Annotated in this window: 52 protein-coding genes, 2 tRNA genes and 1 pseudogene (1 of these 55 only partly in view); 20 read left to right on the top strand and 35 right to left on the bottom strand. The window is 66.5% G+C overall.

Annotated features, from left to right (window positions below; translation table 11 throughout):
• From ARTH_RS15330 to asd, 4 genes are all read left to right on the top strand, one after another.
• Positions 1-400: the final stretch of a thymidylate synthase gene (locus tag ARTH_RS15330; protein ID WP_011692849.1), read on the top strand. It extends 404 nt beyond the left edge of the window; the window shows 400 of its 804 coding nt (coding positions 405-804); its start codon lies beyond the left edge, outside the window; the stop codon is at positions 398-400.
• Positions 397-981: a dihydrofolate reductase gene (locus tag ARTH_RS15335; RefSeq protein WP_011692850.1), complete on the top strand. Its 585-nt coding sequence runs from the start codon at positions 397-399 to the stop codon at positions 979-981. Before ARTH_RS15330 ends, ARTH_RS15335 begins: the two co-directional genes overlap by 4 nt.
• A 4-nt stretch (positions 982-985) precedes the next feature.
• Positions 986-1,204 carry an NF038396 family protein gene (locus tag ARTH_RS15340; protein ID WP_011692851.1) on the top strand — a complete coding sequence of 73 codons (219 nt, stop codon included), beginning with the start codon at positions 986-988 and terminating at the stop codon, positions 1,202-1,204.
• A gap of 135 nt (positions 1,205-1,339) precedes the next feature.
• Complete coding sequence (gene asd / locus ARTH_RS15345) at positions 1,340-2,470, top strand: aspartate-semialdehyde dehydrogenase (protein WP_011692852.1); 1,131 nt, start codon at positions 1,340-1,342, stop codon at positions 2,468-2,470.
• 27 nt (positions 2,471-2,497) lie between these two features.
• On the opposite strand, the gene ARTH_RS15350 is transcribed toward asd, so the two are convergent.
• Positions 2,498-3,610: a winged helix DNA-binding domain-containing protein gene (locus ARTH_RS15350; protein ID WP_052309706.1), complete on the bottom strand. Its 1,113-nt coding sequence runs from the start codon at positions 3,608-3,610 to the stop codon at positions 2,498-2,500.
• A gap of 116 nt (positions 3,611-3,726) precedes the next feature.
• On the opposite strand from ARTH_RS15350, the gene ARTH_RS15355 reads away from it, so the two are divergent.
• Positions 3,727-4,218 carry a hypothetical protein gene (locus ARTH_RS15355; protein ID WP_011692854.1) on the top strand — a complete coding sequence of 164 codons (492 nt, stop codon included), beginning with the start codon at positions 3,727-3,729 and terminating at the stop codon, positions 4,216-4,218.
• A 28-nt stretch (positions 4,219-4,246) separates the two neighbouring features.
• Here ARTH_RS15355 and ARTH_RS15360 read toward each other — a convergent pair whose 3' ends face one another.
• From ARTH_RS15360 to ARTH_RS15375, 4 genes are read right to left on the bottom strand one after another with little or no spacing between them, the layout of a single operon-like run.
• Positions 4,247-5,314 carry a UDP-N-acetylmuramate dehydrogenase gene (locus ARTH_RS15360; protein WP_011692855.1) on the bottom strand — a complete coding sequence of 356 codons (1,068 nt, stop codon included), beginning with the start codon at positions 5,312-5,314 and terminating at the stop codon, positions 4,247-4,249.
• Positions 5,315-5,349: 35 nt separating this feature from the next.
• On the bottom strand, positions 5,350-6,651 hold the full coding sequence (locus ARTH_RS15365; RefSeq protein ID WP_011692856.1) for an MFS transporter: 1,302 nt from the start codon (positions 6,649-6,651) through the stop codon (positions 5,350-5,352).
• Complete coding sequence (locus ARTH_RS15370; RefSeq protein ID WP_011692857.1) at positions 6,644-7,096, bottom strand: MaoC family dehydratase; 453 nt, start codon at positions 7,094-7,096, stop codon at positions 6,644-6,646. The genes ARTH_RS15365 and ARTH_RS15370 overlap by 8 nt, the downstream gene beginning before the upstream one ends.
• A gap of 2 nt (positions 7,097-7,098) precedes the next feature.
• Positions 7,099-7,572, bottom strand: coding sequence for an FAS1-like dehydratase domain-containing protein (locus ARTH_RS15375; protein WP_011692858.1), 474 nt, complete (start codon positions 7,570-7,572; stop codon positions 7,099-7,101).
• A 195-nt stretch (positions 7,573-7,767) separates the two neighbouring features.
• Here ARTH_RS15375 and ARTH_RS15380 point away from each other — a divergent pair, with 195 nt between their 5' ends.
• Together ARTH_RS15380 and ARTH_RS15385 are read left to right on the top strand one after the other, a co-directional pair.
• Positions 7,768-8,145, top strand: coding sequence for an ArsR/SmtB family transcription factor (locus ARTH_RS15380; RefSeq protein ID WP_011692859.1), 378 nt, complete (start codon positions 7,768-7,770; stop codon positions 8,143-8,145).
• A gap of 5 nt (positions 8,146-8,150) precedes the next feature.
• On the top strand, positions 8,151-9,800 hold the full coding sequence (locus tag ARTH_RS15385) for a SulP family inorganic anion transporter (protein ID WP_011692860.1): 1,650 nt from the start codon (positions 8,151-8,153) through the stop codon (positions 9,798-9,800).
• Here ARTH_RS15385 and ARTH_RS15390 read toward each other — a convergent pair.
• From ARTH_RS15390 to ARTH_RS15400, 3 genes are read right to left on the bottom strand one after another with little or no spacing between them, the layout of a single operon-like run.
• Complete coding sequence (locus tag ARTH_RS15390; protein WP_011692861.1) at positions 9,790-10,014, bottom strand: DUF3188 domain-containing protein; 225 nt, start codon at positions 10,012-10,014, stop codon at positions 9,790-9,792. The two genes, ARTH_RS15385 and ARTH_RS15390, sit on opposite strands and share 11 nt — an antisense overlap.
• 22 nt (positions 10,015-10,036) lie before the next feature.
• Complete coding sequence (locus ARTH_RS15395; protein WP_011692862.1) at positions 10,037-10,999, bottom strand: DUF2797 domain-containing protein; 963 nt, start codon at positions 10,997-10,999, stop codon at positions 10,037-10,039.
• A gap of 32 nt (positions 11,000-11,031) precedes the next feature.
• Positions 11,032-11,901 carry an HpcH/HpaI aldolase/citrate lyase family protein gene (locus ARTH_RS15400; protein ID WP_011692863.1) on the bottom strand — a complete coding sequence of 290 codons (870 nt, stop codon included), beginning with the start codon at positions 11,899-11,901 and terminating at the stop codon, positions 11,032-11,034.
• A 316-nt stretch (positions 11,902-12,217) separates the two neighbouring features.
• Between ARTH_RS15400 and ARTH_RS15405 the strand changes: the two genes are divergently transcribed.
• From ARTH_RS15405 to ARTH_RS15420, 4 genes are read left to right on the top strand one after another with little or no spacing between them, the layout of a single operon-like run.
• Complete coding sequence (locus tag ARTH_RS15405; protein ID WP_011692864.1) at positions 12,218-13,249, top strand: ABC transporter substrate-binding protein; 1,032 nt, start codon at positions 12,218-12,220, stop codon at positions 13,247-13,249.
• Between the two features lie 43 nt (positions 13,250-13,292).
• Positions 13,293-14,171, top strand: coding sequence for an ABC transporter ATP-binding protein (locus ARTH_RS15410; protein WP_011692865.1), 879 nt, complete (start codon positions 13,293-13,295; stop codon positions 14,169-14,171).
• Positions 14,171-15,067 (top strand): ABC transporter permease, encoded by an 897-nt coding sequence (locus ARTH_RS15415; protein ID WP_011692866.1) that lies wholly within the window; start codon positions 14,171-14,173, stop codon positions 15,065-15,067. Before ARTH_RS15410 ends, ARTH_RS15415 begins: the two co-directional genes overlap by 1 nt.
• Before the next feature lie 51 nt (positions 15,068-15,118).
• On the top strand, positions 15,119-16,039 hold the full coding sequence (locus tag ARTH_RS15420; RefSeq protein ID WP_011692867.1) for a TauD/TfdA dioxygenase family protein: 921 nt from the start codon (positions 15,119-15,121) through the stop codon (positions 16,037-16,039).
• A gap of 3 nt (positions 16,040-16,042) precedes the next feature.
• On the opposite strand, the gene ARTH_RS15425 is transcribed toward ARTH_RS15420, so the two are convergent.
• The 5 genes from ARTH_RS15425 to ARTH_RS15445 all read right to left on the bottom strand — a co-directional run bounded on the left by ARTH_RS15425 (position 16,043) and on the right by ARTH_RS15445 (position 22,033).
• Positions 16,043-17,035, bottom strand: a complete 993-nt coding sequence (locus ARTH_RS15425) for an aldo/keto reductase (protein WP_011692868.1) — start codon at positions 17,033-17,035, stop codon at positions 16,043-16,045.
• A 29-nt stretch (positions 17,036-17,064) separates the two neighbouring features.
• Positions 17,065-18,771 carry a glycoside hydrolase family 13 protein gene (locus ARTH_RS15430; RefSeq protein WP_011692869.1) on the bottom strand — a complete coding sequence of 569 codons (1,707 nt, stop codon included), beginning with the start codon at positions 18,769-18,771 and terminating at the stop codon, positions 17,065-17,067.
• Positions 18,772-18,870: 99 nt separating this feature from the next.
• Entirely contained in the window at positions 18,871-19,770 is a 900-nt protein-coding gene (locus ARTH_RS15435; RefSeq protein WP_011692870.1) for a carbohydrate ABC transporter permease, read from the bottom strand.
• Positions 19,770-20,717, bottom strand: a complete 948-nt coding sequence (locus ARTH_RS15440) for a carbohydrate ABC transporter permease (protein WP_011692871.1) — start codon at positions 20,715-20,717, stop codon at positions 19,770-19,772. The genes ARTH_RS15435 and ARTH_RS15440 overlap by 1 nt, the downstream gene beginning before the upstream one ends.
• 26 nt (positions 20,718-20,743) lie before the next feature.
• Complete coding sequence (locus ARTH_RS15445; RefSeq protein WP_011692872.1) at positions 20,744-22,033, bottom strand: ABC transporter substrate-binding protein; 1,290 nt, start codon at positions 22,031-22,033, stop codon at positions 20,744-20,746.
• A gap of 253 nt (positions 22,034-22,286) precedes the next feature.
• Here ARTH_RS15445 and ARTH_RS15450 point away from each other — a divergent pair, with 253 nt between their 5' ends.
• Positions 22,287-23,489: an ROK family transcriptional regulator gene (locus ARTH_RS15450; RefSeq protein ID WP_011692873.1), complete on the top strand. Its 1,203-nt coding sequence runs from the start codon at positions 22,287-22,289 to the stop codon at positions 23,487-23,489.
• A 76-nt stretch (positions 23,490-23,565) separates the two neighbouring features.
• Here ARTH_RS15450 and ARTH_RS15455 read toward each other — a convergent pair whose 3' ends face one another.
• The 11 genes and pseudogenes from ARTH_RS15455 to ARTH_RS15505 form a co-directional block, all read right to left on the bottom strand.
• Positions 23,566-25,137 (bottom strand): Na+/H+ antiporter, encoded by a 1,572-nt coding sequence (locus ARTH_RS15455; protein WP_011692874.1) that lies wholly within the window; start codon positions 25,135-25,137, stop codon positions 23,566-23,568.
• Between the two features lie 84 nt (positions 25,138-25,221).
• Positions 25,222-25,881: an SDR family oxidoreductase gene (locus tag ARTH_RS15460; RefSeq protein WP_011692875.1), complete on the bottom strand. Its 660-nt coding sequence runs from the start codon at positions 25,879-25,881 to the stop codon at positions 25,222-25,224.
• A 120-nt stretch (positions 25,882-26,001) separates the two neighbouring features.
• Positions 26,002-26,931 carry a hypothetical protein gene (locus ARTH_RS15465; RefSeq protein ID WP_011692876.1) on the bottom strand — a complete coding sequence of 310 codons (930 nt, stop codon included), beginning with the start codon at positions 26,929-26,931 and terminating at the stop codon, positions 26,002-26,004.
• A 1-nt stretch (position 26,932) separates the two neighbouring features.
• Positions 26,933-27,442 carry an RNA polymerase sigma factor gene (locus ARTH_RS15470; protein ID WP_011692877.1) on the bottom strand — a complete coding sequence of 170 codons (510 nt, stop codon included), beginning with the start codon at positions 27,440-27,442 and terminating at the stop codon, positions 26,933-26,935.
• A gap of 127 nt (positions 27,443-27,569) precedes the next feature.
• Positions 27,570-28,373: pseudogene (yidC, locus tag ARTH_RS15475) on the bottom strand (membrane protein insertase YidC); the annotation flags it as partial.
• A 633-nt stretch (positions 28,374-29,006) separates the two neighbouring features.
• Positions 29,007-29,083, bottom strand: a tRNA-Met gene (locus tag ARTH_RS15480).
• 61 nt (positions 29,084-29,144) lie between these two features.
• Positions 29,145-29,216 (bottom strand) — tRNA-Thr (locus tag ARTH_RS15485).
• A gap of 248 nt (positions 29,217-29,464) precedes the next feature.
• The gene (locus ARTH_RS15490) at positions 29,465-31,708 is read right to left on the bottom strand and encodes a DEAD/DEAH box helicase (RefSeq protein WP_011692879.1); all 2,244 of its coding nucleotides are present in this window, start codon (positions 31,706-31,708) and stop codon (positions 29,465-29,467) included.
• Positions 31,709-32,141: 433 nt separating this feature from the next.
• Entirely contained in the window at positions 32,142-32,795 is a 654-nt protein-coding gene (locus ARTH_RS15495; RefSeq protein WP_011692880.1) for an MOSC domain-containing protein, read from the bottom strand.
• A 94-nt stretch (positions 32,796-32,889) separates the two neighbouring features.
• Entirely contained in the window at positions 32,890-33,564 is a 675-nt protein-coding gene (locus tag ARTH_RS15500) for a response regulator (RefSeq protein WP_011692881.1), read from the bottom strand.
• Complete coding sequence (locus ARTH_RS15505) at positions 33,561-35,141, bottom strand: sensor histidine kinase (protein ID WP_011692882.1); 1,581 nt, start codon at positions 35,139-35,141, stop codon at positions 33,561-33,563. The genes ARTH_RS15500 and ARTH_RS15505 overlap by 4 nt, the downstream gene beginning before the upstream one ends.
• Before the next feature lie 175 nt (positions 35,142-35,316).
• Here ARTH_RS15505 and ARTH_RS15510 point away from each other — a divergent pair, with 175 nt between their 5' ends.
• From ARTH_RS15510 to ARTH_RS15525, 4 genes are read left to right on the top strand one after another with little or no spacing between them, the layout of a single operon-like run.
• Positions 35,317-36,132: a hypothetical protein gene (locus ARTH_RS15510; RefSeq protein WP_011692883.1), complete on the top strand. Its 816-nt coding sequence runs from the start codon at positions 35,317-35,319 to the stop codon at positions 36,130-36,132.
• A gap of 2 nt (positions 36,133-36,134) precedes the next feature.
• Entirely contained in the window at positions 36,135-37,355 is a 1,221-nt protein-coding gene (locus tag ARTH_RS15515) for a glutathionylspermidine synthase family protein (RefSeq protein ID WP_011692884.1), read from the top strand.
• Entirely contained in the window at positions 37,352-38,872 is a 1,521-nt protein-coding gene (locus tag ARTH_RS15520) for an APC family permease (RefSeq protein WP_011692885.1), read from the top strand. The genes ARTH_RS15515 and ARTH_RS15520 overlap by 4 nt, the downstream gene beginning before the upstream one ends.
• Positions 38,873-38,920: 48 nt before the next feature.
• On the top strand, positions 38,921-40,120 hold the full coding sequence (locus ARTH_RS15525; protein ID WP_011692886.1) for an acyl-CoA dehydrogenase family protein: 1,200 nt from the start codon (positions 38,921-38,923) through the stop codon (positions 40,118-40,120).
• Positions 40,121-40,138: 18 nt separating this feature from the next.
• On the opposite strand, the gene ARTH_RS15530 is transcribed toward ARTH_RS15525, so the two are convergent.
• The 7 genes from ARTH_RS15530 to ARTH_RS15560 all read right to left on the bottom strand — a co-directional run bounded on the left by ARTH_RS15530 (position 40,139) and on the right by ARTH_RS15560 (position 48,296).
• Positions 40,139-40,885, bottom strand: coding sequence for an SDR family oxidoreductase (locus tag ARTH_RS15530; protein ID WP_011692887.1), 747 nt, complete (start codon positions 40,883-40,885; stop codon positions 40,139-40,141).
• Positions 40,882-42,264: a glycosyltransferase 87 family protein gene (locus ARTH_RS15535; protein WP_232223528.1), complete on the bottom strand. Its 1,383-nt coding sequence runs from the start codon at positions 42,262-42,264 to the stop codon at positions 40,882-40,884. Before ARTH_RS15535 ends, ARTH_RS15530 begins: the two co-directional genes overlap by 4 nt.
• A 224-nt stretch (positions 42,265-42,488) precedes the next feature.
• Positions 42,489-43,817 (bottom strand): MFS transporter, encoded by a 1,329-nt coding sequence (locus ARTH_RS15540; protein ID WP_011692889.1) that lies wholly within the window; start codon positions 43,815-43,817, stop codon positions 42,489-42,491.
• Complete coding sequence (locus tag ARTH_RS15545) at positions 43,814-44,323, bottom strand: winged helix-turn-helix transcriptional regulator (protein WP_011692890.1); 510 nt, start codon at positions 44,321-44,323, stop codon at positions 43,814-43,816. The genes ARTH_RS15540 and ARTH_RS15545 overlap by 4 nt, the downstream gene beginning before the upstream one ends.
• Before the next feature lie 33 nt (positions 44,324-44,356).
• Positions 44,357-45,661 carry a glycosyltransferase family 87 protein gene (locus ARTH_RS15550; protein ID WP_011692891.1) on the bottom strand — a complete coding sequence of 435 codons (1,305 nt, stop codon included), beginning with the start codon at positions 45,659-45,661 and terminating at the stop codon, positions 44,357-44,359.
• 6 nt (positions 45,662-45,667) lie between these two features.
• A complete protein-coding gene (locus tag ARTH_RS15555; RefSeq protein WP_011692892.1) occupies positions 45,668-46,837 on the bottom strand; it encodes a cystathionine gamma-synthase in 1,170 nt (389 codons plus the stop codon).
• A gap of 73 nt (positions 46,838-46,910) precedes the next feature.
• The gene (locus ARTH_RS15560; protein ID WP_011692893.1) at positions 46,911-48,296 is read right to left on the bottom strand and encodes a cystathionine beta-synthase; all 1,386 of its coding nucleotides are present in this window, start codon (positions 48,294-48,296) and stop codon (positions 46,911-46,913) included.
• Between the two features lie 135 nt (positions 48,297-48,431).
• On the opposite strand from ARTH_RS15560, the gene ARTH_RS15565 reads away from it, so the two are divergent.
• A complete protein-coding gene (locus ARTH_RS15565; protein ID WP_011692894.1) occupies positions 48,432-49,598 on the top strand; it encodes an SLC13 family permease in 1,167 nt (388 codons plus the stop codon).
• Positions 49,599-49,602: 4 nt separating this feature from the next.
• Here ARTH_RS15565 and ARTH_RS15570 read toward each other — a convergent pair whose 3' ends face one another.
• Positions 49,603-50,031, bottom strand: coding sequence for a VOC family protein (locus ARTH_RS15570; RefSeq protein ID WP_011692895.1), 429 nt, complete (start codon positions 50,029-50,031; stop codon positions 49,603-49,605).
• A gap of 155 nt (positions 50,032-50,186) precedes the next feature.
• Here ARTH_RS15570 and ARTH_RS15575 point away from each other — a divergent pair, with 155 nt between their 5' ends.
• The gene (locus ARTH_RS15575; protein WP_043429961.1) at positions 50,187-51,167 is read left to right on the top strand and encodes a DNA-3-methyladenine glycosylase family protein; all 981 of its coding nucleotides are present in this window, start codon (positions 50,187-50,189) and stop codon (positions 51,165-51,167) included.
• A 63-nt stretch (positions 51,168-51,230) separates the two neighbouring features.
• Here the strand turns inward: ARTH_RS15575 and ARTH_RS15580 are convergent, their stop codons facing one another.
• Positions 51,231-52,907 (bottom strand): AMP-binding protein, encoded by a 1,677-nt coding sequence (locus ARTH_RS15580; protein ID WP_011692897.1) that lies wholly within the window; start codon positions 52,905-52,907, stop codon positions 51,231-51,233.
• 102 nt (positions 52,908-53,009) lie between these two features.
• Here ARTH_RS15580 and ARTH_RS15585 point away from each other — a divergent pair, with 102 nt between their 5' ends.
• Positions 53,010-53,288 (top strand): putative quinol monooxygenase, encoded by a 279-nt coding sequence (locus ARTH_RS15585; RefSeq protein ID WP_011692898.1) that lies wholly within the window; start codon positions 53,010-53,012, stop codon positions 53,286-53,288.
• Between the two features lie 108 nt (positions 53,289-53,396).
• On the opposite strand, the gene trxA is transcribed toward ARTH_RS15585, so the two are convergent.
• A complete protein-coding gene (trxA, locus tag ARTH_RS15590) occupies positions 53,397-53,810 on the bottom strand; it encodes a thioredoxin (RefSeq protein WP_011692899.1) in 414 nt (137 codons plus the stop codon).
• A gap of 81 nt (positions 53,811-53,891) precedes the next feature.
• Positions 53,892-54,437, bottom strand: a complete 546-nt coding sequence (locus ARTH_RS15595) for an acyl-CoA thioesterase (RefSeq protein ID WP_011692900.1) — start codon at positions 54,435-54,437, stop codon at positions 53,892-53,894.
• Positions 54,438-54,497: 60 nt separating this feature from the next.
• Here ARTH_RS15595 and ARTH_RS15600 point away from each other — a divergent pair, with 60 nt between their 5' ends.
• On the top strand, positions 54,498-55,232 hold the full coding sequence (locus tag ARTH_RS15600; RefSeq protein WP_011692901.1) for a potassium channel family protein: 735 nt from the start codon (positions 54,498-54,500) through the stop codon (positions 55,230-55,232).
• Positions 55,233-55,791: the final 559 nt, after the last annotated feature.

Below are 55,791 nucleotides of genomic sequence, written 5' to 3' on the forward strand. Positions count from 1 at the left end.
CTGGAACGTGGCTGAGCTTCAGGACATGGCCTTGCCGCCGTGCCACGCGTTCTTCCAGTTCTACGTTGCTGACGGCAAGCTGTCCTGCCAGCTGTACCAGCGCTCCGCGGACACCTTCCTTGGCGTCCCGTTTAACATCGCTTCCTATGCGCTGCTGACCTGCATGCTGGCCCAACAGGTGGGCCTGGAGCCCGGCGAGTTCGTCTGGACCGGCGGCGACGTGCACATCTACGACAACCACATGGACCAGGTGCTCAAGCAGCTGAAGCGGGAGCCGTACGAATACCCGCAGCTGAAGATCCTCCGCAAGCCGGACTCCATTTTTGACTACACGCTGGACGACTTCGAAGTGGTCGGATACCAGCACCACCCTACGATTAAGGCGCCGATCGCAGTATGAGCACCGACAACGCCATGGATCCCCTGGCCTTCACTGAAAAAATTGCCGACGGAACCACCGGAGTGGGGCTCGTCTGGGCCCAGACCACGGCAGGTGTGATCGGCAAGGACGGCGACATGCCGTGGCACCTTCCCGAGGACATGAAGCACTTCACCCGGCTCACCACCGGGCACCCGGTGATCATGGGGCGCAAAACCTGGCTCTCGTTCCCGGACAAGTACCGTCCGCTGCCCGGGCGCACCAACATTGTGGTGACGCGCCAGGAGGGCTGGGGCGACACTCCCGACGCCCGGGGCGCCATCGCGGTGAAATCGCTCGACGACGCGCTGCTGGAATCACAGTTCGCGCCCGGCCACGAAACGGTGTGGGTGCTGGGCGGCGGGGAAATCTTCGCGCAGACCCTGGACATCGCCGACGTCGCAGTGGTGACATTCATCGACTCCGAGACCGACGGCGACACGTACGCGCCCGAGCTCGGTTACGAGTGGAAGCTGGCCGCCAGCGAGCCGGCCACCGGCTGGCTGACGTCTGCCACCGGTACCCGTTACCGGTTCACGATGTGGCGCCGGACGGAGGCCTAGGACCATGCTGAAGAAGCCGGAAACACTCTTTGTCCTGGGCTACATGCTGCTCCCGCTGCTGGCCCTTCTCTCCGCGATCGTGGGACTGACCATGATCCTGGGCGGCAACAAGATCGCCGGCGCGATCGTGCTCGTCGTGGTGACGCAGGCGTTCGCGTTCGGTGCCGTGTACGCGCTGCGCCTCCGCAAGGCGGCAGTGCTCGAACAGCGCGACGCCGAGTAGCGGCTCAGGCGGATTGTTCCCACAACCTGGGCCTACTACTTCAAAAAGCGCCAGGCAACGCGCCTCGGCAGGCGTGCATCCCGGGCGTGACGTAACCGACTGCGCCGTGCCGGTTCCGAAGTCTAAACTGGTCGAATGACTACAGCAGCTACCCCCTCCGTCGGCCTGGTCGGATGGCGCGGCATGGTCGGCTCCGTCCTGATGCAGCGCATGCAGGATGAAGGCGACTTCGCCAGCATCAACCCGGTGTTCTTCTCCACCTCCAACGCCGGAGGTGCGGCGCCATCTTTTGCGGAAGGCGCAGGCAAGCTCGAGGACGCGTTCGACGTCGACACGCTGGCTAAGCTGCCGATTATTGTTACCGCCCAGGGCGGCGATTACACCAAGCAGGTCCACGGTGAGCTGCGCAGCCGCGGCTGGGACGGCCTCTGGATCGACGCCGCCTCCACCCTGCGAATGAATGACGACTCGATCATCGTGCTGGACCCCATCAACCGCGACGTCATCGACAAGGGCCTCGCCAACGGCACCAAGGACTTCATCGGCGGAAACTGCACCGTGTCCTGCATGCTGATGGGCCTGGGCGGCCTGTTCAAGAACGGCCTCGTCGAGTGGGGCACCTCCATGACCTACCAGGCTGCCTCCGGCGGCGGCGCCCGCCACATGCGCGAGCTGCTCAGCCAGTTCGGTACGCTCAACGCGGAGGTCAGCTCGGAACTGGACGACCCGGCGTCGGCCATCCTGGAAATTGACCGCAAGGTCCTGGCACACCAGCGCACCGACATCGACGCGACGCAGTTCGGCGTCCCGCTGGCCGGCTCGCTGATCCCTTGGATCGACGCGGACCTCGGCAACGGCCAGTCCAAGGAAGAGTGGAAGGCCGGGGTCGAGACCAACAAGATCCTCGGAACCTCCGGCGAAAACCACATCATCATGGACGGCCTGTGCATCCGGATCGGTGCGATGCGTTCGCACTCCCAGGCCCTCACGCTCAAGCTCCGCGAAGACCTCTCCGTGGCCGAGATCGAGAAGCTCCTGGACGCGGACAACGAATGGGCCAAGGTGGTGCCCAACACCAAGGAAGACTCCATGGCGAGCCTGACCCCGGTGGCCGCCTCAGGGACGCTGGACATCCCGGTGGGCCGTATCCGCAAGCTCGAAATGGGCCCGGCTTACATCAGCGCCTTCACTGTGGGTGACCAGCTCCTCTGGGGCGCCGCCGAACCGCTGCGCCGCATGCTCAACATCGCCACCGGCACGCTCTAAGGACGTTCCCGTTCCAGGCACCGGGCGCTACGGCGCCTGGCCGAGGAACTTCAGGTACCTCGCGGCCTGCAGCTCAAATGACCTTTGGGCGGCAGGCCGCAGTCCGTTAACCGTGTCAAAGGGTTCAGGCACGACGGCGGCCGTCCACCCGGCGCCTTTGAGTGCCCAGGTGCCTATCACTTCGCCGCCGGCCACGATTGTCTTCTTGAACATCCCGTTGCCGCCCGGAACCACTTTCTGGGCGTGCTCGGGCGGAAGCACGAGGGAACGGTCCGTGTAGCCGAGCAGGAACTCATCGAACCCCGGCAGCGCCAACAGCGAGCGCTGGCCGGGCACGCCGTCGTCGAGCAGCGCCGCGGTGGCCGGAGACATCCAGTAACCGGCTCCTTCAAATTCCAGCTCAACGAGCTGGTCCGACACCTGGGCCAGGGCGCTGCGGACCTCCGTCACGCGCGTGCTGGACCACCATGCAAAGTCACGTTCCGTCGCAGGGCCGTGACTGGTCATGTACCTCAGCACCAGCTCGGCTATGCCCTCCGCGCGGTCCAGCTCGCGGGATTTCGGAATCCACTCGTCAAAGGCCTTGATGAGCTGCTGGTTTCCCGCGAGCGGTCCCTGCACGAGCCAGGCCCGCTGGCACAGGATCCCCAGCAGGTGGATGCCGCGCTGTCCTACCGTGGACTGGCCCGCGGCTTCAAAGGCCTCGAAAAGCTGCTGCCGCGTGGCCGAGCCGCCGCCCGAGACCAGTTCCAGGGCCGCGTCACGGGCAGCGTCCACGTCCCGGGCATCAATCTCCAGCTCCCGGTGTCGGCCGCCCATTCCCTGGAGCTGGCGGTCGGCCGTGATGTTCAGGATCCAGCGAAGGTCCTCCGGAGCCAGCAGGTGCAGGGTTCCGCGCATGGGCCACGAGCGGACAACCAGCCCTTCATCCAGCGCGGACCGGACGGTGTCAACGCCGGCGGTGCGGACCCTCAGCCCCACGGCCCAAAGTACCGCCTGCATGTCCTGGGCCTGCATGGCGGTCATCCACCGTACGGCGTCCGACGCAGAATCGAACGCCGGCGCCAGCAGCCCCTGCGCGGCGAGGCGCAGCCGTCCGATGACGTGCCGTGTGATCCGGGGCCGTGCGCCTGTTCGCATACCCCCATCGTAGGTTGCACCCCCGCCATGCGGGTCCGCAGTCCCGGGCAGTGCCGTACGGGGAGTGCACGGCATGCTCCCAGCCGGTTTACAGCCGGGGTCCCTACGCTGGTTGAATGACTGTCGGAGAGCTCTGGCCGCACCTGCGGCCCCTGTGCCGGGCCCTTGCCCTGCTGGGCTGGGCCACAAGCGCTGCCGGAATGGCCGCAGGACTCTCCATCGCGGTTGCCGGCGGCACGAGCCTCTCCCCCACCGTGGAGGCCCTGCAGTTCTTTTCGGCGGTCAGCATGGGGGTGGCTGTCCTCAGTTTCCTCGCAGCCTCCCTGCTGCAGCCCCGGCACGGCGGCTGGCGGGCTGTTGACCATGACGCCAACCGTGCTGCCCAGGATCCAGGCGGCGACATGCCGCCTACGATCAAGAGCTTCCTGCTGGCCGCCTTCGCGCTGCTGGCGGGGGCCGTGGTGTTCGCCTGTGCCGGGCTGGTCCTCCGCAACGGCCCCAGCGCACAGTCCGTGGCCTTTTGCCAGGTCTTCCTGCTGGGTGCAGCGGCTTCCGGGTTCACGTTCATGCTGTTCAGCAAGGTCACTCCGCGGCACCGCCGGAATTAGCCGGGGCGGCGCCTGGACATCGGAGCGGCTAGAGCTCGACGCCGATGAGCAGCGGCTCCGGGTGCAGTTCAATACCAAAGCGCTCGACGACGCCGCGCCTCACCTCGCGCGCCACGGCCACCATGTCTGCCGCACTCGCTGCACCCCGGTTGGTGATGGCCAGCGTGTGCTTGGTGGACAGCGACGCCCGCCCGCCGGAGACACTCCCGGCATCCAGCCCGTATCCCTTACCGAAGCCGGCATGGTCGATCAGCCAGGCGGCAGACAGCTTGACGAGCCCGTCCGCCCCGGCCGGGTAGCGGGGAGCGTCTTCGGGGAGCCGTCCTGCCGCCTCCGCCGGTACGATCGGATTCGTGAAGAAGGACCCTGTGGAATAGGTGTCACGGTCTTCCGGGTCCAGGACCATGCCCTTGGAGGCACGGAGCCGCAGGACCTCACGGCGCACATCGTTGGCGTACGCCCTTTCGCCGGCTTCGACGCCCAGGCACTTCGCCAACTCGGCATAGCGGATGGGCGCACTCATCCGGCCCAGCGGCAGCTGGAACTCGACAGTGAGCACAACGAAGCGCGGGGAGCCCTGGACGGTGGTCTGTTTAAGGATCGAGTCCCGGTAGCCAAACTTCAGTTCGGAATTCGTGAAGGTGCGGACGGCGTTCTTTTCCCGGTCCCAGGTCCGCACCGCCGCAATGGTCTGGGAAACGTCGGCGCCATAGGCTCCCACGTTCTGCACCGGAGTGGCGCCGGTGGATCCCGGGATGCCGGAGAGCGCTTCGATTCCGGACCACGCGTGGCGCACAGCGTGTTCCACGAGGGCATCCCAGTTGTGCCCTGCCTGGACCACCACGGCGACGCCGCCGCAGGTGTCCTCGGAGTTGACGGCGAACCCTTCAGAGGCGATCCGGAGCACGGTGCCGGGGTAACCGGCATCTGAAATCAGCAGGTTGGACCCGCCCGCGACGATCAGCAGCTTCTCACCGGCGGCGTCCGCTGAACGGACGGCGTCGATGATTTCCGCCTCCGTGCGGGCCTCGATGTAGTTGCCGGCGGGACCGCCGACGGCGGCAGTGGTCAGGTCGGAAAGCAATGTCTGGGTCACCTGTCCAGCCTATCTGTCATTGGCATCGGAGCGGATCAGGAGAGCTTCCGGGCCACCGGGGACAGCAGGAAGCTGACCACGAGCATCACCATCACGGCAAGGAGCGAGTGGAGGATGCCGACGTGTTCGGCCAGCAGCCCCAGCAGCGGCGGACCGCACAGGAACGCACCGTACCCGATGGTGGACACCACGGACACGCGGGCGGCTGCCTTGACCGGATCGTCTGCCGCGGCGGACATGCCAACCGGGAACCCCAGCGAAGCACCGAGGCCCCAGACAGCCAGCGCCACGAATGCCAGCCACGGAACGGGGGCGAACACGAACAGCCCCAGGCCGGCTACTGCCAGCGCGGCGCACCAGCGCATGACCGGGACCCTGCCAAAACGGTCCAGGACCAGGGTGCCGGCAAAGCGGCCAATGGTCATGAAGGTGACGAACAGGCCGTAGCCCGCCGCCCCGGCAGCATCCGTCTGGCCGTGGCCGTCGGCCAGGGCCAGCGCCACCCAGTCGCCTGCAGCCCCTTCTGCGAGGGCAAGCCCAAGGACCATGACGCCCAGCAGCAGCGTGCGCTTGTCACGCCAGGCCTGGGCGATCAGACGCTTGTTGTCCAGCGGCTGTTCCGGGACGGCGTCCGTCTGCCGGACGATGGGAATGGGTCCCGTGGACGGGTCCTCGAACGTGTCTGTACCGGACGCTTTGAACGGGCGTGCCCCCTGCACCGGCGTAATGTCCGCACGGAACCAGGAAGCGGCGGTTGCCACCGAGCCGGCCACCACAAGCCCTCCCGCCGCAAGATGCCAGAACACGGGGATGCCGGCACCGGCAGCCCAGGCACCAAGCCCGGCTCCGGCGACCGTTCCCAGGCTGAAGGAGCCGTGCAGCCGGGGCATGATGTGCCGGCGGACGGCGCGTTCCACCGCCGCGCCTTCGACATTGGATGCGGTGTTCCAGCTGGCGGTGCCGAGCCCGATGACGGCCAGGCCGACGGCAACCGCCACCGGGCTGGCGAGCACCGAGGTGCCGAATCCGGCCAGTAACAGCCCGACACCCACCATGATGCTGCCGATCCGGATGGTCCTCTTGGATCCCAGCCGGAGGACGATCAGCCCCGAGGCGGAGACGGAAAGAAACGAACCGGCCGTCATGCAGAGCAGGAGAAGTCCTACCGTGCCGGGGGTCAGGTCCAGCCCGTCCCTGATGGCCGGCAGCCGGGACACCCAGGTGGAAAACGCGACTCCACTTGCCCCGTAGGCCACCACCACGGCATTGCGCCAGTGCGTGACCTCGGCGGACGGGGTGAAGACGTTCCTGATCACGGAAGCATCGTTGTCACGCAAGCCTGACGACAGCCTGGGCCTTCATCAGGACCTTCTGTCCTGCGGAGACGACGGTGAGGTCCACGCGGGCGGTGCCGGCATCCGCGTCAAGCGCGCCAATGGCGCCACTGACCTCGATGACGGCCCCAGGCTCGTCCGTGCCGGTGGTGTCGGCGACCAGGACCGGCTTGGTGAAGCGGGTCTGGAAATCCACGACGGCGGCGGGGTCGCCCGCCCAGTCGGTCACCAGCTGGACTGCTGCCCCCATCGTGAACATGCCATGGGCAATAACGCCGGGCAGGCCGACTCCGGAAGCGAAAGCCTCGTTCCAGTGGATCGGGTTGAAGTCGCCGGACGCGCCGGCATATTTCACCAGGTCCTGGCGGGTGACGGCGATGCTGCGGCTGCCAAGGTCCTGGCCGACGGCAAGATCGGAAAAAACGGGGGCAATGGATGCAGTGCTCATGGTTACTGTCCCTCTCCGCGGACCAGGATGGACGAGGTGGTGGTGGAGACGGCCTCCCGGGAAGCACCGGAGTCGTCGGCGCCGGTGAGGGCGAAGATTTCCGAGCGCGTGGTGATCATCGCACCGCCGCCCATGGCACGGACGCCGTCCACGTGCAGCTCCGCCACCAGGCGGTCACCGGCGAAGATGGGCCTGTGGTGGATAAAGCGCTGGTCAGCGTGAACCACGCGGGAGAAGTCGATGCCGGACTCCGGATCCTCGATCAGCTGGGCATCGGCGCGCTGGGCAATGATGATGGCGAAAGTGGGAGGGGCCACGAGGTCGCTGTGGCCAAGGGCCCGGGCTGCTTCCAGGTCGAAGTGCGCGGGATGGGTTGCCTTGACCGCCCTGGCGAACTCGCGGATCTTCTCGCGGCCGACGTCGTACACCTCTGCGGCAGGGTAGCTACGGCCCTGCAGATCCGGATTGATAGTCATGGCCTCAAGCCTATCGCTCCCCGCCGTCAGGCCAGCGGCAGGTTACGAGGAGGGAGGCGGGCCGGTTCACGGCCTGTTACGCAGCGGGGTCTGGCGGGTTACACCCCTACGCGGTATGATGGATTCATCATCCCATCAATTCATGCGGCGGCCCTTCGCACGGCTGCTGCGCGAACCAGGCGACAGCAGGTCCCCATGCTCTCAGCGGCGCAGGCCCCTTTGTACGAAATCAAGGCCAACCTCTTCAAGGCCCTCGCCCACCCGGCGCGCATCAGGATCCTCGAACTGCTGGCTGCTGCGCCGGACACGACAGCACCGGTCAGCTTCCTCCTGGCCGAAACCGGGCTGGAGGCTTCCCACCTCTCCCAGCACCTGGCAACGCTGCGCCGGCACAAGGTGGTGACCTCCGTGCGGTCGGCGAATGCCGTGACGTACCGCCTGGCGCACCCCAAAATCGCAGAGCTCCTGGCCATTTCCCGGACGTTCCTGCTGGATACCTTGGCAGACTCCAACGAGCAGCTCCGCCTGGCGCAGGAATTGCCGGTCGCCCATCTCTCCGGCCCGTCCTCGTGAGCCGGATGCGGACGCTGCGGGCATTCCTGCCGTCCCGCCGCGATTACGACGGGCTGCGCTCCTCGTGGAAGACGGACCTCACTGCGGGCATCACGGTGGGGATCGTTGCACTTCCCCTGGCGCTGGCGTTCGGCGTCAGCTCCGGAGTGGGCGCCGAAGCCGGACTGATCACCGCTGTGGTTGCCGGCCTGGTGGCGGCCATCATGGGCGGCTCCAACGTCCAGGTCTCCGGCCCCACCGGCGCCATGGTGGTGGTCCTCGCCCCTGTGGTGGCCAGCCACGGCGCCGGCAGCATTCCGATTGTTTCGCTGCTGGCAGGGCTCATTGTCTGCGCACTCGGCATCAGCGGACTGGGCCGCGCCGTTGCTTTCATCCCCTGGCCTGTGGTGGAAGGATTTACCCTCGGCATTGCCGCCATCATCTTCCTCCAGCAGGTGCCCCTGGCCACTGGAACAGCGGGCATCCCGGGTCACAACACCCTCGTTGCGGCGATCGAAGCCGCCTCGGGAGCCGCGTTTCCCACCGTCATCCAGACCCTTGCCGTAGTGGTTGCAGTCGCGGCCATCATGTTTGTGGTACCCAAGGTTCACAAGTCGCTGCCTGCCAGCCTGACCGCCGTGCTGCTGGTCACCGTGGCCGCGGAGCTGCTCCGCCTCGACATTCCCCGGATCGGCGCGCTGCCACATTCCCTGCCCGCCCCTGCCGTGCCCATGATCGACCCCACAGCTCTTGGCGACCTCATGATGCCGGCACTGTCCATCGCCGCGCTGGCGGCCATTGAGTCACTGCTCTCCGCCCGGGTGGCGGCGGGAATGGTGGGCCCGGACGGCAGGCCCGGCGGCCGCTACAGCCCGGACCGCGAACTGACCGGACAGGGGCTGGCGTCCATTGCGGCCGGACTGTTCGGCGGAATGCCCGCAACCGGCGCCATCGCCCGGTCCGCCGTCAACGTCCGGTCCGGAGCGAAGACACGGCTGGCGGCCGTGGTCCACGCCCTGGTGTTGTTGGCAATCATCTACCTCGCGGCCGGATTGGTCGGACGGATTCCGCTGGCCGTGCTGGGCGGAGTCCTGATGGTCACGGCCACGCGAATGGTCTCGACCCAGACGGTCAGCGCCATTCTCCGTTCCACCCGGTCTGATGCGGCAGTCTTCATTCTCACTGCCCTGATCACCGTGGCTTTCGACCTGATCATCGCCATCCAGATCGGACTGGCCGCTGCCGCCCTGCTGACGCTGCGGAAGTTTGCCTCACTGAGCGGCGTCCGCCGGGAGGCCCTAACGGGCGCGCCCGCCGAAGGAGATTCCCACATCGCCATCTTCAGGCTCGACGGCGCCATGTTCTTCGGGGCGGCGGAACGGATCCTGCAGGAAATCAACGAGGTAAAGGACATCCAGGTGGCCATCATCCGTTTGTCCCAGGTGCGCATGCTGGACGCCACGGGCGCACACGCCCTTGTGGAAGTCATCTCGGCGCTGGAACTCCGCGGAATCACCGTTCTGCTGAAGGGGGTCCAGCCGGAGCACCTGGAACTTGTGACCAACGTGGGTGTGATCCGTTCCCTCCGGCACCACAAGCACCTGTTCAGCACACTGCCGGCGGCCGTGGACCACGCCCGCAGCCATGTGCTGCGGAATGCCGCTGCTAGCGCTTGAGGTTCTTCCGGATCTGCTGGCCCCGCACCACGATCCCCACAACGTGCAGGACCAGGCCAGCGCCGATCACCGGCAGTGACGCGACGGCGAGGCCCTGGTTGCCGGAAGTGTTGCCCACCAGGTTGAGGACAATGCCGACGGCGATCAGGCCCATGGCGCTGAAAACGAGCACCTTGTAGGAGGTGGATGCGGTGGCCCAGAATTCGTTCAGCACCGTCCCATTCTATGTGCCGGCCTCAGAACAACGATTCCTGCACGGCCGGAACTTCCGAAGAATGGTGGTCTCCGAAATCCACGCTCCGGGCCTTCAGCTGCCCTAGGTTCACCACGAACTCAAGTTCGGTGCCTTCCAGGGCAGCCACGGCGATACTTCCGCTCAGCGCGGCAATCCGGAATCCGTGTGCTCCACGGCCCAGGTCCTGCGGGTAAGCGTGCCGGACCGCGGCCGCGCACGCCCGGTCTGCAAGGACCGGCCGGACCCACTGTTCGTCCACCACCCCGAACCCCTCCCCGCCGCCGCGGACCAGCAGTGCGCGTGCATCACCGGCCAGCTGCCGGTTCAGCGCATCAAGTTCGACGGCGGGTGCCGGTGCCGCCAGGGCGGCGGCCTTGGCTGCCGACCGGACCTGTTGCGGGAGCCCGGCGTCGCGGGTCAGCATGTCTTCAAGGATCCGGACCACCCGGCCGTCGTCCGCTCGCGCCACGTAGCGTGCCACCACGGCTCCCTGCTCGGCCAGCCGGTTCCATTTCCGTGGGTCCGAGGCGGTGCCGACCTTGCTGGCGCCGTTGGCGAACGTTGCCACGTACAGCCAGTGCTGCTGCATCAGGTAGGCGCGAAGCCCCGGCGGGACACCTCCGCCGCGGTGGAAGTCGTGGATGAGCCGGGAATCGTCCACCACGAAGCAGCGCTCGCACTGGCTCCCCCTGACGGCCGGCGCCTTGGCCGGGCAGAGGACGTGGTCCCGGTCAGCCGGGCCGTACACCTTGTGATGTCCAAGGCAGAACTTGCCTTCGGCGGCGACCCGGAAACCCAGCCGGCGGCCGGCGTCGAGCCCCACCTCCCGGAAACCGCCGGAAGGGTCCTGCAGGCGCATGACCGGAGTTCCGCCGTCGTGCTTTCCTGACCCGGGACCAGCCAGGGAACCGGGCGGCGCACCATCCCAAAAGACCCCGTGGACCAGATAGCGGGTATCGGTCACGGGGTCTCCTCTTGGCTGGGGCTGCGGCGGCGCTAGAGTGCCGGCTGCACCCCAAAGGCGACGGCGAGTTTCATGATCTTCTCGGCGCGGCCCAGGCGCGGCAGATCGGAGCCGTCGCGGATGACGCGGCCATTGGCTTCGAAGTCGGCCATGAAGTCCGTGGCCCAGGCGACGTCCGACGGCGTGGGGCTGATGACTTCGTTGATGACGTTGGTCTGGTCGATGGCCAGGCAGAGCTTGCCGGTCATGCCCATCATCACGGTGATGCCGGTCTGTTCGCGCAGGATCGGGTGGTTGGTTCCCACCGTGGGGCCGTCGATGGGGCCCGGGAGGTTGCCCACCCGGCTGGCAACAACCAGCTTGGCGCGCGGGTATGCCATGGCCTCGGGAGTGGCCGCCATGCCGGTGTCGCGGCGGAAATCGCCGGAACCGAACGCCAGGCGGAACGCGCCCTGGGCCTTGGCGATGTTGTTGGCTTCCTCGATGCCGACGGCGGATTCCACCAGCGGAATCACGGGGGTCTTGCCGTCCATGCGGTGGTAGCTCTCGGTGACCTGGTCAGCGGACTCGGTCTTAGCCAGCATGACGCCGAGCAGGCCCGGGGTTCCACGAAGGCCAGCGAGGTCAGCAGCCCAGAACGGGCTGGTTGCGTCGTTGATGCGCACCCAGGCCTGGCCGCCGGCAGTCAGCCAGTTGATGACGTGTTCGCGGGCGGCGTCCTTCTGCGAGGGGTCCACCGCGTCTTCGATGTCGAGAATGATCGAGTCCGCGCGCGACACGGCCGAGACGTCAAAAAGCTCAGGCTTCATTGCGTTCACCAAAAGCCACGAACGGGCAATTTCGGCGGGGATGTTTCGTTCGGGCCGTACGGTGTCGACGGCAGCGGAGGTAGAGGTGGTCATACTCCTACCGTATCCGCCCGGAGCCCCCCAACGCTAAGTAACAGCTTCCCAACGGGAGAACAATACGGCGAACAATACGACCAAAATCCGACACGGCAGGCGCGTCAAACTCCCTTCACGGGCCGTTACCGGGCGAAACGGGACGTCTTGTGACCCGTCGTTTCGCCCTGTTTCCCCGCATTTCCGCGGGTGTCCCGGCGTGACAGCAACGCTTCCCCTCGCCCCGGAACGTGCGCTTACATCGTTCCAGCAGCAGGCAACCGGCCATCGCCGCTTCAGTCCAAGACATCCCCAATGCATCACAAAGGAACCCCGAATGAAACGACACCTGACCATCATGAGTGCCGCGGCCGCCGTCGTCATCGCGATGACGGTGTCGGGCTGCGGCGGCGGCGCCGCAGGGGCAACCTCGGCCGGCGGAAGTGCCGGCGGCGCCACCGAGGTGAAGGAGCTCCGCTACCAGGGCTGGGCCAACACGGTAACGCTGCCGGAACTTGCCCAGGACCTCGGCTACTTCGGCGACGTCAAGCTCAACTGGGTGGGCAACACCATCAGCGGCCCGCAGGACATCCAGTCCGCGGCCACCGGGCAGACGGATTTTGGTGGCGCGTTCGCCGGAGCGGTGGTGAAGCTGGTGGAAGCCGGCGCCCCGGTCAAGGCCGTCATCAACTACTACGGCGAAGACGAGAAGACCTTCAACGGCTTCTACGTCAAGGAAGACAGTCCCATCCGCACGGCCCGGGACTTCATCGGCAAGAAGATCGCAGTGAACACCCTCGGAGCACACGCGGACGCCGTCATCAACACCTACCTGCAGAAGAACGGTCTGAGCGCCGAGGAAATCAAGCAGGTGCAGCTGGTGGTGGTGCCGCCCAACGACACCGAGGAGGCCATCCGCCGCGGCCAGGTGGATGCCGGTTCGCTGGGCAGCATCCTGCAGGACAGGGCGATCGCAAACGGCGGCCTGCGGTCGGTGTTCAGTGACGCGGAACTTTTCGGCACCTTCGCCGGCGGCCCCTACGTGCTGCGCACCGACTTCATCGCGAAGAACCCAAACACCACCCGCACATTCACCACCGGGGTGGCCAAGGCCATCGAATGGGAGCGGACCACGCCCCGCGAGGAAGTGATCGCCCGCTTTACCAGGATCCTGCAGGAACGCGGCCGCAACGAGAACCCGGCAGCGCTGCAGTACTGGAAGAGCGTGGGCGTACCCGCCAAGGGCGAGATCAAGGATGAGGATTTCACCCGCTGGGGCAAGTGGCTCAAGGACACCGGAATCATCAAGGGCGAACTGGACCCGAAGAAGCTCTACACCAACGAGTTCAACGCCCTGGTGACCGGATGAGCGCCCGTATCAACGGCAGCACCAGCAACGTGAAAGGACAACCATGACGCCGAAAATCAGCCTCCGGAACGTCACCAAGGAATTCGCGGTGCGCCAGGGCAAGGGCACCCGGAAGCAGGCAGGTCCGTCCGTGCTGACCGCCTTGGATGACCTCAGCCTGGACGTCGCCCCCGGTGAATTCCTTACACTGGTGGGCCCCAGCGGTTCCGGCAAGACCACACTGCTTGACCTGCTGGCGGGCCTGTCCCGCCCCACCTCCGGCAGCGTGCTGGTGGACGGCAAGGAAGTGACCGGCCCGGGCCAGGACCGCGCCGTGGTCTTTCAGCAGTACGCGCTCTTCCCCTGGCGGACCGCGTCGGCCAACGTCTCCATCGGGCTCGAAAACTCGGGCCTGTCCCGGAAGGAACGGGCCGCGAAGGCCAGCGAGTTCCTGGACCTCGTGGGGCTGGCCGGGTTCGAGGATCGCTACCCGCACGAACTGTCCGGTGGTATGAAACAGCGCGTGGCCATCGCCAGGAGCCTCGCCTATGAGCCGGACATCCTGCTCATGGACGAACCTTTCGCGGCCCTGGACGCGCAGACCCGCGAGCAGCTCCAGGACGAACTACTGCGGATCTGGAAGGCCACGGGCAAGACCATCGTCTTCATCACCCACGGAATCGACGAGGCCGTCTACCTGGGCCAGCGCGTGGCCGTCCTCAGCGCACGCCCGGGCCGGCTCAAGGAGTTCGTGGACATCAACATCCCGGACCGCGGGGGTGTCGGCGACGTCCGCTCGCACCCGGCGTTCGTGGAACACCGGCACCAGGTCTGGTCGCTCCTGCACGATGAGGTCAAGCTCGCCCAGGACTCCGGACACCGCAAGATCCTCCCTGACGGCACGGCCCCCGACGAACAACCCCAGGAAAGGAGCGCTGCCTGATGAGCGCAGTGTTGACCCGGCCGCCCGAGGCGGCCGCCGCCGTCGGACGTTCCGGGCAGACCGGACCCGCTCCGGAAGACGGACAGCGCCCGACGCCGGCGGGCAGGTTCGCTGCCCTGGCCGGGATCGCAGGACGGGCGGGCTGGAAGTCCCTCGCCGTGCTGCTGTTCCTCGCTCTCTGGGAACTGGGCCCGACGTACCTTGCCAGCCCGTCCACCCGGGTGTTCCTGCCGCCGCTGCACGACGTCATCGCGGCCGGCGGGAAGCTGCTGGAGAACGGGCAGCTGCAGAGCCACCTGCAGGCGAGCCTCACCCGCTCTGTGTCCGGTTTCAGCATCGCGGTGGTGTCCGCCGTCGTGCTGGGGCTGCTGATCGCCTGGTACGGCTGGCTGAGTTCCTTCCTGAACCCGCTGCTGGAGCTGTTCCGGAACACGGCCACGCTGGCGCTGCTTCCGGTCTTCACGCTGCTGCTGGGCATCGGCGAGGAATCGAAGATCACCATCGTGGCCTACGCGGCATTCTTCCCGGTGCTCCTGAACACCATCGCCGGTGTCCGGACCGTGGATCCGCTGCTCATCCGGGCTGCGCGGTCGCTGGGCCTGAACAGCTTCCGGCTCTTCCAGAAGGTCATCCTGCCTTCCGCGGTCCCCACCATCTTCACCGGCATCCGGATGGCGGGCACGTCCTCCATCCTGGTGCTGATTGCCGCCGAAATGGTGGGCGCCAAGGCCGGGCTGGGCTACCTGATCGTGAATTCGCAGATGAGCTTCCTCATTCCCGACATGTACGCCGGCATCCTCACAGTCTCCGTCCTGGGGCTGGCGGTCAACATCCTGCTCGTCGCCCTGGAACGGCACTTCTCCCGCTGGCGCACCGCCGTCGGATCCGGCAACTAACCGCTTCCAGCCACGTTATCCATCCGCACCATCAACCCGTAAGGAACAGCAATGACCACCATCACCGAAACCAAGCTCGAATTCGCCAAACTGGGTTCCCGCATCGGGGCTGAAATCCGTGGCCTGGACCTGGGCGGAGACCTCTCCGCCGAGACCGTCGCACAGATCCGGGCCGCGCTCAACGAACACAAGGCGCTGGTGTTCCGCGAGGCCAACATCCTCACGGACGAGGCCCAGGTAAAGTTCGCCGGCCACTTCGGTCCGCTCACGAAGGCGCACCCCACCGTGGCCTCCGTGGAAGGCAAGGAAAGCGTCCTGCCGGTGGACAGCGAGAACGGCTCCGCCAACAACTGGCACACGGATGTCACGTTCGTGGTCAACCCGCCGCAGGCCTCCACCCTGCGCAGCATCGACCTCCCCGCGTACGGCGGCGAAACGCTGATCGCGTCCTCGGCCGGCGCCTACCGCGACCTGCCCGAGGAGCTGCGGAACTTCGCGGACACCCTCTGGGCCATCCACACGAACGACTACGACTACTCGGTGCCGAAGAACCTGGAGCACGAAAACGCTGAGGAGCGCCGGAAGGAGTTCACCCGGCTGAAGTTCGAGACGGCCCACCCGGTGGTCCGGGTCCACCCGCTGACCGGCGAGCGCGGATTGTTCATTGGCGGCTTCGCGCAGCGGCTGCGGATCGTGGGGCTGTCCAACACGGAGTCGAAGGACATCATCCGGCTGCTGCAGGCCTACGTCACGCGTCCGGAGAACGTGGTGCGGGTGAACTGGGAGCCGAACCAGCTGGTGCTCTTCGACAACCGCATCACCCAGCACTACGCCCCGGACAACTATGACGGCCAGCCGCGCAAGCTCAACCGCGTGACCATTGCCGGCGACATCCCCGTGGGCATCGACGGCAAGCCGAGCCAGGCCCTGCAGGGCGACTCCTCCACCTACTCGGTGGTGGCGCCGCTCTAGTTCTTAGGGGATGTTGCTCCCCCGGGCCGTCACCCAGAGCCGGTACCACTCGGCGCGGGTCATGGCCGCGGCAACCCGAGCCGCTCCGGCGCACGCGCGGATGCGGTCCGGGTTGGCGGTTCCGATCACCGGTGCGATCCCGGCCGGGTGCCGCATGAGCCAGCCGAGGAGGATGGCCTCACGCGTGGTTCCCTTGGCCTTCGCCATGCCGGCAACAAGCGCCGCAGTGGCGGCCTCGGCCGGCGTCGGGCTTTCCGGCGGAGCTCCGCTGTAGTGTCCCCGGGCCAGCGCCCCGTATGCCTGCAGGGTGATCCCCTGTCGGCTGCAGTACTCCACGGTGCCGTGCGGGAAGCTGTAATCCAGCCCCTCCGCGTGGTTCACCAGCACGGTGCTTTCCAGCCAGGCCCGTTTCAGCAGGCTCATCTCCAGCTGGTTGGCCACCACCGGGGTTTCCAGGTAGTCCTGCAGCATCTCGATCTGCGGTGCGGACATGTTGGACACGCCCACCTGCCGCACTTTGCCTTCCTGCATCAGCTGCCCGACGGCGGACGCCACCTCGGCGGGGTCCGCCAGCGGGTCGGGGCGGTGCAGCAGGAGGACATCCACGTAGTCCGTCTTCAGCCGTTTCAGGCTGCCATTAACCCTCTCGAGGATGCTGTCGCGGCTCAGGTCGTAGTGGGTTTCCAGTCCCTGCTCGTTGAGCCTGATGCCGCACTTGGTCTGGAGCCGGATCCGTTCCCGCAGCCCCGGCGTGATCGCGAGGACTTCACCGAAGACGGCCTCGGACTTGCCGCTGCGGTAGATGTCCGCGTGGTCGAACAAAGAGATGCCTGAGTCCAGGGCGGCGTCAATCGCAGCGGCAGCCTGCTCCACGTGCGCAGTGGCGTACGGCTCGGCGGACCAGCTGCCGCCCAGGCCCATGCAGCCGTAGATCAGTTCCTGGCCGGACTGACCGGGCAGGCCGGACTGGCCGGGCGCCGGGGTTTCCCCCTGCACCCGGCCAGCCTTTCCTTTCAAAGGAGCGCTCACCGCAGCCAGACAGTGGTGTTGCCGGGCAGCAGCTTTCCGTCCAGCGGGGCGCTGCTGAGCAGGACCTCGCCTGCCGGGAGTTCCACCGGCTCCGCACCGAAGTTGGTCACCGACTGCCAGCCGCCGTGGCGACTGAAGTGCAGGACCTCGGGGTTGCCGGTCTCCACCCATTCCAGCTCTTCGGCCGTCTGCAGCTCGCGACGCAGTTTCAGCGCCTTGCGGTACAGCTCCAGGGTGGAGCCCTCCACGCCGTCCTGGGCGTCCACTGCGTAGCGGGCGAACCATGCCGGCTGGGGCAGGTGGGCATCGCCGGCGCCGAAGCCGAAGGACGTTCCATCCGTGGACCACGGCAGCGGCACGCGGCAGCCGTCACGGCCGATCTCCACGCCCTTGTTGCGGAAGAAGGACGGGTCCTGGCGCTCCGAGTCCGGGATCTCGGCCACTTCCTGCAGGCCAAGTTCCTCGCCCTGGTACAGGTAGGCCGAGCCCGGGAGGGCAAGCATCAGCAGGCTGGCCGCACGGGCGCGGCGCAGGCCGAGCTCGACATCCAGTTCCTCAGCCGGCGCGCCGGCCAGCAGCCAGCCCTTGCCGTCCTGGCCCTTGGCGTGGACTCCGCCGCCCATCGGGAGGCCATAGCGGGTGGCGTGCCGGACGACGTCGTGGTTGGAGAAGACCCACGTCGAGGATGCGCCGGTAGCCGTTGCCTCGGCGAGGTTCCGGGTGATGATTTCCTGGAACTCCTCGGCATCAAAATCGGCCTGCAGGAGGTCGAAGTTGAACGCCTGGCCCAGGCCCTGCGGGCTGGCGTAGCGGGCGCGCCGGGTGGCGTGCACCCAGGCTTCGGCGACGGCGGTGCGCGGCGGGTTGTACTCGTTGAACACCTCACGCCATTCGGCGTAGATCTCGTGGACTTCGTCGCGGTCCCAGAAGGGGTGCGAGCCATCGGCGAAACCGTCAGTGCCGGTGTTTGCCTCGCTGAGTTCGACCTTGGAGAGAAGGGGCTCGGTGAGGTCCTTGGTGAGGGCGTGTGCCACGTCCACGCGGAAGCCGTCCACGCCGCGGTCGGACCAGAAGCGCAAGGTCTTCAGGAAGTCATCGCGGATTTCGCGGTTGGACCAGTTCAGGTCCGGCTGCTCCTTGGCGAAGATGTGCATGTACCACTGGCCCGGCGTGCCGTCCGGTTCGGTGATGCGCTCCCAGGCGGGACCGCCGAAGACGGAGTCCCAGTCCGACGGCGGCAGCTCGCCGTTCTCGCCCAGGCCGTCACGGAAGATGTAGCGTTCGCGGGCGGCGGAGCCCCGCGGTGCGGCGAGTGCTTCCTTGAACCATTCGTGCCGGTTCGAGGAGTGGTTGGGGACGATGTCCGCGATGAGCTTGATGCCGGCTTCGTGCAGCGCGGCGGACATTTCGGCGAAGTCCTCCAGGGTGCCCAGCTTGGGGTCAACGTTGCGGTAGTCGTCGACGTCGTAACCGCCGTCTGCGAGCGCGGAGGGGTAGAACGGGCTGAGCCACACGGCGTCGATCCCCAGTTCCTTCAGGTAGGGCACTTTGGCGGTGATGCCCTTGATGTCGCCCAGGCCGTCACCGTTCGAATCCGAGAAGCTGCGCGGATAGATCTGGTACACGGAGGCCTGGCGCCACCAGTTGGGATCGGCTGCGAGGTTTGAGTCGGACAGGGTTGCCAGAGTGGCGGTGGTGGACAAAGGAGATTCCTTTTCTTGTGTCGGGTGTTCTTGGGTATTGGAAAAATGCTGAGGCGTCCGGTTGGTGCGCCTGCTTCACTGCGTCCTATTTCACGGGTCCTATTTCACTGCGCCGCGCATGACTCCGGACAGTACCCAACGTTGCGCCAGGATGTAAACCACCAGGGTGGGGGCCATGGCCATCAGGTAGGACGCGAAGGCGAGGCTGTAGTTGGTGTTGAATTCGCCCTGGAAGAGCATCTGCACCACGGGCAGGGTCTGCAGCGCGGGATCGGCAATCATCATCTGCGGCAGCAGGAAGTCGTTCCAGGAGCCGAGGAAGGCGAAGATCCCCACGGTGGCGTTCATGGGGGCCAGCAGCGGGAAGATGATCTTCCGGAATACCTGCCATGTGGTGGCGCCGTCCATGCGGGCCGATTCCTCGAGCTCCACCGGGATGGAGCGGACAAAGGCGATGTAAAGCAGGGTGTTGAAGGAGATCCCGCCGAGGACGTGCAGGAACACGACGCCGGCGGGATTGTCCAGGCCGAGCAGTGCCGTCTGCTTGATCAGGGGCAGGATGATCACGGGGAACGGGATGAACATTGCCGAGAGCAGGTAGACGAACGATCCCCGGAAGAAACGGTGGTTCCAGTTCCGTGCGATGGCATAGGCCACCAGGGAGCTGCTGGCCAGCGAGCCCAGGACGCTCAACACGGTAACAAACGCCGTGGACATGAAGGCCCTCGGAAAGTTGGTGGCCACGTAGGCGGCGGCAAAGTTCTCCCAGTTCATCGGGTTCGGCCAGGCGAGTCCAGTGCCGGTGCCGATCTGGTCCGGGGACTTCAATGCCATGGCCACGGTGAAGTACAGCGGCAGCAGGACGGTCAGCGACGCGGCCAGCATTAGCGCGGTGAGCCACCAGTTGATCTTGAAGCCTTCGCTGTTGGACCGGCGGGTCGTGGCGGCACGGGCCTTCGGTCCGGAAGCTTTCGGCGCGGCAAGTGTGGATGCGGTCATTAGAGTGAAACCCCCCGGCGCTGGATAAGGCGCAGCTGGATGACGGAGATCAGCAAGGTGATCAGGAAGTAGATGACGGCGTTGGCCATCTGGTAGGAATAGTCCCCGCCCGTGAAGCCGGAGAAGATGCGCATCGCCACGGACTGGGTTGCCATGCCGGGTCCGCCGCCGGTAAGGCCCACGATGATCTCGTAGGTACCCAGGAAGCCTTTGAATCCGAGGATGATGTTGATCACGAGATACCCCATGATCAACGGCAGCGTCAGGCTGACGAACTGCCGGAAACTGCCCGCACCATCGAGGTCCGCGGCTTCGTAGACCTCGGACGGCACGCTCTGGAGGCCTGCCAGGTAGATGATGGTGGCGCCCGGCGCCGCCTGCCACACCGTGACGAGCACGATGGCGAGCCAGGCAAGGTTTTCGTTGGCGAGGATGCTCGTGGCCAACGGAGTGACGCCGAACCGTTCAGCCAGCACCGGAAGGGTGTTGGAGAACAGGTAGTTGAACACGAACGAGACGATCAGGGCGGAGAGCACCATGGGGATGAAGAACACGGTGCGGATGCCGGTGCGCCATTTGATCTTCGCGTTGAGGCCCAGGGCGATGGAGAGCGCCACGATGTTGACCACCACCGTGGTGGTGAGGGCGAACACGAACGTGAAGATGTAGGACTGGAGAATTGCCGGGTCTTTGAAGATGTTGACGTAGTTCATCAGTCCGATGAATTTCCAGTCACCGTAGCCGGCGTAGTTCGTGAGGCTGAAGAAGACGCCCACGAGCGCCGGCAGGGTGATGAAAAAGGCGAACAGCGCGAGGACGGGAACCACCATCCAGTAATACGTGGGGTCGATCCTGTTCCTGGTCCGGGCCGTGCCGGCGGGGGCGGACGTCGGGTTCTTGGGGGCTGCGGGACGGGCTGTCTGTGCCACCCGGGATGTTGTAGTCATTGAGGCTCCTGCATTCGGGGTGAGGGTTAGACCGCGGTACGCTCGGCGACCCGGCGCCATTCGTCGTCGAGCGCGGAAAGGAACTGGTCGCCGTTCTTGCCGTACACGAAGGACTGGATGTAGTTGTTTACGGGGACCGACGGCGGGAAGTAGGTAACGGCGCCCTGGAAGTAGCGGGCCTCTTGGACCGCAGCATTCAACCCGGTGATCTGCGGATTGCTGACGGCGGGTGCGTCCTTGAGCGGCGAGAACGCAGCATTCTTCTCGTTGTACGTGTTCACCACGGACGGTTCCAGCAGGTAGTTGACGAACCGCCGAGCCGCAGCCATGTTGGGCGTGTTGCGGGTGATGGAGAGCGCCATATCCACGTTCACGCGCGCCTTGGTCTCCGCCGGGTTGTTCGTCACCGGCAGCGGGAACGTTCCCAGCCTGATGTTCTTGTTGGCTGCCACGAGCTGCGATAGCGCCCACGGGCCCTGCAGATACATGGCTGCCTGCCCCTTGGCGAACGCGGCATTGCCATCCGCGTAGTTCTTGCTGGCCGCTCCGTTCTGCGAGAACGAGGCAAGCTGGAGCATCTTGGGGAGGGCAGGGCCGAAGTTGTTGGCAAACGACTCTGCGGAGTCCTTGGTGATGCCGGCACCCCTGGCCTTGAGCTTCATGAAGAATTCCGCAACGTCCAGCGTGCCGCCGGACGCGTAATCGAACATGCCCTGGGCGAGGGTCCAGGGGTCCTTGTACGTTCCGTAGATCGGAGCGATGCCGGCCGCCTTGAACTTCTCGCAGGCCGCAACGAATCCGTCCCAGGTGGTGGGAACAGGGACCCCCTGGGCCTCGAAGATGTCACGGTTGTAGATGACGCCGGCTGCCGCAAGCGAGAACGGCAGGGCACTGATCTCGGTGCCGTTGTACTGGCCCCAGGAGTTGATGAGCTCCTGCATCTTCGGGTCGATGGTGTTTGCCACGGGCATGTCCGAGAGGTCGGCGAAGATGCCCTTCTTGACGAAGTCGGCGGTGGCCTGCGCGAAACCGCGGGTCACCACATCCGGCGGATCATTGCGGACGAGGCCCGGAACAAAGTTGCCCTCGTTGAAGTCCTGGACCACCCGGATGTCCGGGTTCAGCGCCTCAAAGTCCTTGATCACCTGGTTGAAGTAGTCCACTACTTCGGGTTTGTTCTGCATGAACCGGAGCGTGGTGACCCCGTCCTGTGCAGCGGGCCCGGCGCCACAGCCGGAAAGGGGAACCATGAATGCCGCTCCGGCCAGTCCGGCGGCCCGGAGCAGGGAACGCCTGCTGGGCAGTGCTGCGGGCACAGCCGCGTTCACTGGGCAGGGGCTGACGTGCGGGAGTGACGGGGCTGTGCCTGCAGTGCGGGCGGGCAGTGCTTCAGGATGCGGTTCACAGTTGCTCCTTTGCAAAAGGCGGGTGAAGGGCTGGAAGAAGAGCCGGCGTTCGGCGGGCGTCCGACCCGCCAGGCTCTGCGTGAATATGCAATCAACGTTTATTTGGAATCTAAATTTAGTTCCTCAAGTATTATGTGGTGCAAAGCACAGAGAGGTCAACACCATGTCGGAAATGACTGCTGCAACGCCCCAGCTGCTGCGCCGGGTGAGCGCCGGGGCAGTGCTCGATTTCATGCGCGCTTCCCAGGCGGTGACGGTCACGGAAGTCATGGAAGCCACCGGGCTGACCCGGGCAACGGCCATTTCCGTCTGCGAGGACCTCATGGAGCGCGGATGGATCCGCGAACTGGAAAACCAGCGGGCCTTTGGCGGCTACCAGAAAGGCAGGCCGGCGCGCCGGTTCGAGCTCGACGAGCGCGCCGGATACGTCTTGGGCATGGACGTAGGTATCTCCAAGGCCACTGTGGTGGTGTCCGATCTCCGCGGCAAAGCCCTGGGCCGGTCCAGCCAGCCGTTCGCCGGCGCCGAGATCACCGCGGAAGAACGCGTCGCCGTGGTTGACCGGACCGCCATGATGGCCCTGCACAGCGTGGGGGCCTCCCCTGACGCGGTGCTCGCTGTCTGCGCCGGAATCGCGGCCCCTGTGGACCGCAACGGCGAAGTGCTGGTGACCCAGCACTTCTGGGGACTGTTCGACGTCGGCCTGAAGGCGGCGCTGCGGGACCTGCGCGGGTGGACGGTGCTGCTGGAAAACGATGCCAACCTTGCCGCCCTGGGCGAGCGCTGGCGCGGTGCGGCGGCCGGCGTGGACGACGTCGTCGTTATCCTCGCCAGTGAACGCCTCGGCTCGGGAGTGATCGACGGCGGGCGGCTGCTGCACGGCCGGGGCGGCGGCGCCGGCGAGCTGGCGTTCCTTGACATGGTGGAGGGTGTGGGGGACACCTTCGGCATCGCCTACCTGGCCCGCACCTGGGCTGCGGAGGCCCTGGCCGGGAAGGCCAGAACCTCGCTCCGGGAGCACACGGCCGGCGCCGTCGAGGCAGAACATGTTTTCGCCGCTGCCGCCGCCGGGGATGCTGTTGCCCTGAAGATCCTGGAGCGGCTGGCTGACCGCATGGCCAGGGTCATCGGGGCCGTGGCCACCATCATTAACCCTGAGCTGGTGGTCATCGGAGGCGCCGTGGCAAACTCGGCAGGCGTGCTGCTTGAGCCCATCGCAGAACGGCTTCCCGGGTTCACCGCCACTCCCCCGACCGTGGCGGCTTCCCCCCTGGGTGACTCAATCGTGACCGTGGGTGCGGTCCGGTGCGCCTTGGACTACGTGGAGAAGAACACCCTTGACCTGGAGCTCGCGGCCTCGGCCTAGGGTGCCGCGTCCCAGAACGCGAACGGACACTTGGGGCACTGGAATCAGGGGCCGCAACTGTCCGTGCGTACTGTTCCTACTCCGGCATGATCATGGTGCGGAGGTCCAGCTGGCGGAGCACCCGGTCCGCGACTTCCGGGTCCATGTCCGGTTCGTTCCGGGCCGCCACGACTTCCTGGCGGGCGGCGTCGAGCGCGATGGTCTGCACGGCAATGGCGAGTTCGCGGCCGCGCTTGCGTTTCTCCCCCACCGATTCATTCTTCAGGCTTCCGTCTAGGAGCTCCGCATGCAGGCGCGTCATCTTCTCTTTGACCAGCGCCACCTTCTCCGGCGGGAGCTCTTTCATGAGGTCGTTGTCCTTCAGCGCGGCGACGGCAGCCTGCTGCGCCCGCTTGGCGAGCACCCGGGCGGCGTCGCGTTCCTCCGAACCGTCTCCGGTGGCTTTAAGGACCTTCATCAGCCAGGGCAGTGTCAGGCCCGGCAGCACCAGCGTGGCCAGCAGCACCGCGCAGGCGATGACCAGCAGGTGGTCGCGCGCCGGGAACGGCGTTCCGTCATCCAGCGTGAGGGGCAGTGCCAGCGCAAGCGCCAGGGTGGCGAGGCCGCGCATCCCGCACCAGGTCAGGATCAGGACTTCCTTGGCCGAGGTGGGCTGCAGCAGGTTCTCCCGTTTGCGTGCCGAGGCCGCCAGGAGGCCGAGCCACAGGAACCGGACCGCGAACACGATGACGCACACCACCACGGCGGTGCCGATCATGCCGTAGATCTCAGTGCCTTCATCGTGGATGACCTGGCGGATTTCCAGCCCCACCAGCCCGAAGGCCAGGCCGGTCACCAGAAGTTCCACCACGTCCCAGAAGGCCGTCCGGGTGACCCGTTCGGCGGCGTCCTGCGGACGCGAGTGGCGCTGCATCTCCAGGGCGGTAACGACGACGGCGATCACGCCTGAGGCGTGCACTTCCTCGGCGAGGATGTAGGCGGCAAACGGTACAACCAGGGTGACCGCGCTGCGGGCCACCATGGAGGTCACCAACCGGGTGATCAGCGCCGTGACCCAGCCCATGGCGACGCCCACCAGCACCGCAACCGCAGCCCCCACGAGGAACTTGAGGACGACGTCGGGCCCTATCCTGCTGCCGGAGACGGCCGCCGCCACGGCAGCCTGGAAGATGACGATAGCGGCGGCATCGTTGAAGAGGCCCTCGCTCTGCAGGACCGTAATGAGCCGCCGCGGCATATGCACCCGGCCGGCCACGGACTCCACGGCCACGGGGTCCGGCGGAGCCACCATGGCGCCCAGGGCGATGGCGGCGGGGATCCCGATTCCCGGGATCATGAGCCAGGCCGCCCCGGCGACTGCTGCCGTGGATACCACCACCAGGGCCACGGCGAGCATGACCAGCGTGCGCCAGCGGACCCGGAACACGGCCCAGGAACTGCGCTGGGCCGTCGCGAACAGCAGCGGCGGCAGGAAGATGGGCAAGATCAGCTCCGGTGAGATATCCATCGCCGGAAAGCCGGGGATGAACGTCAGGGATGCCGCCAGGATCAGCATGAGCACGGGATAGGGCAGCCGGAGCCTATCCCCCAGACCCACCGCCACGACTGTGGCAAGCAGGAGTCCGATAATCAGCGCCAGCTGGTCCATAGGCTCACTTTCCCCGAAGCGGAGGCGCCGCGGTCATGCGCCCGCGCCTCCCCCACATTATCGGGTTGCGCCGGGGCAGCCTGCCTATCGGGCGGGCTGCAGGGCCGCTGCGACCGGCAGGCTGCCGTCCCGGAACTCGATGGTCCGTCCGGCGGTGTCCGGCAGGCCCAGGACGGCGGCCGTCACGAGTGCCACGTTGGCCCGTGAGGTGGCGGTGCCAGCCGACGTGTCCGCCGGATTGACGTCGATGAGGCCGTTGCCGGGGCCGTCCGTCAAGGTTCCCGGCCCCAGGATGGTCCAGGCCAGGTCCGTTCCGCGGAGGTACTGGTCCGCGGCGGCCTTCGCCTCGGCATAGGCGTGGAAGCTGTTGTCCGCCGGGACTCCGTGGTCCGGTCCTGCACCGAAGTAGGACACCATGACATAGCGCCCGACGCCGGCCTCAGCTGCTGCGTCCATGGAACGGATGGCTGCATCCCGGTCCACGGCATAGGTGCGTTCGGGGCTGCCGCCGCCGGCACCCGCGGACCACACCACGGCGTCGTGGCCGCTGAGGGCGGCGGCGAGTTCCGCCGTCGTCGAGTGTTCGACATCCAGGACCGACGGCGTGGCGCCGGTCGCTGCCACGTCATCCGTGTGGTCCGGGTTGCGGAAGAAGGACGTGACGTCCTCACCGTCCGCCGCGAGGATTCTGGCCAGTTCCAAAGCCACTTTGCCGTGGCCGCCGATGATTGCGATGCGCGTCATTGACCCATTCTGTCCCACGGGCGGCGTGGCCGCACCCGCGCTCGCGCTTGGCTTAACCGGCAACAAGGTCCTCCCGCCCTGCGCGGGCGGGAGGACCTTGTGCACGGAGCCTGGGCCGGGCTACGAGTAGCGCAGGCTGAGGAGGAGAGCCTTCAGCTGCGCGTACCGTTCGCTTGCCATCCAGTCCCTCGCCGCATCGGGTGTGGCGAAGGCCGGCTGCTTTTCGAGGTCGAACACGGCATAGGCCGACATCACCCCGTTCGGCAGGCGGATCTGGTTGGTCCCCGAAGTGGCCTGCGTCGGCAGGAACTCCTGGGCCAGCCTGACGTCCATGAAATAGTAGAGCGCGGTGCCGTCGGCCGGCTCGGTGGGCGCCGGCATTCCCGGGTAGGAGACGGGAAGGATCTGGTCTGCGGCGAAACCGAACTCCGCGGGGTTCCCCGACGCGTCGGTGATCCCCGGCACGGGCGTGTGGTCAAGGACGGTGCGTTTGACGCTGCCCGCCGCCCCGTCACCGTACATCCCGCTGAGGACCCGGGCCACCTCGGAGCCGGAGTCGTCAGCCACCACCGCGACGACGGATCCGGCCTTCGCCTCTTCAGACAGGTACGGGCCCTGTTCCGTCCGGACGCTCCACCCTTCGGGGTAAGCGAAGGAGAGATGTCCGTCGGGGAAGACAAAAGTCTGCACCGAAGCGGCCAGGGGCGGCGCCGTTGTAGGCGGCGCTGTTGTCCTCGGCGCTGTTGTCGTCGGCGCTGGCGAAATCGATCCGGTGACGGTGGTGGCCGGACCTGGCGCGGACGCCAGCGGGCCGAGGTTGGTGGCCGCCAGAACTCCGGCGGTAACGGCCGCAGCGGCCAAGGTGATCACGCCGGCGAGCCGGGCACGCCGCAGCCTTCGCTCCTCGAGCGAGGTTGCACCGGCCGGGAGCCGGTCGCTGAACGCGGCCGGTTCGGACAGCATCCGGCGAAGGGCCGCTTCGCCGTCGGGCGTGGACGGATCGTTGCGCACGGGATCCGTCGCGGAAATCATGTTCTTGATCTGATCCATTTCAGGCACCCATCCTCTGTGCGATCGTTTCTGCTCCTGCAGGCATTTGCTTCCGGAACGCAGCCCGCGCCCGGTGCAGCCGAACCTTCGCTGCGGACTCGCTGCACTGGAGCACATCAGCGATTTCCGCCGCGTCCAGCCCGTCCCAGTAGGCGAGCTGGAGGATGTCCCGGTCTTTCTCCCGCAGACCGTCCATGGCATCATGCACGGCCAGGTTTTCGGATCCGTCTCCGAAGTTGAGGACGGCCGCGGCGCGCAGCTTCTCCTGCAGCGCGCGCTGGCGGTCTCGGCTCCGATACGCATTGCCGATCATGTTCCGCGCTACGGTGACCAGCCAGGCGATATCGGTCCTCGGCTGGTCGCCCCACTTCTGCCACACCACCCGGAAGACGTCGGCGGCGATTTCCTCTGCCACCTCCGGTGATTCCACCCTTCGGCGCACATACCGGAAGACCGCCGGATAGTTGTCCTTGTGTAGGGCTATAAACTCCAGTTCACGCTCGGAAAGCACGATATCCCCCTGATGAGTAGTCCTGAGTCGCGTTCTATCTGTATTGTTTCCGGCCCGCCGCCAGGCGTTACTCACATCCCGGGAAATTTTCGGCGCATGCCCGTCCCGGCGTTGATTAAGGCACCCTGCCGGGGCCGACTGCCCGGTCCCTCACCACGAATTGCTGCGCCAGCGTCCACAGGTTGGAAACGGTCCAGTAGATCAGGACGCCAATGGGAAACACGATGCCGCCGGCTCCGAAGATAACCGGCAGGACGTAGAGGATCATCTTCTGCTGGATCATCGCCGGACCGGCCTCGGCCTCTCCGGACGCGAATCTGGCCATGATCAGCTTCTGGGTAAGGAACTGCGCAGCCGTCATGGCCAGGATCATCACGATGGCCAGCACCGTCACCGCAAGAGCATCGCCGCCGCCGGAGCCGTGCAGCAGCGACGCGGACAGCGGGGCTCCGAAGATGCTCGACTGATCGAACTGCACCACCTGCTCGTGACTCATGGTCCCGATGCCCTGGCCGCGCCCGGCCGCGGAGGAGATGCCGGAGAGCACTTGGAAGAGGGCCAGGAAGAAGGGTGCCTGGATCAGCAGGGGCAGGCAGGCGGAGAACGGGCTGGTTCCATGCTTCTTGTAGAGGGCCATTTGCTCCTGAGCCATGGCCTGGCGGGACAGTTGGTCGGCCTTGCCCTTGTACTTGTCCTGCAGGCTCTTCAGGTCCGGCTGCAGGCGGCGCATTCGGCGCTGGGCGTTGACCTGCTGCAGGAACACAGGGATCAGGGCGGCACGGATGACCAGCACCAGCCCGATGATGGACAGCGTCCAGGTCCATCCGTCGGCGGCCGGCATGCCCATGGCGGCCAGTCCGTCGTGGAAGCCCACCATGATGGTGGAGACCAGCCACTTGAACGGAAGCATGATTGCTTCAAAGAAGTCCACTGAGATCCCCATCCACCAGTTGCTGCCAAGCTACTGCGGATGGCGGCCCTTGTCACGGTCCCCGCATGCGTCAGGGGCCACCAACCCGACCGTGGCCACACTTGATGCCGTCACGCTGGCGATCCACTAGCAGTGGCTCCGGGTTGTGTTTCCGATGCGCCGATACGCCGATACCTAATCGTGAGCAACCGACACGGCGATCCTCCACTAACACCCCGCCTGGGCGGGTAGCTTCGGTGCACTACTAGATGGAAGGTGTGCCGAAATGACTTTCACTGAATACCTCTCAGGCGTTGCCATCATGGTTGGATCCCTGATAGCCGCCGCAGGTCTTGCTGCGGCCACGGTCCGCGCAAGGTCTCACCGCCACTAAAGACGCCCTGCCAGCGCAATCAAGCAGGGCGGCGTCAGCGCTCCGGGGCGCCGATCTGGACAACAACCGTGAACACCAGGCCCCCTATGCCTGTGCTGACTGCCATGCCGTCCCGGCAACCGGGTGGCACGCCTGAGCCGGTACGCCTAAGCCAGAACCGGGTGGGCGATACCAACTGAAGTCGAATTAGTTGGGTTTCCCTTGGACCGTGTGCACAAACAAAAGCAGGTCAGAGGCAACATGCCTCTGACCTGCGGTTTTGGTAGCGGTGGGGAGGCTCGATCTCCCGACCTCACGATTATGAGTCGTGCGCTCTAACCAACTGAGCTACACCGCCACGAATGAGAAAACCTGCATCAAGCCGGTCAAAAACCGCCTTGACACAGGCTCTCATTCAGAGCCCCCCACCGGAATCGATCCGGTGACCTCGTTCTTACCAAGAACGCGCTCTACCACTGAGCTAGGGGGGCAACGAGTAAATACTCTACCGGAAGATTCCGCTCCCAACAAATCGACGGCAGGATAGGTCCCAACTGGCCAAAAACCCCGGAAAACCGGGTCTAAAAACGCCGCCGAACGCCTTGGCAGAAGCTCCTGCAGCAGCGTTGCAGGCTCCGTGTGACGAAGCATACATGGGGCCGCGTGCGGATGGACGGGTTAAACGAAAACGGGCCGGCTCGAAAGCCGGCCCGTTTTCAGTGCCTGATGCTGCTAGGGCTTACCACTTGCCCTTGCGGTTGAAGTCGCGGTGTCCGCCTTCGTTGCCATGGCGCGGCTTACGTGCACCGTCGCCGTGGCCGCCGAAGCGGGAGTCGCTGGCCTGGCCGCGGCTGGCGCCGCTGTCAGCGCCTACGCTGCGCTCCGAACGGTCGCTGAAGGAGCGGCCGCCACGGTCAGCGGAGGACCGCTCGCCGTCGTTCTTGCGGAATTCCTTCTTGAACCCGCCGTTGCCCTTGAAGTTGCCGCCACGGTCTCCGCCGCCGGAGTACCCGCCGCGGTCGCCGCCACGGTTTCCCTGGTAACCGCCACGCTCACCGGCGCCACCGGAGGGCTTGCGGCCGTTGTCCAGCTCGAGGTGGATCAGCTCGCCGCCGATCCGGGTGCGGGACAGTGCACGCAGCTGCTCGGGGCTGAGGTCCGCCGGAAGCTCCACGAGGGAGTGGTCCGAGCGGATGTCGATGCCGCCGATCTGGGCCGAGGAAATACCGCCCTCGTTGGCAATGGCGCCAACGATGGAACCCGGCATGACGCGCTGGCGGCGTCCGACGGCGATCCGGTAGGTGGCGTTGCCCTCGGTCAGTGTGCGGGTCGGGCCGCGTGAGCCAAAGCCGTCCTTGGACCGTTCGCGCTTCTGGAACTCGGGAGCTGCGGGCAGTTCCTTGACCAGGAGTGGCTGGCCGCCCTGCGCCATGATGGCCAGTGCTGCAGCGATCTCCGAGGCCGGGACGTTGTGCTCTTCCTCGTAGGAGGAGATCAGGTCGCGGAACGGTGCAACATCCTCGGACGCGAGGGTCTCGGTGATGCGCTCGGCAAACTTGCCCAGGCGCAGCGTGTTCACGGTCTCGGCCGTGGGGAGGTGCATCTGCTCCACCGGCTGGCGGGTGGCCTTCTCGATGGAACGCAGCAGGTACTTCTCGCGCGGCGTCATGAACAGGATGGCGTCGCCGGAACGGCCTGCACGGCCGGTGCGGCCGATGCGGTGGACGTAGGACTCGGTGTCGTGGGGGATGTCGTAGTTGACCACGTGGCTGATGCGCTCCACGTCAAGGCCACGGGCGGCGACGTCGGTGGCCACCAGGATGTCGATGCGGCCTTCCTTCAGCGCGTCCACGGTGCGTTCACGCTGCTGCTGCGGGATGTCACCGTTGATCGCGGCAGCCTGGAAGCCGCGGGACTTCAGCTTGTCAGCGAGGTCCTCGGTGGCCATCTTGGTGCGTACGAAGGCGATGACGCCGTCGAACTCTTCAACCTCGAGGATGCGGGTCAGCGCGTCGAGCTTGTGCGGGCCCATGACCTGCAAGTAGCGCTGGCGGGTGTTCGCACCGGTGGTGGTCTTGGATTTCACCGAGATCTCGGCCGGGTTGTTCAGGTACTGCTTGGACATCCGGCGGATCTGGCTCGGCATGGTGGCCGAGAACAGCGCAACCTGACGGTCCGAAGGAGTCTGCTGGAAGATCTGTTCGACGTCTTCGGCGAAGCCCATGCGCAGCATTTCGTCGGCCTCGTCCAGTACCAGGTACTGGAGTTCGGACAGGTCCAGGGAACCCTTGGAGATGTGGTCGATCACACGGCCGGGGGTACCGACGACAACCTGGGCACCGCGGCGCAGGCCGGCGAGCTGGGGGCCGTAGGCGGAGCCGCCGTAGACCGGGAGGACCGTGAAGTCGTCAATGTGCTTGGCATACGAGGTGAAGGCCTCGGCAACCTGGAGCGCCAGTTCGCGGGTCGGGGCGAGGACAAGGGCCTGCGTCTTGCGGGACGGGCCGTTGAGGTCGTGGAGCTCGGCCAGGCGGGACAGTGCCGGTACTGCGAATGCTGCAGTCTTACCGGTGCCGGTCTGGGCCAGGCCCACGACGTCGCGGCCTTCGAGCAGCAGCGGGATGGTTGCTGCCTGGATGGGGGACGGCTTCTCGTAGCCGACGTCCTGCAGTGCGGCCAGGACGCGGCCGTCGATGCCGAGATCGGCGAAACGGATGCCTTCAGCTTCAGTGTCAGCCTCGCCGCTGGTGGGATCGGCCTTGGGGGCTTCGGTCTTCGGCGCTTCAGTCTTCGGGGCTTCAGTGGCGGACGCCTCGGCGGCCGGACGTTCTTCAGCGGCGGGCGCCTCAGCGGGTGCCGGTGCCTCGGTGAAAACGGGGGCGGAGCCTGCTACGGGAGCGGCGGTCTCGGGGGTTTCTACGGCCATCTCGGTGGTCTCGGCAGCTGCCGTTTCGTTGGTGGCGTCGTTGTGATTTTCGGGCATAGGGAAGTTTTCCTCATCCATAGGGGGCCAGGCGGCACAACCCGAGGTGAGCGGAGCCGCAGTGCATGTGCCGTTTGGACGCCGGGCAGACATTGACCGGCCGGTCACGTAGAAGTCCGGCGCTTTCGCAATCCCGTGGCAGGACTTCCCGCTGCATCTCTTGGCTGCTATCCCAGCAGTCTGTACAGCGTTTTCTTTAGCCGGCTCTCCCTATGAAAATGCCCGCATCGCTTGTGCGGGCCCCAACACTTGCCAGTCCTGCCTCAAAAATTGGGCAGGAATAAGGGATTTCCGGAGTGGGGGATATTTCAAGTGTAAGGCATGGTTCCTCCCTGCACTAACCCGCCGGCCGCAAGCCGGCGGTGACGTTGCGCACACCGGCCCCTCGGGACAGCACTTGCGAGCCTCTGCGGCCGCCCGGGGCCCCGTGTCGCTAGACGCCCAGGCGCCGCTGGATCTTCTCGAATTCCTCGTGGTACTCCGGCTGCAGGCGGATCTCGCCGTCCGCGTCCGCGTCCCGCAACGCGTCCATGTCCTCGATGGTGGGAGCGCTGAACCAGCTGCCGATCGTCACGCCATGGTTCGGAACGAACAGCCGGTGGATATGGTCGCCGGCCTGGATGGTCCCCGTCTTGATGACGCGAAGGTAGGTGCCCACCCGACCTGCCTCGGTGAACCGCTTGACCCACCGGGCCTCGTCCATACGCCGCTGGAAGGTGGCGCAGGGAACGCGGGGCGATGTCACTTCGACTTCTACGTCGAGGCCGATCTTCCACCGTTCGCCGATCACCGCAGTGGTGGTTCCTATTCCGGCGACCCGCAGGTTCTCGCCGAAAACTCCAGGCGGCAGTTCCCGCTGCAGCTCCCCCACCCAGTAGTCGGCGTCGTCCTGCGAGTAGGCGTACAGCGCCTGGTCCGCACCGCCGTGGTGGATGCGGTTCGCCTGGACGTCGCCGTGGAGCCCGAGTTTATGGACCTTGACCGGACCATCGACGGCACGCTTATCGATGGCCGTGACGCCCACGCTCCCTTCATCGCTCAGAAGCTGGTGTACCCGGCATACGGCAAGCACAGATGCGGTTTCCATGGCTACAGTCTAGGTTCTTCGGCCCTGATTGCCCGGGCAACTTCCCCGGGCAACTTCCGCGGCCGATTTGCCCGCCCACCTCCGGCGGGCAGCCTCAGGGGTCGAAGCGGTACCCCATGCCGGCTTCCGTGTGCAGGTGGCGCGGCCTCGCCGGGTCCTGCTCCAGCTTGCGCCGCAGCTGGGCCAGGTAGACGCGCAGGTACTGGGTCTCTTTGGCGTACGCCTGGCCCCAGACCTGGGTGAGCAGCTGTTGCTGGCTGACCAGCTTCCCCTGGTTGCGCACCAGCAGTTCGAGGATGTTCCATTCGGTGGGGGTGAGGCGGATTTCATGTCCGTCCCGGACCACCTTGCGGGCCGCCAGGTCCACCACGAAGTCGGCAGTTTCCACGGTAGGAGCCTCACGTTGGGCCGGCGAGCGCCGGGAGGCTGCGCGCAGCCGCGCCAGCAGCTCGTCGAGGCCGAACGGCTTGGTCACGTAGTCGTCAGCCCCGGCGTCGAGCGCTTCCACTTTGTCCTCCGAGGCGTGTCGGGCGGAAAGCACGATGACGGGAACGGAGCTCCAGCCGCGGATCCCCCGGATCACCTCCACTCCGTCCATGTCCGGCAGTCCGAGGTCCAGCACCACGATGTCCACCGGATGCTGGGCGGCCAGTTTCAGCCCGTCCGCTCCCAGGCCCGCGGTGATTGCCTGGTAGCCGTGGGCGCGGAGGTTGATCTGCATGGCCCGGGCCAGCTGGGCCTCGTCTTCGATAATCAGAACCAGGGTCACGGCAGCGGTCCCTCCCACAGCGGCAGGGTGACCACCATCGTCAGCCCGCCGCCCGGCGTCGGCTCGGCCGCAAGGGTTCCTCCCATGGCTTCGGTGAAGCCGTTGGCAACGGCCAGGCCCAGCCCGATCCCCACGGTGCGGCCGCCGCCGGTGCGCTGGGAATCGTTGAGCCGCTGGAACGGCTGAAACATGTCCAGCACCGCCGCCGGGGCAACCCCGGAGCCATGGTCCACCACGCGGAATTCGCTGGCAGGCCGGCCGGCCAGCGCGATTCCCTCCCCCGCCCGCGCTGTCAGCACCACATCGGCTTCGCGCGCGTATTTGAGTGCGTTCTCCACCAGGTTCGCCACCACGCGCTCCAGCATCCCGGCGTCGGCCTCCACGCGGGGCAGGTTGGGCGGCAGTTCCACGCGGATCCGCGCCGCGGGCAGCCCTTTGAGCGCATCGGGCAGCACGTCCGCCCAGCCCAGCCCGCGCAGGAGCGGGTTGACCGAGTCAGCCGTGATCCGGGACATGTCCAGCAGGTTGCCGATCAGGTGGTCCAGCCGGTCGGCCGAGTCCTCGATGGTGGCGAGCAGTTCGCGTTCGTCCTCCGGGGAGAACCGCACATCCTCCTGGCGCAGGCTGCTGACGGCCAGCTTGATCCCGGCCAGCGGGGTGCGCAGGTCATGGCTGACGGCCCTCAGGATGGACGTGCGCATCTTGTTGCCCTCGGAAAGCCGCTGGTTGTCCTCCATGCTCGCCGCCAATTGGCGCCGCTCCAGGATCGCCACCAGGAACGCCCCGAAAGCGGCCAGCATGCGCTGGTGCTGGCCGGAAAACGGCTGACCGGCGGGCGGTCCGCCGTTGATCAGCAGCGTGTAGCGGGAATCGACGACGACGGCGTGGTCGGCGGCCGAGTGCGTCACCGGCGCGCTCGTCCCGGCACTCGCCAGCGCGACCCACCCGGGGTTGCTGCCGGGGGCCCGCCCCGGACCGCTTCCGGCAGCAGATCCCGCAGCGTGCGGGCTGCCAGGTGAGCTGCCGGCCACCAGGGTTACGGCTTCGACTCCCAACCTGCTGCGGACCTTCTCGAGGAACGTCTCCAGGCTGCCGTCGGAACTGAGGATCCGCAGGGAGAGCTCGCTCAAGGCCGTGGCTTCGGCCCCGGACCTGGCGGCTTCCTGCGCCCGGCGGGTGGCCAGGCCCACGGCCAGTGCCACGCTGCAGGCCACAGCCAGGAACACGAGCAGGGTGAACAGGGTGGAGGGATCGGCGATGGACAGCGTGCCCACGGGATCGGCTGAGAAGTAGTTGAGGAGCGTTGTGCCCAGGACAGCCGCCACGACGGCCGGCCAGAATCCCCCGATGGCAGCCACCGCCACAGCGACGGCGAGATGGAGCAGCATGATGATTGCGAAGTTCCGGTAGCCCGCCAGGGTCACTAGTACTTCCACTGCGGGCGGCAGGACGACGGCAAGCACCATGCCGACGATAAAGCGGCTCCGCCCGATGCCCTGGAGCTCCGGGCGTGCCGTCCCCGACCGCCCGGGTCCGGATCGGGCGGCGCCGCCACGGGCGGATTCAACTGCTGCCATGGCTCCATCTTGGCATGGGCAGTTCTCCCCCGTTTTCCGTTAACAGCTCCTGCTGTCAGGCACTAGGCTGACTTCAGGTTTACGCACCAGTGTCTTGCCGCGTCGGCGTCGCCGCGCGGCCTCAGGCGTGCGCGTGGAGGATCACAGTTTGAGCATGGACAACCAAGGGGGACCCATGGAACCGCAGGACCCGAACCAGGACCCTACAAAGGATCCAAAGAAGGATCCAAAGGACAGCCGCCCCGGCCAACAGCGCCCGGATGGCGGGCCGGCCGGCGCCGGTGGTCCCGGCGCCTCCGAACCCGGGTGGATGACCGCACCCGAAGACTTCACGCCGCAGCCCCACGATCCGGCGACGGGGCAGCTGCCGCCCTGGCAGGTCCCGAAACCGGAGCTTCGCCCGGACCTGCTCAACGACTCGGCCGCGGACAGAGGGGCGCCCGAATCGGGGAACCCGGGCAGGAAGGCCGGACGGCGGCAGAAGGGCCAGGCCGGCGGGCCGGGTGCAGCGCCGGGGGCAGGTCCCGTTCCGTCCCCCGCGGCAGGACCGGGTCCAGTCATCGATCCCTTCGAACGCGAACGCGAGAGGGAGGCAGCGGCACGGAAGAAGCGCTCGCAGCGCCGTACCATCGTCGTCGGCCTCGGCGTCACTGCCCTGCTGGCAGGCACCATCACCGCCATCGTGGCCAGCAACGAGGCGGAGGCCGACTACGCCCAGGTCTGCTTCAACGATGAAACCGGCGAGCGCGTGGACGACACCCGGTGCGACAACAGCAGCAGTGCCGGGCGGAGCTCCGGCATCTACGCCTGGTACTTCTACTCGCGCGGCGCCAGTGTTCCGCCGGTTGGGCAGAACCGCTCGCAATACACCGGCTTCACCAAGACCGTGCCGCAGGGGGCGAAAACGTCCAAGGGCTACAGCACCAAGGGCGGTACGGTCAGCAGGGGCGGCTTCGGCAGCAGCTCCAAGGGCGGAAGCACGGGAGGCTAGGCATGAAGAGACTGACTGCAACCCCCAGGCCCGACTGGAAGCAGAAGATCGAGGAGCAGGGGCTGGTCTTTTCCACCACCACCATGCCTGACGGCAAGAAGATCGAGTACTGGAACGAGTCCGCATACTACGAATTCACCATGGACGAGGTGGAAACCCTCGAGAAGACCGCCGAGGACATGCACCTGATGTGCCTTGAGGCGGCCAAGTACTTGGCCACCGGGGCCATGGGCAACATCGGGATCGGTCCGCAGGCGCTGGAGCTGGCGGCGGAATCACTGCAGGCCGGGGACATGGACGTCTACGGCCGTTTCGACTTCGTCTACGACGGGCGCGGCGGCCCCGCCAAGATGCTCGAGTACAACGCGGACACGCCCACCGGGCTGATCGAGGCCTCCGTGGCGCAGTGGTTCTGGCTGCAGGACGTGTTCCCGGAAAAGGACCAGTGGAACGGCATCCATGAGGCCCTGATCCGGCAGTGGAAGAAACTCCAGTACCGCACCGGCATGAGCACCCTGCACATTGCGCACTCGGAAGCCGAACAGTCCGGCGAGGACTGGATGACGGCGGCCTACATGCGGGACGTCGCCGGCCAGGGCGGCTGGACCACCATCGGCATCAACATGTCCGACATCGGCTGGGACCCCAACCTGAACCGCTTCGTGGACCTGGACAACTTCATGATCAGCACCATCTTCAAGCTCTATCCGTGGGAGCTGATGATGAAGGAACCCTTCGGCCAGCGGCTGCTGCAGCGTGCCCACAACCCGCGCTGGGTGGAGCCGGCCTGGAAGATGCTCCTGTCCAACAAGGCACTCCTGGCCGCGTTGTGGCACCTGTACCCTGACCACCCCAACCTCCTCCCGGCCTACCTCAACGAGCCCGGGCCGCTGAAGGAATGGGTGGCGAAGCCGCTGCACGGCCGTGAGGGGGACAACATCAAGATCCACGCCGCCGGCGTCAACATGGAGCAGCCGGGCGGCTACGGGCGCGAAGGCTGGTGCTACCAGCAGTTCCATTCCCTGCCCGATTTCGACGGCAACCACCCCGTGCTGGGCCTCTGGGTGGTGGATGGCGAGTCCGTGGGCTGCGGCATCCGCGAATCCGACGGCCCCATCACCGACTATTTCTGCCGGTTCGTCCCCAACACAATCGACGCCCCGGCTCCTCTTTCAGTCCAGGCCGCCTCGGCCTCCTCCAGCAAAGCAGGTATCGCACTATGAGCACAGGGACGACGACGGCGGGAGGACCCGGGGGAAGCTCCGGCGGCCCGGGACCGGAGGTCCCGTCCAAGGGGCTGCGCGCCGGCATCCTGGACCTGGGCGACTCGGTCATGCTGGGGCTCGCGTCCACCGCCCCCGTCTATTCACTCGCCGCCACGCTGGGCCTGATCGTGGCGGTCAATGGCAACTACACCCCGCTGATCCTTCTCCTGGGCTTTGTGCCGGTGCTCTTCATCGCCTACGCCTTCCGGGAACTGAACACCGCCATGCCGGACTGCGGCACCACCTTCATCTGGGCACGCCGGGCATTCGGGCCATGGGCGGGCTGGCTGGGCGGCTGGGGCGTCGCCCTGGCCGGCATCGTGGTGCTCGCCAACCTGGCCCAAGTGGCAGGGCAATACCTGTGGCTGCTGGTTGGCGACGGTTCGCTGGCCGAAAACGACCTTTTGGTGACGGCCACCGGCGTCGTGTTCATCATTTTCATGACCCTGGTGAATTACCGCGGCATCCGGCTCGGCGAGCACGTCCAGCGGGTGCTGACCTACGTGCAGTATGTCTCGCTGGGCATATTCGCGCTGGCCATCGTGTTCCGGATTACGGGCGGAGCACCGGAGGGCCAGGCGTTCGACTTCGAATGGTTCAACCCCGCGGGTGCCTTCGCCGATCCCGGCGCAGTGGTTCACGGTGCCCTATTGGCCCTGTTCATCTATTGGGGCTGGGACACTTGCCTGGCCGTGAACGAGGAAACCGAGAACCCGTCCAAGACGCCCGGCCGCGGGGCCGTCATCTCCGCCTTCGTCCTGATGGCAATCTACGTTTCCGTGGCGCTCTTGGTGATGATGTATGCCACCGTGGGCACGGACGGCATCGGCCTCGGCAATGCGGAAAATCAGGATGACGTCTTCCTGGCCATGAAGGATGTTGTGCTCGGCCCGTGGGGCTGGCTGATCGTGGTGGCCGTGCTGGCCTCGGTGCTGTCCTCCACCCAGACCACCATCCTGCCCACCGCCCGCGGGACGCTGTCCATGGGCGTCCACGGCGCCCTGCCGGCCAAGTTCGGCGAAGTCCACCCGCGAAACCAGACTCCGGGGTTCTCCACGCAGGTGATGGGGGCTGCCGCCGTCGTGTACTACGTGGCCATGAGCTTCCTGAGCCAGAACCTGCTTTCGGATTCCATCAGCGCCATCAGCCTGTTCATTGCTTTCTACTATGCGCTGACCGGCTTCGCGTGCGTCTGGTTCTTCCGGGGCACCTTGCGCGTTTCCGCCCGCAATCTCTGGTTCCGGGGCATCCTGCCGCTGCTCGGGGCACTGATGCTGACCGCGGCGTTCTTCATCTCCGCCGTTCAGATGTGGGACCCCGCCTACGGCGATACGGAGATCTTCGGCGTGGGTGGCGCCTTCGTCAGCGGTGTGGTGCTGCTGGCGCTGGGCGTGGTGCTGGCCGTGGTGTGCCGCTTCTCCCCCGCCACCCGGGACTACTTCATGGCACGGCAAGCGCAGCCCAGCGAACTGTAGGAACAACGGGTACAGGCAGTCCGGGCAGGCACGCCGTAGGATGCTCCAATGAGCAACGCCGCTGACCTTCCCGCCATCTCCGACGCCTCCGATGTCCTGGGCCTCGACGCCCTGCTGACGGCTGAGGAGCTGGCCGTCCGGGAGCGGATCCGCGATTTCACGGAACAGCGGATCAAACCGGACATTGCCCGCTGGTACGACGACGCCGTCTTTCCGCTCGATCTTGCCCCGGAACTGGGTGAACTGGGCGTGCTCGGCATGCACCTGGAGGGCTACCGGTGTCCCGGACGCTCCGCAGTGGAGTACGGTCTGGCGGCCATGGAGCTGGAGGCCGGGGACTCCGGAATCCGCACCTTTGTTTCGGTGCAGGGTTCGCTGGCCATGACCGCCATCCACAAATGGGGTTCCGAGGACCAGAAACAGGAGTGGCTCCCCCGGATGGCCGCTGGCGAGGTAATCGGCTGTTTCGCCCTGACCGAACCCACTGCCGGGTCAGATCCGTCCTCCATGACCACGGTGGCCCGCCGCGACGGATCCGGGGACGACGCCGGGTGGGTGCTCGACGGCGTCAAGCGCTGGATCGGGCTGGCTTCCGTGGCCGGGGTGATGGTGGTGTGGGCCATGACCGACGACGGCGTCCGCGGTTTCCTGGTGCCGGCCGGAACTCCCGGGGTCACCGCGACACCGATCAACCGGAAACTTTCGATGCGCGCCTCGATCCAGTGCGACGTGGCGTTCGACGGCGTGCGGCTGGGTCCGGAGGCCCTGCTGCCGGGCGCCCGCGGCCTGCGTGGCCCCTTCACCTGCCTCAACGAAGCGCGGTACGGGATTGCCTGGGGTGCCATGGGTGCCGCCCGCGATTCCTACGAGGCCGCCCTGAAGTACTCGCAGGACCGCCTCCAGTTCGGCCGGCCGCTGGCCGGGTACCAGCTCACCCAGGAGAAGCTGGTGAACATGCTCCTGGAGATCCAGAAGGGGACCATGCTGGCGCTCCACCTGGGCCGGCTCAAGGACGCAGGCACCCTGCGGCCGGAACAGATTTCACTCGGCAAGCTGAACAACGTACGCGAGGCCCTGGCCATTGCCCGTGAGGCCCGCACCATCCTGGGCGGCAACGGGATCACCCTGGACTACTCGCCGCTGCGGCACGCCTCAAACCTCGAGTCGGTCCGCACCTATGAGGGGACCGACGAGGTCCACACCCTCATCCTGGGCCAGCACATCACCGGCATCGGCGCCTTCCGGTAGGCGGGCGGATGGGTGAACCTAGGCCGAGAAGCCGCCGTCGGCCTTGATCAGCTGCCCTGACACCCAGCGGCCCTCCGGTGAGAGCAGGAACGCCACGGTTCCGGCCACGTCCGCGGGCGTGCCGAGCCTTCCGCCGGGTTGCTGCCGGGTGAGGTCCTCCCGCAGGGCCCTGTCCATCCAGCCCGTGTCCACCGGCCCGGGGTTCAGCACATTCGCGGTGATGCCGATCGGCCCCAGCTCCCGTGCCGCGGCAATGACGGTCCGGTCCAGCGCTCCCTTGGACGCGCCGTACGGCAGGTTGAACGCCGTGTGGTCACTGGTCAGCGCCACGATCGCGCCGCCGTCGTCCGCCGCCTGCCGGGCAAAGGCAGCGATCAGCTGCCAGCTGGCCCGGGTGTTGACGGCGAAGTGCCGTTCCCAGCTGGCCAGGGTGGTGTCCAGGATGCCGGAGTCCACGGACTCGGCGTGGCTGAGCACCAGCCCCTGCAACGGTCCGGCCTGCTCCGCCACTTCCGCCATGAGCCGGTCCACGGCCAGCGGATCCTCCAGGTCCGCCGGCACGGCAAAGACGCGGGCGCCGGTTGCTTCAAGTTCCGCCGTGAGGCGTTCAACGTCCTCCGGCTGGATCCCCCAGGGCATCCGGGAGTCGTAGTCCTGCCAGTACGTCAGCACCAGGTCCCATCCATCGGCGGCCAGGCGGCGGGCAATGCCGGCACCGATTCCGGCAAGGCGGCCCACGCCGGTCACCAGCGCTGTCCTGCTCATGCAGGCACCTCGGCCAGGGACCCCCGCCGGAGCACCACGAGCCAGCACGCCAGGATGGCCACCGCGCAGAACACTCCGGCGCTGGAGGCCATCAGCCAGGGCTCGGGCGTCTGGAAGTCCAGGTTCTCCGCGCCCAGGGCCTCTCCGATGCTCTTGGGGGAAAAGAAGAACACGATGATCGAGGCCCCCAGTACTCCGCCCATCAGCCAGCGGGTGGCGCGATGGCGGTGCGGTGTCTCACGCAGGGTCCAGGCGAAGGCGGGGAGGACTGCCGCCATCCAGACCCAGTGGTGGGACCACGAAACGGGGCTGATGAGCAGCATGGTGAGGGCTGTGGCCGAAATGGCCACCACCCGGGCGCCCTGGTCGCTGGCGGCCTTGATCACCATGGCGCCGGTGCCTGTAACCAGCAGGCTCAATAGCAGCCAGGGAACGGTGACGCCGGCTTCGGGAACACCGAAATGCAGTAGCGCACCTTTGAGTGAGAGGTTGTCCACGTAGCCTGCGCCGCCGATCCTGGACGTGTCCGGGAGGATCTCGAGCCAGAAGCGGAACGATTCCGGCGGGCGGACCAGCCAGCCCAGCAGCACAGTGAAGGCGAACCCGCCGGCCATGTTGAACAGTCCGCGCCAGTCCTTGCGCATCAGGAAGTACAGGCCGAAAACCAGCGGTGTCAGTTTGATGCCGGCGGCCATTCCCACCAGGAAGCCCCGGCCCGGAAAACCCTGGTTCCAGCGCTGGTTCCGAGCCAGGAGGTCGGCCGCCATGATCCCCATCAGCAGGATGTTGATCTGGCCAAACGCCAGGGTCTCGCGCCACGGACCCAGGTTCAGGACGGCAAGCAGGAGGATCACGGCGCCCCATTTGTTCCGTGTTGCGTGGAACCCGGAGGTCCCGAAGGTGGAGCGCCAGTCCTGTTTCGCACTCCAGTAGCGCACGCCGCGCACGGCGACCCACACGGCAACGGCCGCCCCGGCGGCGTTGAACAGCATCAGCGCGGATTTCTCCGGCAGCCTGGCCAGCAGGCTGAACAGCACCGCGGCGAACGGAGGGTACGTGAACGGCAACTCCGGTCCTCCGGCCCAGCCCACGGTCAGGCTGTACAGGTCCGACGGCGACTGGCCGGCGTCGTTGAGGATCTTGCCGCCGTGCCAGTAGACGCTGAAATCGAGGCCGTGCCCGGCCCAGGCGTCAAGACGTTGGGCGACGAACCAGGCTGCGGCGAGGACGGCCAGCAGCGTCACCATTTCGCCGAAGATGCCTAGCGCCAGCCGGCTGCGGTACCACGCTCCAGCGGTCCCGGCCCCGGGCTGTGGTTCCGTCCCGGCGCGTAGGCGCGTTCCGGCGTCGAGCTCCCTTTCGGCGTCGAGCAGTGCCATCCCGTGTCCCCAAACGTTGTTCCTGCAGAGCGGCGCCACTGAAGGCGCGGTGCGCGCGTATCGCGAAGTTGTGCCGGCTGACTCGCGCCGGATCCGGCGCATCGTCCTCACATCCTACTGAAACAGCGGCCTTGTCCCCTGCTGCGCGCCCCCGGCGTGGCACCACAAGCCCGCCCGGAACCAGCTGCCAGGCTGCACACGTCCGGCGCCGCACGCGGCTGCGCTCAGCCTTCGGCGGCCCTGGCCTCCACGAAGACGGGCTCCCGTGCCGCGGCGTCCTTGCGGATGGTGGCGCTGATGACGGCGGCGATGGTGCACATGGCGGCTGCCCCGAACCAGGCATAGGTGTACTGGCCGGTGGCGTCACGGATGGCGCCGGCGGCCAGGGCGGCGGCGGCCGCGCCGAGCTGGTGGGCCGCGAAGACCCAGCCGAACACCACGCTGCCGTCGGCGCCGAACACCTGGCGGCAGATGGCAGCGGTGGGCGGGACGGTGGCCACCCAGTCCAGTCCGTAGATCACCACGAACACGATCATGCTGGGCTGGACCGTGGCGCTCAGCAGAAGCGGCAGCACCAGCAGTCCGATGCCGCGGAACTGGTAGTACACCGCCAGCAGGATCCGCGGGTTGAAACGGTCCGTCAGCCAGCCGGACGCGATGGTGCCCACGATGTCGAAGATCCCGACGACGGCGAGCAGCCCAGCGGCGGTGGTTTCGGCCATGCCGTGGTCGTGCGCGGAGGGGATGAAGTGGGTGCCGATGAGCCCGTTGGTGGTGGCCCCGCAGATCGCGAACCCGGCCACCAGCGCCCAGAACGTCCGGACCTTGCTGGCTCGCTTGAGCACCTGCAGCGCCCGGACGGCGGCGTTCCCACCAGGCGCTGCGTTCCCGTCCGGAGCTGCGGCGTCGGCGCCATAGGGCAGCACTCCGGCGTCGGCGGGTGAGTTCTTGAGGAATTTAAGCACCAGCGGCACCACGGCCAGCGCTCCGGCGGCGATGAGCAGGGAGGCCTGCCGCCAGCCGGGATCCTGCGCCAGCATGGCGATGAAGGGCAGGAAGACCAGCTGCCCGGCGGCACTCCCGGCCGTCAGGATGCCAATCACCAGGCCGCGGCTCTTGGCGAACCAGGTGTTGGCGATCGTGGCGGCGAAGACCAGTGCCATGGAACCTGTGCCCAGTCCGATCAGCAGACCCCAGGTCAGCAGGATCTGCCAGGACTGGTTCACCAGCACGGTCAGGGCACTGCCGGCGCCGATCAGGACCAGCGCCACCGAGGTCACGGCGCGGATGCCGAACCGTTCCATGAGCGCCGCCGCAAACGGTGCGGTGAGGCCAAAGAGCACCAGGTTGATGCTGACGGCGGCGGACAGGACGGTGGTGGACCAGCCGAATTCGTTCTGAAGCGGAACCATCAGGACCCCTGGGGCCGCACGGAAGCCGGCTGCGCCCACCAGGGCAAGGAAGGCGACGGCGGCTACGATCCACGCGGGATGCAGCCGGCGGCGGGTCCCTTTCCCGGGAGCGGAAGGCAGGGTGGTCTTGGGGGCGCTCATGCCGCGGTTCCGTTCTGTGCGGCTGCCGTGGCCAGCGGGACCGGTTCCGGGGTGCGGGCGAGGCTGTGCCAGCTGGTGTTGTCCGCGGTGAGGCGTTCACCGCAGGCCGTGCAGGTGTCCGCGGAAGACGTCCGCTGGCCGCAGGTGGAGTGGATGACGAACATGTGCGCTTTCTCGGACGGCGCCGGGAGATGCTTTTCAGCCCAGATCACGACGGCGTTCAGCACCGGCAGCGCGTCTTCGCCTTTCCCGGTGAGGACGTACTCCTGGCGGGTGCGGCCGCCGTCGTCGTACGGTTTCCGCTCCAGCAGCCCGTCGTCCACGAGGCCGGCCAGGCGTTTGGTGAGCACGGAGTCTGCCACCATCAGCCGCTGTTTCATGGCATCGAAGCGGCCGTTGCCGAAGAAGACCTCGCGGAGCACCAGCATGCTCCAGGGATCGCCGAGGATGTCCAGGCCGCGCGCCATGGCGCAGGTGCGTTGGGACCAGTCAGAGCGGAGTGCCATGCAGGCAACCGTAGCTGACTTTCTTCAAGAAAGCTAGGTGGCCCGGATACCGGATTGCCTGGCCGGAACCGCGCGGAGCGAGGCCCTCGAAGGACGGTACGCGAGGGCCCAGTAGGCCAGCATCGCGATGCCACACACCACGCCCAGGCTGGACACCGTTAGCTGCCACTGCGTCTGCGGGTCCTTGCCCCATTCGGCCGCTCCGGCCCAGACCGCCAGGTTCTTCGGCGTCATGTAGAAGGCGATGGTGGAGAAAGCCACGATGACCCAGCCGGCAGTCCGCATCCTGCCGTTGCGTGACGGCACGCGGTGCATCGCAAAAGCCATGCTGGGCAGCGCAACAGCCACCCAGACCCAGTGGTGGGACCAGGAAACCGGGCTGATCAGCAGCATGAGCACGGCAGTGGCGGACACGGCAATGAAGTTCTCGTCCACGTCCACCGCCCATTTGATGACCAGCGCAGCGAGTACTACCAGCGCCAGCGACAGGACCAGCCACGCCAGGTTGGTTACGGACGAGTCCGGCATGCCGACGTGCAGCAGCAGCCCTTTCAGGGAAAGGTTGTCCACGTAAGCCGGTCCGCCGATCCGGCCGGTGTCCGGCAGGATCTTGGTCCAGAAAGCCAATGACGCCTGCGGCAGGATCGCCCAGGACAGCGCAATGGAACCGAAGAAGCCTGCGGCCATCCAGCCAAGCGCCTTGAAGTCGCGGCGCACCAGGAAATACAGGCCGAACGCGAGCGGGGTGAGCTTCACTCCGGCGGCCAGTCCGATCAGCAGGCCGGCGGGCCACCGGATTTCGCCCGCACGTGACTTCCCGTACAGGGCGAAGTCCGCGAGGATCACGCCCATCAGGATGATGTTGATCTGGCCGAATACGAACGTGTCCCGCCACGGCCCCAGGAGCAGGATTGCGCCGGTTCCCACCAAGGCAGTGGTCCGGAAGCGGTAATCCGCGAAGGCTGCGCGCCACGACTTCATGCCGAAGTAGTGCCTGGCCAGCCAGCCAGCCACCACCGCTGCACCGGCCAGGGCAGCAACGATGAAGACCAGGCTGCTTGCCTCAAAGTCCATCGTCGCCAGCAACGCAAAGAGCAGGGCAGCAAACGGCGGGTACGTGAACGGAAGGCCGTCACGCGGTGCGTAGAGCTCGTGGGCGCCGCCTTCACCTGTTGCCAGGACACGGCCGCCGCCGTAGTAGTAGACCTCGAAATCGTTCAGAAACGGTTTGTAGTCCGTGTACAGGAACCACACTGCCAGGGCCAGGACTACTGCACCGGCCGCCGTCGCGAGCCAGCCGCGGGTGGTGGGCGAAATAGCCCGAAGCGAAATGGTCACCGGCTGCTAGCTGCCCGTACCAATGAAGGTGAAAGCGTGCTCGAGGTCCGCAATCAGGTCCTCGACGTCCTCGATGCCGCAGGAGAGCCGGATCAGATTGACCGGCACTGCCAGTTCCGTCCCCTTGACCGAAGCGTGCGTCATTTCGGACGGGTAGTTCATCAGCGATTCAATGCCGCCGAGGGACTCGGCCAGGGTGAACACCGAGGTGTTCTCCGCAACGGTACGGGCCGCGGTCTCGCCGCCCCTGAACTGCACGGAAATCATGCCGCCGAACTTCTTCATCTGCTTTTTGGCCAGCTCGTGGCCCGGGTGCGACGGCAGGCCCGGGTACAGCACCGCCTCCACTTCGGGGCGCTGCAGCAGCCACTCGGCCACGGCCTGGGCGTTGTCGCTGTGCCGGTCCATCCGGACGCCGAGGGTCTTGAGCCCGCGGGTGGTTAGGAAGGCGTCCATTGGCCCGGAGACGGCGCCAACGGCGAACTGGACGAAGCCGATCTTCTCGGCGAGGTCCGCGTCGTTGACCACGATCGCCCCGCCGACGACGTCGGAGTGGCCGCCGATGTACTTGGTGGTGGAGTGCACCACGATGTCGGCGCCAAGGGCCAGCGGAGTCTGCAAATAAGGCGACGCGAAGGTGTTGTCCACCACCAGGAGGGCGCCGGCGTCGTGCGCGACCTTGGCGAGGGCCGCGATGTCAGTGATCTTCATCATCGGGTTGGACGGGGTCTCCACCCAGACGAGGCGGGTCTTGTGGGCTGCCACCGCGGCGCCGACGGCCTCGAGGTCCGCCATGTCCACTGGGGTGTTGCCGATCCCCCATTCGCCCAGGACCCGGCTGATCAGGCGGTAGGTTCCGCCGTAGGCGTCGTTGCCCAGCACGATGTGGTCCCCGGGGCGGGTGAGGGCCCGGATGAGGGAGTCCTCGGCGGCCAGGCCTGAGCTGAAGGAGTACGCGTGTGAGCCGCCTTCGAGGGCTGCGAGCTGTTCCTGCAGGGAGTCCCGGGTGGGGTTCGTGCCGCGGCCGTATTCATAGCCGGCACGGAGCACCCCGATTGCTTCCTGGGCGTACGTGGTGGAGAAGTGCACGGGCGGCACCACGGCGCCGGTGCGCGGCTCAAAGGCCTGGCCGGCGTGCACGGCGCGGGTGTTGAAGCCTTGGTTTTCTCTGGACATGACGTTCCTTTCGGCTGGTGTCCGGTGATCGAGCCTGTCGAGGTCCTGGTCCGGCCCAGGCTCAACCACCGGGTCAGTTGCTGAGGTAGGCGAGCAGGTCGTGGCGGGTCAGGATGCCCACGGGGGCGCCGACGAACGTGACCATTACGGTGTCGACGTCGGAGAGCAGCTCGCGGGCGGCGGAGATGGTTTCCAGCGATCCGATCACGGGCAGGCGCTCCCCCATGTGTTCGGAGATCTTGTCCGTCAGCTTCGCCTCGCCGCGGAACAGCTTGGAGGTAAGGCTTCGCTCGTCCACGGCGCCCAGCACCTCGCCCATGACCACCGGCGGCTCCTGGGACAGGACCGGGATGTGGGAGACGCCGAACTCGTTCATGATGTTGATGACGTCGCGGACGGTTTCGTTCGGGTGGATGTGCACCAGTTCGGGGAGCTCACCGGTCTTCGACTTGAGCACCTCGCCGACGGAGGACTCTTCGCCGCCGGACAGGAAGCCGTAGGACCGCATCCACTGGTCGTTGAAGATCTTCGCCAGGTAGCCGCGGCCGGAATCGGGCAGGATCACCACCACCACGGCGTCCTCGGGCAGGTCCTTGGCGACTTTCAGGGCGGCCACCACGGCCATGCCGGAGGATCCGCCCACCAGCAGGCCCTCCTCGCGGGCCAGCCTGCGGGTCATCTCGAAGGACTCGGCGTCGCTGACGGCAATCACGTCGTCCGGGACGGCTTTGTCGTAGTTGGCCGGCCACATGTCCTCGCCGACGCCCTCGACGAAATACGGCCGTCCGGTTCCGCCGGAGTACACGGAGCCCTCGGGGTCGGCGCCGATGATCCGGACGCGTCCGCCGTCGGCTTCGGGGCGGTTGGCGGAAACTTCCTTGAGGTAGCGGCCGGTTCCGGTGATCGTGCCGCCGGTGCCGGCCCCGATGACGCAGTGCGTGATCCGGCCGTCGGTGTCGCGCCAGATTTCGGGTCCGGTGGTTTCGTAGTGGCTGCCGGGGGCGGCAGGGTTGGAGAACTGGTCCGGCTTGTAGGCGCCGGGGATCTCGGTGACGAGGCGGTCCGAGACGCTGTAGTAGCTCTGCGGGCTGTCAGGTGCGACGGCGGTAGGCGTCACCACCACTTCGGCGCCGTATGCCTGCAGGACGGCGCGCTTGTCCTCGCCCACCTTGTCCGGCACCACGAAAACGCAGCGGTAGCCCTTCTGCTGGGCCACCAAGGCAAGGCCAACGCCGGTGTTCCCCGAGGTGGGTTCAACGATGGTTCCGCCGGGGAGCAGTTTGCCGTCCCGCTCGGCCTCCTCGATCATCTTCGCCGCGATCCGGTCCTTGATGGACCCGCCGGGGTTCAGGTATTCCACCTTCGCCAGGACGGTGGCTTTGATGCCATCGGTAACGTGGTTGAGCTTGACGAGCGGCGTGTTGCCGATGAGGTCCAGGACGGACTGGGCGTACTTCATAGGTACAAAGTTACCGTCTCCGGCGTGTTCCCCTTGCCTCGGCGGAAGTCCTTGCGTGCAGGTACCCGAGCGTCGCTTGCGCACTCACACGGCGGCGGATGGGACGATTGGGCAGTGGAGCGGTTCGCGTGGCTGATGAAGATACGGAGTTACCTCCTGCCGGGGGCCATGCTCGCGGCAGGCGTGGCCGCGCTGGCGGCTGGTGCGCTCCCGGGGCCCGCTTTCGGGGATCTGGCGGCCCGCACCATTCCGATCCTGTCCTTCGTGCTGGCCATGTCACTGGTCACTGAGCTCCTGGACGAGGCGGGGCTGTTCCGCGTGGTGACCGACCGCCTGGCTGCCCTGGGCCGGGGCCGGGTCTTCTCCTTGTGGCTCCTGGTCATCGCGGTGGCCACTGTCTCCACCGTGTTCCTGTCCCTGGACACAACGGCAGTGCTGGTGACTCCCGTGGTGGTGCTCCTGGCCGTCCATGCCCGGATTCCGCCCCTGCCGTTCGCCCTGACCAGCATCTGGCTCGCCAACACGGCCTCCCTGCTGCTTCCGGTGTCCAACCTGACGAACCTTTTGGCTCAGGACAGGCTCGGGCTCAGCCCGCTCGGCTTTGCAGCTTTGGTCTGGGCGCCCGCCCTGGTGGGATTGGCGGTCCCGCTGGCCCTGTTGTGGCTGGCATTCAGGCGGGAACTGCGCGGGACCTACGGGCCGCAGCCCGTCCACCGCGTGCGGGACCGCGGCCTGCTGATAATCGCAGCCGGCACGCTGCTGGTGCTGCTGCCTGCTTTGGTGTCCGGAGTGCCGGTGCAATATCCCGCGATGGCAGCCGCCGCGTTCCTGCTGGCGGTCTTCCTGCGGCGCCGCCCAGCCGCGCTGCGGTGGTCCATGGTTCCGTGGCGTCCGTTAATGCTGACGGTGGGCCTGTTCATGATCGTGGAGGCCCTGCACGCCAACGGCCTGACCTTGCTCCTGGCCGGCGTGGCCGGATCAGGCGACAGCCTGCCCGCCCTCCTGCAGTTGGCGGGGCTAGGGGCAGGGGCCGCAAACGCTGCGAACAACCTCCCCGCCTACCTGGCCTTGGAACCTGTGGCGGGCTCGCCGGCCCGGCTGGCCGCCCTACTTATCGGCGTGAACCTTGGCCCGCTGGTGAGTCCGTGGGCGTCCTTGGCGACCTTGCTTTGGCACGAGCGGCTGCGGGCGCTGAACGTCCGGATCCGGTGGGGCGGATTCGCCCTGGCGGGGCTGGTGGCTGCAGCGCTGACGGTTCCCCTGGCCGTCGTGGCGTTGTGGGTGGCTTCAGGCATGCATTGAGTCGTTACGCGCCGATGTCGTTCTCGGCGGCGTCCGGGCTGACGACGGGGCCTGGTTCGGCGTTCTGCCACAAGCCCACGATATTCCCTTCACTGTCCTTGAAATAGGCGTTCCACCCCATGCCCGGAACCTCCATTTTGCCCCGGAAGACTGAACCTCCCACGGCGGCAATCTTCTCCAAGGCGGCGTCAATGTCCTCCACGTCAACAGTGACCACCGGTGCCGCCATCTCCCCCTCCCGGCGGAACATGCCTCCGTTGATGGAACCGGCCGCGGACGGCATGCCGGTTTCATCGACCGGCGTCGTCATGATCAGCGTGTAGCTCATCTCCGGCAGCGGATTCATCTCCCAGCCAAACGCCGAACTGTAAAAATCCCGCGCGCGGTTTTCGTCGTCGGCAGGGATCTCGAAGTGGACTACTCCTCCGGCCATTGTCTTCACCTGGCATTCCACACTCTGGCCGCAATCGGCCCGGCGCGGGCGGTCCACGCCACACCTGGAGTCTAGGCCGGGGTGTCCGTGACCGGCAGGGCCGTTCGGCCTTGCCGGTTTCCGGACCTGTCAGCCCCGCGTGGGACGATGGTGGCATGACCATCACAGACGTCCCCGCCGGCCTCGCCGCCGCGGCGGATGCCTCCCTGCGGTGGCATCCCGGCGGCCCGTTCAACCTCCTGCAGACGCTCGGCACACTCATGCGCGGCAATGGCGATCCGGCGTTCGCTGCCGCACCGGACGGGCTCTGGATGGCCTTCACCACACCGTGCGGGCCTGCCACCCTGCGCCTCACCGTCGCCGGGGATCCCGGCGAACCGGCGGTGGACATTCAGGCCTGGGGACCGGGGTCGGAGGAGGCCGTGGCCGGCGCGCCGCGGCTGCTGGGCAGCGGGGACGACTGGTCCGCGTTCGACCACCCCGAGTTCCACTCAACGCTCCCCCGGATGGTGGTGGAAGCCCGACGTCGGAACCTGGCGCTGCGGCTCCCCGCCACCGGCCGGATGATGGACTCCCTGGTGCCCACCATTCTTGAGCAGAAGGTCACCGTCATCGAAGCCCGGCGTGGCTACCGCTACCTGATGTACCGCTTCGGCGCGCCGGCTCCGGCTGCCGGTTCGGCCGCTCCGGCCGGACTGCGGCTGCAGCCCACACCTGAGCAGTGGCTGCGCATCCCGTCATGGGAGTGGCACAAGGCCGGCGTGGGCCCCCAGCGTTCCGCCACCGTCATGCGTGCGCTGCGTTCCGCCGTCGCCCTTGAACGCCTGGCTGCGGCGCCGGCGGCGGAGGCGGCCGCGGGGATGCAGACCATTCCGGGCATCGGCGTCTGGACCACGGCGGAGGTGGTGCAGAGGACGCACGGCTGCCCGGACTCCATCGCGGTGGGCGACTACCACCTCGCGGCCTACGTCGGGGCCGCGCTGACCGGCCGGAGGACTGACGACGCCGGGATGCTGCGGCTGCTCGCGCCGTGGCAGGGTCACCGGCAGCGGGTGGTGCGGATGATCGGCCTCAGCGGTTTCCGGAAACCCACGTTCGGCCCCCGCATGACCATCCAGGACCACCGCCGGCACTAGGCGGGAAGCGCGAACGGACACCCGGGGCACGCGAAGCCCGTGCGGCCACGGCACGCCCGAAGGCTACAGTCCCAGCCGGGCCACGGCCTCCTGCCGCATCTCCACTTTCCGGATCTTCCCTGACACCGTCATCGGGAAGCTGTCCCGGACCTCCACGTAGCGCGGGATCTTGTAATGCGCCAGCTTGCCGCGGCAGAACTCGGCGACGTCGGCCGCGTCCAGCGGATCCGCGCCGGGTTTGACGATGATGCAGGCCATAAGCTCCTCGCCGTACTTGGCGTCCGGCACCCCGATCACTTGCACGTCCTGGATGGACGGGTGGGTGTACAGGAACTCCTCGATCTCCCGCGGGTAGATGTTCTCGCCGCCGCGGATCACCATGTCCTTGATGCGGCCTTCGATCACCACGTAGCCGTCCGCGTCCATCCGGGCAAGATCCCCGGTGTGCATCCAGCCGTCCGGGTCGATCGCCTCGGCGGTCTTGTCCGGCTGGTTCCAATATCCCTTCATCACGGCATACCCGCGGGTGCACAGCTCGCCGATTTCCCCCCGCTCCAGCACCTCGCCTGTCGCCGGGTCCACCACCTGGCTCTCCAGCTGCGGCATGGTACGTCCCACGGTTTCAGTGCGCTGCTGCAGGGTGTCGTCGGCGCGGGTCATGGTGGATACCGGGGATGTTTCCGTCATGCCGTAGCAGATGGCCACATCCTTCATGTTCATGTCGGAGATGACCCGGTTCATCACCTCGATAGGGCACAGGGATCCGGCCATCACACCGGTGCGCAGCGTGGACAAGTCATAGGATGCGAAGTCCGGCAGCGCGAGCTCGGCAATGAACATCGTGGGCACGCCGTACAGCGATGTACCGCCAAAGTCCTGGACCGCTTCGAGCGCTGCCGCCGGAGTGAAGGTGCGTCCCGGAATGATGGTCGCGGCGCCGTGGCTGAGGGCATTCAGGTTCCCGATCACCATCCCGAAGCAATGGTAGAACGGCACCGGAATCACCACGCGGTCATGCTCCGTGTAGCCCAGCAGCTCGCCGATGGAATAGCCGTTGTTCAGGATGTTGCGGTGGGTCAGGGTGGCACCTTTGGGGAACCCTGTGGTGCCCGACGTGTACTGCAGGTTGATGGGGTCCTGCGGGTCCAGCCCCGCCAGGCGGGCCTTCAGAACGGAATGCCCGACGTCGTCCGCCCGCTTGAGAAGCTCGGCGTAAGTCATTTCCGCAGCAGTTTCAGGATCACCCGCCTGCAGCTGCGGCTGGCCGCCATCGGGCAGGAAGACCAGCTCCTTTAACTCCGGGCATGCGGCGAGGGCCTGCCTGGCCATCGCCGTGTAGTCGCTGCTCCGGTCCGACGGCGCCGCCACCAGCATCCTCATGCCGTTCTGCTTGACCACGAACTCCAGTTCGTGGCTCCGGTAGGACGGGTTCACGTTGACCAGGATCGCTCCGATCTTGGCCGTGGCGTACTGCAGGATGGTCCACTCCGCACAGTTGGGACTCCAGATGCCGATCCGGTCCCCGGTGGCGACGCCGCGGGCGATCAGCGCCCGGGCCAACCTGTCGACGTCGTCGTTCAGCTTGGTGTAGCTCCAGCGGCGGGCGTCCGCTCCGGGTACCAAAGCCGCCTCTATCAGGGCGTCATGGACCGGGAACCTGGCCACCATCCGCTCGAAATTCTGGCCGATTGTCTCGTCAAGCAGCGGGACGTCAGTGTCCCCGGCTGTATAAGCGCGCATGCTGGCACGCTACCAACAGAGCCCCGGCAATAGAAGCCTAAAACTAGGAAGTCCTACAAAATATTCGGGGAGGCAGGCGGCCGGGCCGGTATTGTGAAACGCATGACTGCACCCATTGACCTGAAGGCAACGTTCATCCCCAACGACGGCGAATTCTTCCGCGTGAAGCTCGCCCTCGAAATCGCGATCGACGAGGTGGTCAACGAACCAGGCTGCATCCGGTACGAACTGACGGAGGCCACCGAGGAAAAACTGGTGCTGACGGAACAGTGGGCTTCCGAAGAGGACCTGGACAAGCATTCCAAGGGCACCGCCGTGCAGGACCTCAATGAGTCGCTGAGCGCGCTGCTGGCCGAACCCGTCCAGCTCGAACGCCTGTAGCCCCTTTCCGACCAACGACGCGGGGCCACTTCCGCCCGAACGAACCTGGGTTCGTCGGCGGAAGTGGCCCCGCGTTGGTGCTTAATGCGACGGGCGCCTGGCGGACCCTTAGGCCTCCGGGATCTGCGTGCCGTCCTGCGTGCCTGGCGCCGCGGCTGCCTCGGCCTGGGACCTGGCCACATGCGCATGGACTTCTTCCATGTCCAGTGCCTTGACGGCGTCAACCACCTGCTCGAGCTGCTGGGCATTGAGCGCGCCGGGCTGCGAGAACACCAGCACCTTCTCGCGGAACGCCATCAGCGTGGGGATGGAGGTGATGCCTGCTTCGGCGGCCAGCTGCTGCTCGGCCTCGGTGTCCACCTTGGAGAACACGACGTCCGGGTGCTTCTCTGAAACTGCGGAATACGTGGGTCCAAACTGCTTGCAGGGACCACACCATTCGGCCCAGAAATCAACGAGGACGATGTCGTTGTTCTCGACGGTTGATGCGAACTGTTCACCTGTAATGTCTACGGTAGCCATGGGTCAACGGTACGCGAGCCGCCCGGTGATGTCCCGCGCGTTTCGCTCTTGGCACACCTTTTGCCGTCCGGCATCCGCGGCTTAATGCCAGAGGTGCGGCGCCGGCCGGCGGGCCCCCGGCAGCGCATTGGTCTCGCGCCACTCATGGATCCAGTCCGGCAGTTCGAGCCCGGCCGGCGGCTCGCCGAACTCCCGGAAAATCTCCTCCTGGCTCACCGGCTTGCCCTTGCTGACCAGCCGCGTTGCGATGTGGGCGCGGGCATAGATTTCACCGTCCACCACCATGCGCTGCTCGAAATAGATGGCCTTGGTGTCGAGCCCGATGATCCGGGATTCGATGGTGTATCGCTGCCACAGCTGAAGGGACTTCCGGAAGGCGATGGTCTCCCCTGCGGCCACCGGCGACCACCCCTGCCGGCGCATCTTCTTCCAGGTCCCGCTCCGTGCCATGAGATCAAACCGGCCCAGGTCCATCAGCGAGAAGTACATCCCGTTGTTGACATGCATGGCGATGTCGATGTCGGTCGGCAGTACGCGGAGCGGCAGGGAGGACGTGTCCCAGATACTCAGGGGTGGCCGGCGCGAGGACGTGAACAGGAGCAGGAGCGTTCGCAAAAGCAGGTGCATGCCATCATGTTACCCGCGAGTAACATCAGCGCCAAGGGTCGCCCCCTTTAGGATTTCCCCATGACACAGCAACGCTACAGGGACATCGCCGAATGGCCTCTGATGGGAACAGCGCTGATTTTCCTGGCAGCTTACGCATGGCAGGTGATTGGCCACATCGAAGGACGGCAGGCCGAATTCCTCGAAAGCGTCATGTGGATCACCTGGGCTGTCTTCGTTGCCGACTACGCGGCGAACCTGTGGCTCGCGGACAACAGGAAGCGCTGGTTCATTCGCAACCTGCACGAGCTGCTGATTGTTGCCCTGCCGTTTTTCCGACCGCTGAGGCTGCTCCGGCTGGTCACCCTGCTGTCCGTGCTGCACCGGACCGTGGGCGAGACACTCCGCGGCCGCGTGGTCACCTATGTGGCCGGCTCGGCCGTCCTGCTGGTGTTTGTGGGCGCCCTGGCCGTCCTGGACGTCGAACAAAATGCGCCCGACGCCAAGATCATCACCTTCGGCGACGCCGCGTGGTGGGCCATCACCACCATCACCACCGTGGGCTATGGGGATCTCTTTCCTGTCACGCCCATTGGCCGGATGGTTGCCGCCGCCCTGATGATGAGCGGCATCGCAGTCCTGGGTGTCGTCACGGCGTCCATCGCATCCTGGCTGGTGCAAAGGGTCGAAGAGAACACGGAAGCGGCTGTCGAGTCGGCTGAAGTCCCGGTTCGCGCGGACATCCGGGAACTGCTGGCAGAGGTGGCCGCCCTGCGGCAGGAGTTGGCGGCGCTGCGCCGCCAACGTGAGCCATAAACTTCCCCAAAGCCCCAAGAGAATTTTCGAAAAGGCAGCCATCCGGTCGTTACATCCGGATGGCTGCCTTTTTTGTGGAATTAATCCACATGAGTGAATTATAAAAAGCATCAAGATTTGCTCAATATCCCGGATTTCTCCGAAATGACGTAATTAACTACCGTCCCCAATCTCCACGTATGCGGCGCTCCTGCCGGCCCGGTCCAACCCGAAAATTGGGGCTCTTACCTGCTTCCAGCCGAGTAGGCCACCGCACTTTTTCGAGTGTCCCCGCGGTCCAGGAAAGAAGCTGTTGCGTACACCCTGCGGAGGCGCGGGTGCCATGTACGAATATTCGGGTAATTCCTACTCGTGCGGTGATTACCTCCCGATTCATAGACTCGATATTCCTAGGGCAAGCAGCATTCCGGAATTATCCGTGGCCACTAAATGGGCACGGGTCTAATCATTCGGGCTACCGAAATTACTCATCATTTCGGCAGTTCACTTCATGCGTCTCCGTGCCACGGGCTGCTCCTCAATGCCGCCCGATGCCGGCGCACCGCCGCCCTGGGGCCTG

Source organism: Arthrobacter sp. FB24 (assembly GCF_000196235.1).
In the GTDB taxonomy this organism is placed as follows: domain Bacteria; phylum Actinomycetota; class Actinomycetes; order Actinomycetales; family Micrococcaceae; genus Arthrobacter.

Bases quoted from the DNA above. Each gene is read 5' to 3' on its own strand.
- trxA (WP_011692899.1), bottom strand. From the start codon at position 53,810: ATGGCTACCGTAGACATTACAGGTGAACAGTTCGCATCAACCGTCGAG.
- ARTH_RS15570 (WP_011692895.1), bottom strand. From the start codon at position 50,031: ATGGCCGGAGGAGTAGTCCACTTCGAGATCCCTGCCGACGACGAAAAC.
- ARTH_RS15335 (WP_011692850.1), top strand. From the start codon at position 397: ATGAGCACCGACAACGCCATGGATCCCCTGGCCTTCACTGAAAAAATT.
- ARTH_RS15350 (WP_052309706.1), bottom strand. From the start codon at position 3,610: ATGCGAACAGGCGCACGGCCCCGGATCACACGGCACGTCATCGGACGG.
- ARTH_RS15465 (WP_011692876.1), bottom strand. From the start codon at position 26,931: ATGGATCAGATCAAGAACATGATTTCCGCGACGGATCCCGTGCGCAAC.
- ARTH_RS15370 (WP_011692857.1), bottom strand. From the start codon at position 7,096: ATGAGCACTGCATCCATTGCCCCCGTTTTTTCCGATCTTGCCGTCGGC.
- ARTH_RS15410 (WP_011692865.1), top strand. From the start codon at position 13,293: ATGACGCCGAAAATCAGCCTCCGGAACGTCACCAAGGAATTCGCGGTG.
- ARTH_RS15505 (WP_011692882.1), bottom strand. From the start codon at position 35,141: ATGGCAGCAGTTGAATCCGCCCGTGGCGGCGCCGCCCGATCCGGACCC.
- ARTH_RS15460 (WP_011692875.1), bottom strand. From the start codon at position 25,881: ATGACGCGCATCGCAATCATCGGCGGCCACGGCAAAGTGGCTTTGGAA.
- ARTH_RS15575 (WP_043429961.1), top strand. From the start codon at position 50,187: ATGACCATCACAGACGTCCCCGCCGGCCTCGCCGCCGCGGCGGATGCC.
- ARTH_RS15520 (WP_011692885.1), top strand. From the start codon at position 37,352: ATGAGCACAGGGACGACGACGGCGGGAGGACCCGGGGGAAGCTCCGGC.
- ARTH_RS15580 (WP_011692897.1), bottom strand. From the start codon at position 52,907: ATGCGCGCTTATACAGCCGGGGACACTGACGTCCCGCTGCTTGACGAG.
- asd (WP_011692852.1), top strand. From the start codon at position 1,340: ATGACTACAGCAGCTACCCCCTCCGTCGGCCTGGTCGGATGGCGCGGC.
- ARTH_RS15440 (WP_011692871.1), bottom strand. From the start codon at position 20,717: ATGACTACAACATCCCGGGTGGCACAGACAGCCCGTCCCGCAGCCCCC.
- ARTH_RS15490 (WP_011692879.1), bottom strand. From the start codon at position 31,708: ATGCCCGAAAATCACAACGACGCCACCAACGAAACGGCAGCTGCCGAG.
- ARTH_RS15340 (WP_011692851.1), top strand. From the start codon at position 986: ATGCTGAAGAAGCCGGAAACACTCTTTGTCCTGGGCTACATGCTGCTC.
- ARTH_RS15585 (WP_011692898.1), top strand. From the start codon at position 53,010: ATGACTGCACCCATTGACCTGAAGGCAACGTTCATCCCCAACGACGGC.
- ARTH_RS15515 (WP_011692884.1), top strand. From the start codon at position 36,135: ATGAAGAGACTGACTGCAACCCCCAGGCCCGACTGGAAGCAGAAGATC.
- ARTH_RS15600 (WP_011692901.1), top strand. From the start codon at position 54,498: ATGACACAGCAACGCTACAGGGACATCGCCGAATGGCCTCTGATGGGA.
- ARTH_RS15375 (WP_011692858.1), bottom strand. From the start codon at position 7,572: ATGACTATCAATCCGGATCTGCAGGGCCGTAGCTACCCTGCCGCAGAG.
- ARTH_RS15510 (WP_011692883.1), top strand. From the start codon at position 35,317: ATGGAACCGCAGGACCCGAACCAGGACCCTACAAAGGATCCAAAGAAG.
- ARTH_RS15565 (WP_011692894.1), top strand. From the start codon at position 48,432: ATGAAGATACGGAGTTACCTCCTGCCGGGGGCCATGCTCGCGGCAGGC.
- ARTH_RS15455 (WP_011692874.1), bottom strand. From the start codon at position 25,137: ATGGACCAGCTGGCGCTGATTATCGGACTCCTGCTTGCCACAGTCGTG.
- ARTH_RS15545 (WP_011692890.1), bottom strand. From the start codon at position 44,323: ATGGCACTCCGCTCTGACTGGTCCCAACGCACCTGCGCCATGGCGCGC.
- ARTH_RS15405 (WP_011692864.1), top strand. From the start codon at position 12,218: ATGAAACGACACCTGACCATCATGAGTGCCGCGGCCGCCGTCGTCATC.
- ARTH_RS15450 (WP_011692873.1), top strand. From the start codon at position 22,287: ATGTCGGAAATGACTGCTGCAACGCCCCAGCTGCTGCGCCGGGTGAGC.
- ARTH_RS15385 (WP_011692860.1), top strand. From the start codon at position 8,151: ATGCGGACGCTGCGGGCATTCCTGCCGTCCCGCCGCGATTACGACGGG.
- ARTH_RS15420 (WP_011692867.1), top strand. From the start codon at position 15,119: ATGACCACCATCACCGAAACCAAGCTCGAATTCGCCAAACTGGGTTCC.
- ARTH_RS15495 (WP_011692880.1), bottom strand. From the start codon at position 32,795: ATGGAAACCGCATCTGTGCTTGCCGTATGCCGGGTACACCAGCTTCTG.
- ARTH_RS15435 (WP_011692870.1), bottom strand. From the start codon at position 19,770: ATGACCGCATCCACACTTGCCGCGCCGAAAGCTTCCGGACCGAAGGCC.
- ARTH_RS15555 (WP_011692892.1), bottom strand. From the start codon at position 46,837: ATGTCCAGAGAAAACCAAGGCTTCAACACCCGCGCCGTGCACGCCGGC.
- ARTH_RS15595 (WP_011692900.1), bottom strand. From the start codon at position 54,437: ATGCACCTGCTTTTGCGAACGCTCCTGCTCCTGTTCACGTCCTCGCGC.
- ARTH_RS15535 (WP_232223528.1), bottom strand. From the start codon at position 42,264: ATGGCACTGCTCGACGCCGAAAGGGAGCTCGACGCCGGAACGCGCCTA.
- ARTH_RS15530 (WP_011692887.1), bottom strand. From the start codon at position 40,885: ATGAGCAGGACAGCGCTGGTGACCGGCGTGGGCCGCCTTGCCGGAATC.
- ARTH_RS15355 (WP_011692854.1), top strand. From the start codon at position 3,727: ATGACTGTCGGAGAGCTCTGGCCGCACCTGCGGCCCCTGTGCCGGGCC.
- ARTH_RS15400 (WP_011692863.1), bottom strand. From the start codon at position 11,901: ATGACCACCTCTACCTCCGCTGCCGTCGACACCGTACGGCCCGAACGA.
- ARTH_RS15540 (WP_011692889.1), bottom strand. From the start codon at position 43,817: ATGAGCGCCCCCAAGACCACCCTGCCTTCCGCTCCCGGGAAAGGGACC.
- ARTH_RS15380 (WP_011692859.1), top strand. From the start codon at position 7,768: ATGCTCTCAGCGGCGCAGGCCCCTTTGTACGAAATCAAGGCCAACCTC.
- ARTH_RS15525 (WP_011692886.1), top strand. From the start codon at position 38,921: ATGAGCAACGCCGCTGACCTTCCCGCCATCTCCGACGCCTCCGATGTC.
- ARTH_RS15560 (WP_011692893.1), bottom strand. From the start codon at position 48,296: ATGAAGTACGCCCAGTCCGTCCTGGACCTCATCGGCAACACGCCGCTC.
- ARTH_RS15415 (WP_011692866.1), top strand. From the start codon at position 14,171: ATGAGCGCAGTGTTGACCCGGCCGCCCGAGGCGGCCGCCGCCGTCGGA.